The 56,069-nt window shown below is 53.4% G+C and carries 61 protein-coding genes and 1 riboswitch (2 of these 62 running past the window's edge); of the genes, 17 read left to right on the forward strand and 44 right to left on the reverse strand.

Annotated features, from left to right (window positions below):
* From GYMC52_RS11490 to GYMC52_RS11505, 4 genes are all read right to left on the reverse strand, one after another.
* Positions 1 to 1,062: the 5' portion of a superoxide dismutase gene (locus GYMC52_RS11490; protein WP_012820698.1), read on the reverse strand. The gene continues 252 nt to the left of window position 1, outside the view; the window shows 1,062 of its 1,314 coding nt (coding positions 1-1,062); it begins with the start codon at positions 1,060 to 1,062; the stop codon falls past the left edge of the window.
* Positions 1,063 to 1,418: 356 nt separating this feature from the next.
* Positions 1,419 to 1,820, reverse strand: a complete 402-nt coding sequence (locus GYMC52_RS11495) for a hypothetical protein (RefSeq protein WP_012820697.1) — start codon at positions 1,818 to 1,820, stop codon at positions 1,419 to 1,421.
* An 18-nt stretch (positions 1,821 to 1,838) separates the two neighbouring features.
* Positions 1,839 to 2,492, reverse strand: coding sequence for an SMC-Scp complex subunit ScpB (gene scpB / locus GYMC52_RS11500; protein ID WP_033005253.1), 654 nt, complete (start codon positions 2,490 to 2,492; stop codon positions 1,839 to 1,841).
* A 179-nt stretch (positions 2,493 to 2,671) separates the two neighbouring features.
* Positions 2,672 to 3,427: a segregation/condensation protein A gene (locus GYMC52_RS11505; RefSeq protein WP_033005256.1), complete on the reverse strand. Its 756-nt coding sequence runs from the start codon at positions 3,425 to 3,427 to the stop codon at positions 2,672 to 2,674.
* A gap of 195 nt (positions 3,428 to 3,622) precedes the next feature.
* On the opposite strand from GYMC52_RS11505, the gene GYMC52_RS11510 reads away from it, so the two are divergent.
* Positions 3,623 to 4,162 carry a DUF309 domain-containing protein gene (locus tag GYMC52_RS11510; RefSeq protein ID WP_012820694.1) on the forward strand — a complete coding sequence of 180 codons (540 nt, stop codon included), beginning with the start codon at positions 3,623 to 3,625 and terminating at the stop codon, positions 4,160 to 4,162.
* A gap of 22 nt (positions 4,163 to 4,184) precedes the next feature.
* On the opposite strand, the gene GYMC52_RS11515 is transcribed toward GYMC52_RS11510, so the two are convergent.
* The 7 genes from GYMC52_RS11515 to GYMC52_RS11540 form a co-directional block, all read right to left on the reverse strand.
* Entirely contained in the window at positions 4,185 to 4,541 is a 357-nt protein-coding gene (locus tag GYMC52_RS11515; RefSeq protein ID WP_012820693.1) for a GNAT family N-acetyltransferase, read from the reverse strand.
* Between the two features lie 121 nt (positions 4,542 to 4,662).
* Positions 4,663 to 5,127, reverse strand: coding sequence for a 6,7-dimethyl-8-ribityllumazine synthase (gene ribE / locus GYMC52_RS11520; protein ID WP_011231776.1), 465 nt, complete (start codon positions 5,125 to 5,127; stop codon positions 4,663 to 4,665).
* A 20-nt stretch (positions 5,128 to 5,147) separates the two neighbouring features.
* Entirely contained in the window at positions 5,148 to 6,341 is a 1,194-nt protein-coding gene (locus GYMC52_RS11525) for a bifunctional 3,4-dihydroxy-2-butanone-4-phosphate synthase/GTP cyclohydrolase II (protein WP_012820692.1), read from the reverse strand.
* A gap of 20 nt (positions 6,342 to 6,361) precedes the next feature.
* The gene (ribE, locus tag GYMC52_RS11530; protein WP_012820691.1) at positions 6,362 to 7,006 is read right to left on the reverse strand and encodes a riboflavin synthase; all 645 of its coding nucleotides are present in this window, start codon (positions 7,004 to 7,006) and stop codon (positions 6,362 to 6,364) included.
* Positions 6,961 to 8,103 (reverse strand): bifunctional diaminohydroxyphosphoribosylaminopyrimidine deaminase/5-amino-6-(5-phosphoribosylamino)uracil reductase RibD, encoded by a 1,143-nt coding sequence (ribD, locus tag GYMC52_RS11535; RefSeq protein ID WP_012820690.1) that lies wholly within the window; start codon positions 8,101 to 8,103, stop codon positions 6,961 to 6,963. The genes ribE (GYMC52_RS11530) and ribD overlap by 46 nt, the downstream gene beginning before the upstream one ends.
* A 207-nt stretch (positions 8,104 to 8,310) precedes the next feature.
* A riboswitch (FMN riboswitch) is annotated at positions 8,311 to 8,443 on the reverse strand.
* A gap of 47 nt (positions 8,444 to 8,490) precedes the next feature.
* Positions 8,491 to 8,619 carry a hypothetical protein gene (locus tag GYMC52_RS20195; protein ID WP_014196248.1) on the reverse strand — a complete coding sequence of 43 codons (129 nt, stop codon included), beginning with the start codon at positions 8,617 to 8,619 and terminating at the stop codon, positions 8,491 to 8,493.
* Positions 8,606 to 9,046: a peptidylprolyl isomerase gene (locus GYMC52_RS11540; RefSeq protein ID WP_012820689.1), complete on the reverse strand. Its 441-nt coding sequence runs from the start codon at positions 9,044 to 9,046 to the stop codon at positions 8,606 to 8,608. The genes GYMC52_RS20195 and GYMC52_RS11540 overlap by 14 nt, the downstream gene beginning before the upstream one ends.
* Before the next feature lie 184 nt (positions 9,047 to 9,230).
* Between GYMC52_RS11540 and GYMC52_RS11545 the strand changes: the two genes are divergently transcribed.
* Complete coding sequence (locus GYMC52_RS11545; RefSeq protein ID WP_012820688.1) at positions 9,231 to 10,109, forward strand: DUF1002 domain-containing protein; 879 nt, start codon at positions 9,231 to 9,233, stop codon at positions 10,107 to 10,109.
* A gap of 73 nt (positions 10,110 to 10,182) precedes the next feature.
* Here the strand turns inward: GYMC52_RS11545 and lysA are convergent, their stop codons facing one another.
* The 21 genes from lysA to GYMC52_RS11650 form a co-directional block, all read right to left on the reverse strand.
* Positions 10,183 to 11,502 (reverse strand): diaminopimelate decarboxylase, encoded by a 1,320-nt coding sequence (gene lysA / locus GYMC52_RS11550; RefSeq protein WP_012820687.1) that lies wholly within the window; start codon positions 11,500 to 11,502, stop codon positions 10,183 to 10,185.
* Positions 11,503 to 11,815: 313 nt separating this feature from the next.
* Positions 11,816 to 13,294, reverse strand: coding sequence for a spore germination protein (locus GYMC52_RS11555; RefSeq protein ID WP_012820686.1), 1,479 nt, complete (start codon positions 13,292 to 13,294; stop codon positions 11,816 to 11,818).
* A complete protein-coding gene (locus tag GYMC52_RS11560; protein ID WP_041468729.1) occupies positions 13,242 to 13,853 on the reverse strand; it encodes a stage V sporulation protein AE in 612 nt (203 codons plus the stop codon). Before GYMC52_RS11560 ends, GYMC52_RS11555 begins: the two co-directional genes overlap by 53 nt.
* 5 nt (positions 13,854 to 13,858) lie before the next feature.
* Entirely contained in the window at positions 13,859 to 14,209 is a 351-nt protein-coding gene (locus GYMC52_RS11565; protein ID WP_012820684.1) for a SpoVA/SpoVAEb family sporulation membrane protein, read from the reverse strand.
* A gap of 39 nt (positions 14,210 to 14,248) precedes the next feature.
* Entirely contained in the window at positions 14,249 to 15,277 is a 1,029-nt protein-coding gene (gene spoVAD, locus GYMC52_RS11570) for a stage V sporulation protein AD (protein WP_011231786.1), read from the reverse strand.
* A gap of 18 nt (positions 15,278 to 15,295) precedes the next feature.
* Entirely contained in the window at positions 15,296 to 15,724 is a 429-nt protein-coding gene (locus tag GYMC52_RS11575) for a SpoVA/SpoVAEb family sporulation membrane protein (protein ID WP_012820683.1), read from the reverse strand.
* Positions 15,725 to 15,742: 18 nt separating this feature from the next.
* The gene (locus GYMC52_RS11580; protein ID WP_012820682.1) at positions 15,743 to 16,174 is read right to left on the reverse strand and encodes a stage V sporulation protein AB; all 432 of its coding nucleotides are present in this window, start codon (positions 16,172 to 16,174) and stop codon (positions 15,743 to 15,745) included.
* Positions 16,161 to 16,784, reverse strand: a complete 624-nt coding sequence (locus GYMC52_RS11585; RefSeq protein ID WP_012820681.1) for a stage V sporulation protein AA — start codon at positions 16,782 to 16,784, stop codon at positions 16,161 to 16,163. The genes GYMC52_RS11580 and GYMC52_RS11585 overlap by 14 nt, the downstream gene beginning before the upstream one ends.
* Positions 16,785 to 17,187: 403 nt before the next feature.
* The gene (gene sigF, locus GYMC52_RS11590; RefSeq protein WP_011231790.1) at positions 17,188 to 17,940 is read right to left on the reverse strand and encodes an RNA polymerase sporulation sigma factor SigF; all 753 of its coding nucleotides are present in this window, start codon (positions 17,938 to 17,940) and stop codon (positions 17,188 to 17,190) included.
* A 13-nt stretch (positions 17,941 to 17,953) separates the two neighbouring features.
* Positions 17,954 to 18,394, reverse strand: a complete 441-nt coding sequence (gene spoIIAB, locus GYMC52_RS11595) for an anti-sigma F factor (protein ID WP_011231791.1) — start codon at positions 18,392 to 18,394, stop codon at positions 17,954 to 17,956.
* A complete protein-coding gene (gene spoIIAA / locus GYMC52_RS11600; RefSeq protein ID WP_011231792.1) occupies positions 18,395 to 18,745 on the reverse strand; it encodes an anti-sigma F factor antagonist in 351 nt (116 codons plus the stop codon).
* Between the two features lie 125 nt (positions 18,746 to 18,870).
* Positions 18,871 to 20,046 (reverse strand): D-alanyl-D-alanine carboxypeptidase family protein, encoded by a 1,176-nt coding sequence (locus tag GYMC52_RS11605; RefSeq protein ID WP_011231793.1) that lies wholly within the window; start codon positions 20,044 to 20,046, stop codon positions 18,871 to 18,873.
* 165 nt (positions 20,047 to 20,211) lie between these two features.
* Positions 20,212 to 21,513 (reverse strand): pyrimidine-nucleoside phosphorylase, encoded by a 1,302-nt coding sequence (locus GYMC52_RS11610; protein WP_013524146.1) that lies wholly within the window; start codon positions 21,511 to 21,513, stop codon positions 20,212 to 20,214.
* Between the two features lie 14 nt (positions 21,514 to 21,527).
* Complete coding sequence (locus tag GYMC52_RS11615; RefSeq protein ID WP_012820678.1) at positions 21,528 to 22,355, reverse strand: purine-nucleoside phosphorylase; 828 nt, start codon at positions 22,353 to 22,355, stop codon at positions 21,528 to 21,530.
* 29 nt (positions 22,356 to 22,384) lie between these two features.
* Positions 22,385 to 23,572 (reverse strand): phosphopentomutase, encoded by a 1,188-nt coding sequence (gene deoB, locus GYMC52_RS11620; protein ID WP_033005752.1) that lies wholly within the window; start codon positions 23,570 to 23,572, stop codon positions 22,385 to 22,387.
* Between the two features lie 132 nt (positions 23,573 to 23,704).
* On the reverse strand, positions 23,705 to 24,601 hold the full coding sequence (gene xerD / locus GYMC52_RS11625) for a site-specific tyrosine recombinase XerD (protein WP_012820676.1): 897 nt from the start codon (positions 24,599 to 24,601) through the stop codon (positions 23,705 to 23,707).
* Between the two features lie 6 nt (positions 24,602 to 24,607).
* On the reverse strand, positions 24,608 to 24,820 hold the full coding sequence (locus GYMC52_RS11630) for a YqzK family protein (RefSeq protein WP_011231798.1): 213 nt from the start codon (positions 24,818 to 24,820) through the stop codon (positions 24,608 to 24,610).
* A gap of 100 nt (positions 24,821 to 24,920) precedes the next feature.
* Positions 24,921 to 25,373, reverse strand: coding sequence for a Fur family transcriptional regulator (locus GYMC52_RS11635; RefSeq protein ID WP_011231799.1), 453 nt, complete (start codon positions 25,371 to 25,373; stop codon positions 24,921 to 24,923).
* A gap of 97 nt (positions 25,374 to 25,470) precedes the next feature.
* Complete coding sequence (gene spoIIM, locus GYMC52_RS11640) at positions 25,471 to 26,136, reverse strand: stage II sporulation protein M (RefSeq protein ID WP_012820675.1); 666 nt, start codon at positions 26,134 to 26,136, stop codon at positions 25,471 to 25,473.
* Positions 26,137 to 26,360: 224 nt separating this feature from the next.
* A complete protein-coding gene (locus tag GYMC52_RS11645) occupies positions 26,361 to 27,551 on the reverse strand; it encodes a TIGR00375 family protein (RefSeq protein WP_012820674.1) in 1,191 nt (396 codons plus the stop codon).
* Entirely contained in the window at positions 27,541 to 28,101 is a 561-nt protein-coding gene (locus GYMC52_RS11650) for an NUDIX domain-containing protein (protein ID WP_012820673.1), read from the reverse strand. The genes GYMC52_RS11645 and GYMC52_RS11650 overlap by 11 nt, the downstream gene beginning before the upstream one ends.
* Positions 28,102 to 28,221: 120 nt before the next feature.
* Between GYMC52_RS11650 and GYMC52_RS11655 the strand changes: the two genes are divergently transcribed.
* Positions 28,222 to 29,142 carry an aldo/keto reductase gene (locus GYMC52_RS11655; protein ID WP_012820672.1) on the forward strand — a complete coding sequence of 307 codons (921 nt, stop codon included), beginning with the start codon at positions 28,222 to 28,224 and terminating at the stop codon, positions 29,140 to 29,142.
* 184 nt (positions 29,143 to 29,326) lie between these two features.
* Here the strand turns inward: GYMC52_RS11655 and GYMC52_RS11660 are convergent, their stop codons facing one another.
* From GYMC52_RS11660 to GYMC52_RS11675, 4 genes are all read right to left on the reverse strand, one after another.
* Complete coding sequence (locus GYMC52_RS11660) at positions 29,327 to 30,568, reverse strand: CynX/NimT family MFS transporter (RefSeq protein ID WP_012820671.1); 1,242 nt, start codon at positions 30,566 to 30,568, stop codon at positions 29,327 to 29,329.
* 15 nt (positions 30,569 to 30,583) lie between these two features.
* Complete coding sequence (locus GYMC52_RS11665; protein WP_012820670.1) at positions 30,584 to 30,820, reverse strand: DUF3886 domain-containing protein; 237 nt, start codon at positions 30,818 to 30,820, stop codon at positions 30,584 to 30,586.
* A gap of 271 nt (positions 30,821 to 31,091) precedes the next feature.
* Positions 31,092 to 31,331: a YqkC family protein gene (locus tag GYMC52_RS11670; protein ID WP_012820668.1), complete on the reverse strand. Its 240-nt coding sequence runs from the start codon at positions 31,329 to 31,331 to the stop codon at positions 31,092 to 31,094.
* Positions 31,321 to 31,665, reverse strand: coding sequence for an iron-sulfur cluster biosynthesis family protein (locus GYMC52_RS11675; RefSeq protein ID WP_012820667.1), 345 nt, complete (start codon positions 31,663 to 31,665; stop codon positions 31,321 to 31,323). The genes GYMC52_RS11670 and GYMC52_RS11675 overlap by 11 nt, the downstream gene beginning before the upstream one ends.
* A gap of 84 nt (positions 31,666 to 31,749) precedes the next feature.
* On the opposite strand from GYMC52_RS11675, the gene GYMC52_RS11680 reads away from it, so the two are divergent.
* Positions 31,750 to 31,968, forward strand: a complete 219-nt coding sequence (locus tag GYMC52_RS11680; RefSeq protein ID WP_012820666.1) for a CDGSH iron-sulfur domain-containing protein — start codon at positions 31,750 to 31,752, stop codon at positions 31,966 to 31,968.
* A gap of 72 nt (positions 31,969 to 32,040) precedes the next feature.
* On the forward strand, positions 32,041 to 32,238 hold the full coding sequence (locus GYMC52_RS11685) for a YqzH family protein (protein ID WP_012820665.1): 198 nt from the start codon (positions 32,041 to 32,043) through the stop codon (positions 32,236 to 32,238).
* 146 nt (positions 32,239 to 32,384) lie between these two features.
* Here GYMC52_RS11685 and GYMC52_RS11690 read toward each other — a convergent pair whose 3' ends face one another.
* Together GYMC52_RS11690 and GYMC52_RS11695 are read right to left on the reverse strand one after the other, a co-directional pair.
* The gene (locus tag GYMC52_RS11690; RefSeq protein ID WP_012820664.1) at positions 32,385 to 33,173 is read right to left on the reverse strand and encodes an SDR family NAD(P)-dependent oxidoreductase; all 789 of its coding nucleotides are present in this window, start codon (positions 33,171 to 33,173) and stop codon (positions 32,385 to 32,387) included.
* Positions 33,164 to 34,135, reverse strand: coding sequence for an MBL fold metallo-hydrolase (locus tag GYMC52_RS11695; RefSeq protein ID WP_012820663.1), 972 nt, complete (start codon positions 34,133 to 34,135; stop codon positions 33,164 to 33,166). Before GYMC52_RS11695 ends, GYMC52_RS11690 begins: the two co-directional genes overlap by 10 nt.
* Positions 34,136 to 34,644: 509 nt before the next feature.
* Here GYMC52_RS11695 and proI point away from each other — a divergent pair.
* Both proI and namA read left to right on the forward strand, forming a co-directional pair.
* Positions 34,645 to 35,484 (forward strand): pyrroline-5-carboxylate reductase ProI, encoded by an 840-nt coding sequence (proI, locus tag GYMC52_RS11700; protein ID WP_013524147.1) that lies wholly within the window; start codon positions 34,645 to 34,647, stop codon positions 35,482 to 35,484.
* A 140-nt stretch (positions 35,485 to 35,624) separates the two neighbouring features.
* The gene (gene namA, locus GYMC52_RS11705) at positions 35,625 to 36,647 is read left to right on the forward strand and encodes an NADPH dehydrogenase NamA (protein ID WP_012820661.1); all 1,023 of its coding nucleotides are present in this window, start codon (positions 35,625 to 35,627) and stop codon (positions 36,645 to 36,647) included.
* On the opposite strand, the gene rnz is transcribed toward namA, so the two are convergent.
* A complete protein-coding gene (gene rnz, locus GYMC52_RS11710) occupies positions 36,644 to 37,567 on the reverse strand; it encodes a ribonuclease Z (protein ID WP_012820660.1) in 924 nt (307 codons plus the stop codon). The genes namA and rnz overlap by 4 nt on opposite strands.
* 238 nt (positions 37,568 to 37,805) lie before the next feature.
* Between rnz and zwf the strand changes: the two genes are divergently transcribed.
* From zwf to GYMC52_RS20030, 3 genes are all read left to right on the forward strand, one after another.
* Positions 37,806 to 39,290 (forward strand): glucose-6-phosphate dehydrogenase, encoded by a 1,485-nt coding sequence (zwf, locus tag GYMC52_RS11715; protein ID WP_012820659.1) that lies wholly within the window; start codon positions 37,806 to 37,808, stop codon positions 39,288 to 39,290.
* Positions 39,291 to 39,389: 99 nt separating this feature from the next.
* Positions 39,390 to 40,007, forward strand: a complete 618-nt coding sequence (locus GYMC52_RS11720; RefSeq protein WP_012820658.1) for a cyclase family protein — start codon at positions 39,390 to 39,392, stop codon at positions 40,005 to 40,007.
* A gap of 385 nt (positions 40,008 to 40,392) precedes the next feature.
* On the forward strand, positions 40,393 to 40,536 hold the full coding sequence (locus tag GYMC52_RS20030; RefSeq protein WP_013524149.1) for a hypothetical protein: 144 nt from the start codon (positions 40,393 to 40,395) through the stop codon (positions 40,534 to 40,536).
* 85 nt (positions 40,537 to 40,621) lie between these two features.
* Here GYMC52_RS20030 and GYMC52_RS11730 read toward each other — a convergent pair whose 3' ends face one another.
* Positions 40,622 to 41,989: a glycoside hydrolase family 1 protein gene (locus GYMC52_RS11730; RefSeq protein WP_012820657.1), complete on the reverse strand. Its 1,368-nt coding sequence runs from the start codon at positions 41,987 to 41,989 to the stop codon at positions 40,622 to 40,624.
* Positions 41,990 to 42,536: 547 nt separating this feature from the next.
* Complete coding sequence (locus tag GYMC52_RS11735) at positions 42,537 to 43,118, reverse strand: hypothetical protein (RefSeq protein ID WP_013524150.1); 582 nt, start codon at positions 43,116 to 43,118, stop codon at positions 42,537 to 42,539.
* A gap of 567 nt (positions 43,119 to 43,685) precedes the next feature.
* On the opposite strand from GYMC52_RS11735, the gene GYMC52_RS11740 reads away from it, so the two are divergent.
* The 7 genes from GYMC52_RS11740 to GYMC52_RS11775 all read left to right on the forward strand — a co-directional run bounded on the left by GYMC52_RS11740 (position 43,686) and on the right by GYMC52_RS11775 (position 52,756).
* Positions 43,686 to 44,372 (forward strand): response regulator transcription factor, encoded by a 687-nt coding sequence (locus GYMC52_RS11740; RefSeq protein ID WP_012820655.1) that lies wholly within the window; start codon positions 43,686 to 43,688, stop codon positions 44,370 to 44,372.
* The gene (locus GYMC52_RS11745) at positions 44,372 to 45,376 is read left to right on the forward strand and encodes a sensor histidine kinase (protein WP_012820654.1); all 1,005 of its coding nucleotides are present in this window, start codon (positions 44,372 to 44,374) and stop codon (positions 45,374 to 45,376) included. Before GYMC52_RS11740 ends, GYMC52_RS11745 begins: the two co-directional genes overlap by 1 nt.
* A 93-nt stretch (positions 45,377 to 45,469) precedes the next feature.
* Positions 45,470 to 46,225 carry an ABC transporter ATP-binding protein gene (locus tag GYMC52_RS11750; RefSeq protein WP_012820653.1) on the forward strand — a complete coding sequence of 252 codons (756 nt, stop codon included), beginning with the start codon at positions 45,470 to 45,472 and terminating at the stop codon, positions 46,223 to 46,225.
* Complete coding sequence (locus GYMC52_RS11755) at positions 46,222 to 48,147, forward strand: FtsX-like permease family protein (protein WP_012820652.1); 1,926 nt, start codon at positions 46,222 to 46,224, stop codon at positions 48,145 to 48,147. Before GYMC52_RS11750 ends, GYMC52_RS11755 begins: the two co-directional genes overlap by 4 nt.
* A gap of 367 nt (positions 48,148 to 48,514) precedes the next feature.
* On the forward strand, positions 48,515 to 49,678 hold the full coding sequence (locus GYMC52_RS11765; protein WP_012820651.1) for a transcriptional regulator: 1,164 nt from the start codon (positions 48,515 to 48,517) through the stop codon (positions 49,676 to 49,678).
* A complete protein-coding gene (gene istB, locus GYMC52_RS11770; protein WP_011230286.1) occupies positions 49,675 to 50,427 on the forward strand; it encodes an IS21-like element helper ATPase IstB in 753 nt (250 codons plus the stop codon). Before GYMC52_RS11765 ends, istB begins: the two co-directional genes overlap by 4 nt.
* Positions 50,428 to 51,088: 661 nt before the next feature.
* On the forward strand, positions 51,089 to 52,756 hold the full coding sequence (locus GYMC52_RS11775; RefSeq protein WP_023633822.1) for an IS1634 family transposase: 1,668 nt from the start codon (positions 51,089 to 51,091) through the stop codon (positions 52,754 to 52,756).
* A 285-nt stretch (positions 52,757 to 53,041) separates the two neighbouring features.
* Here GYMC52_RS11775 and GYMC52_RS11780 read toward each other — a convergent pair whose 3' ends face one another.
* From GYMC52_RS11780 to GYMC52_RS11790, 3 genes are all read right to left on the reverse strand, one after another.
* Positions 53,042 to 54,700, reverse strand: a complete 1,659-nt coding sequence (locus GYMC52_RS11780) for an IS1634 family transposase (RefSeq protein ID WP_012820529.1) — start codon at positions 54,698 to 54,700, stop codon at positions 53,042 to 53,044.
* Positions 54,701 to 54,966: 266 nt separating this feature from the next.
* Positions 54,967 to 55,626, reverse strand: coding sequence for a FusB/FusC family EF-G-binding protein (locus GYMC52_RS11785; protein WP_012820650.1), 660 nt, complete (start codon positions 55,624 to 55,626; stop codon positions 54,967 to 54,969).
* A gap of 334 nt (positions 55,627 to 55,960) precedes the next feature.
* Positions 55,961 to 56,069, reverse strand: partial view of an IS1380 family transposase gene (locus GYMC52_RS11790; protein WP_012820626.1) — the 3' portion only. It continues 1,265 nt past the right edge of the window; the window shows 109 of its 1,374 coding nt (coding positions 1,266-1,374); its start codon lies beyond the right edge, outside the window; the stop codon is at positions 55,961 to 55,963.

Below are 56,069 nucleotides of genomic sequence, written 5' to 3' on the forward strand. Positions count from 1 at the left end.
CCCTTCGGCGCTTTTCGCCGCTTCGGTGAAATGACGGCGAAAGGCGGCAAAGCTGCCAAAATCGCGCTCGATTTGCGCCCGCAGCTCCCCGCGCGGCTCGCCGCCGCCCTCTGGATGCATGTTGTACCAAAAGATAGTGTGCAAATAATGCCCGGAGCCGTGGAACGCCGCTTCCCGCTCCCAATGTTTCAACAGATCAAAATTGTTCGTCCGGCGCGCCTCGGCCATCATCCGCTCCGCTTTGTTGAGGCCGTCGACATAGCTTTGATGATGCTTCGTATGGTGGAGGCGCATGATTTCTTCGGAAATATGCGGCTCGAGCGCATCATAACGGTACGGCAGCGGCGGCAAGACATGACGGCCGGGCGCTACTTGTTGACGCGGCTCACCGCCGTCGTCCGCATCCACCCAGCGTCGCTTTCCATCGGTCACGTTGTCCGCTTGACCCGGCTCGCCGTCAGCTATATCAGGCAGCGAGTCGGAGAGCTCCGCCATAAAAGCCGGCTCTTTTGCGTCCTCAACCCGCTCTGCCGTCCCGCTGGTGTCAAGCCATCCGTCTTCGTTCTCTTTGTTTTCACTCTCCAGTTCAGGCGACACCGATTCCCCTTCGACTTGTTCTTGCGTCGCCTCTTCTTCCCGCTCGGCAGCTGACGAATCAGCCAGGCGGACGGCCCGAGTGTATACGTCATCGACAAGACGCTGGAGCTCGTAAATCGCTTCTTCGGTCCATTCATCGCCGTGTCCATCGATGTACGCCAACAAAGACGAAAGCCCAACATCCTCAGCCATCCTGCGTGCAGACAGCGCCTGTTCAACTTGTCTTCCCCACGCAGCCGCTTCCATGACATACTGGCGAAGCGCACCGACATACACGTCATCGGCAAGGCGCTGAAGCTCGCGGACGGCCTCTTCCGTCCACTCGCCGTCATGCTCGGCAATAAACTCGAGCAGCGACGAAGCGCCATCCGTGCTTGCCCCACGCAAAGCGAGCGTCTCCTTGACTTGATTTCCCCATTCGTTCACCCTAGCCGCATATTGGGCGAACAACACCTGATCGTCCATTTGGTAAAAACCTCCTCCTGTTTTGTTCGCCATATCGTATGCTGTCATGGGGAAATCGTTCTTGTCCGCATTCACCCAAATTCCCGGCCGCTCATACATAGAGCAGCGAGGGCAGTCATCATAGGAAAAGACAGCAAGGAAGAACAGAATCGCCGCAATGCTTCCCTGCGGCGGGTCTGCAAATGAGCCATAGATAAACCGCTCAAAAAAATCGGGCTGACCCAAAACATATTCGCGTTTTGGGTCAGCCCCCCTTTTTTCTGAAAAAGGCAGGCTACTTTGGCAAACCGCCGGCTGCACCAAACGGTTTCCTTGTCCGGACGCACAGAAAACGCGGCGCCAACCGCATTTTCTCGTTACGCCGACCGTTCAGGCAAGCGGCACTCGCCGGTTTCCGCCCATTCGCTGACAAGCGCCTGCAGCGTTTTGGCGTCTACCTCGGCAAAATAACGGCGCAATTCCTCTTCATCGTGAATATAGACGCGCTTTCGCTGCCGATACGCCGGATTTTTCCATAAACAGACAAGAGCAATGATGTCGCGCAAATGAATGTCGCGCCCGTTAGCCGTAAACAGTGGATCGCTTTCATACGGCAGCCAATCAAGCAGCGCCGCCTCAAAATGGCGCAAATACAACACAGACAGCGTCCGCTCTTCGCCCCCGTCGCGGTACGTGACTTCCGAGCGGTTGAAATAGTCTTCAAACGTGTTCGATTGCGACTTTTGCAGCTCTTCACCGTACAGGCGGCAAACGTTCATGAGCGCTCTCCTTCCCGATCAGCCATTTTTCTTTAGTTTACCATATTCCGGCTGCCCATCGCTCAAATTTTCTGCTAATTTTTCGAAAAATAAATCCGCTTCCCGCTCGGATTCGCCATCGTCCGCCCATTCCGGCAGCGGCGGCAGCTCCTCGAGCGTTTTTAGCCCGAAATAATCGAGAAATTCCGGGGTTGTCCCGTACAAAATCGGCCGCCCGGTTCCTTCGGCTCGTCCAACCTCTTTAATGAGCGCCCGTGCCATCAGCGTCTGCAATGGCTTGTCGCTTTTTACGCCGCGAATTTCCTCAATCTCCGCGCGTGTAATCGGTTGGCGGTATGCGATAATGGCGAGCGTCTCAAGCGCCGCCTGCGACAGCGGCGATGCTCCCGGCGCTTCGACCAACTTCTTTAAATAGGGGGCGTGTTCTTTTTTTGTCGCCAACAAAAACACGCCGCCAAGTTCGACAAGCTGGATGCCGCGCTCTTCCCGTCGGCAGTCTTGTTGAAGCTCCTCGATCACCGCTTTCGCCTCTAGCTCGCTGACTTCCAACACAGCGGCAATTTGTGAAAGCGACAGCCCTTCGTCACCGGCAGCAAACAACAGCGCTTCGACAATCGCCTTCGCCGGCTTGAGCGCGCCGGCGCCCTTTTTTTCTCTTTCGTTTTGTTCCATCGCCCTTCTGCCACGCCAAACTCGTTGGCGCCCCTCCTCCTTTCCTCCTGTTTTCGTCGTTTCCCAAGTCTTCTCACCCCAATGTGAGTCAACTCTCCGCCTTATCATGGCATGGGCAAACAAACAACAAAAGAAAAGCGGCCCGCCGCAGCGAACCGCCGCGGCCAAACCGCACCGCCTCAACCGGCTGGTTTCACCGCAAGAAACAAATCGCTGAAATTCCGTTCTTGCTCAACGATGATTTCGTCTTGCTTCATCAACTCTAAAATGGCCAAAAACGTCACGACGATATACGAACGATCGTAGGACGGAAACAGCTCGTAAAAGTTTTTCCGCCCGTTCGCCTGCTTTAGTTCATGCAAAATTTCCGCCATGCGCTGTTCGACGGAAATATCTTGGCGGGAGATTTTCGCCCGCATCGGTTTTTGCAGTTTTTTGCGGCGCAACAGCTTCGACAAGGCGCCAAGCATATCGTATACGTTCACATCCAGCGGCGCCGCCTTTTTCTCATCCGCGTATGCGCTTAAGTCGCTCGGCGGCTTTGTAAACAAAAGCGCCCGCTCCTCTTCGCGCCGCTTCAGTTCGCGCGCCGCCTCTTTAAACTTTTTATATTCAAGCAGCCGCTGCGTCAGCTCCTCGCGCGGGTCCCCGTCATCGCCCCACTCGATGTCGCCGTCGACAGCTTCCTCATTGGAGGGCGGCAACAGCATTTTGCTTTTGATCGCAAGCAAGGTGGCCGCCATCACTAAATATTCGCTGGCGATATCCAACTCAAGCTCCTGCATGGCGTGAATGTACGCCATATACTGCTCCGTAATTTGCGCGACCGGAATATCGTAAATATCAATTTCATAGCGGTTGATCAAATGCAAAAGCAGATCAAGCGGCCCTTCAAACGCTTCGATTTTGACGTTGTACGGCAATTGCACATCCATCCCACCATTTTTTCCAGAACCACCGCCCGGTAGGCTCGTCTCCAGCTGCAGTACATTTATTGTATCATAACGAAGCGGCGAAGCGAACGGAAAACAGCCTCTTTTTTTGCGCCGCAGGCCGCCGAAGCCGTATAATCGAAGAAGAGCCGTCCGCCTTCACATGGCGCGGCCTACTTTTGAAAGGAACGATGGCCGATGTATCCAAAAGCGTATATCGAGTATTTGGTCCATTTCCATAGCGACCGCGATTATTTTGAATGCCACGAAATTTTGGAGGAACATTGGAAACAAGACGGTCGAAACAAAGGTTGGCTTGTGCTCATTCAAATGGCGGTCGCTTTTTACCATTACCGGCGCGGCAACGTCTTGGGAGCGCTGCGCCTCATTCGACGGGCGCGGGCGCTGCTTGACGAAGCGCAAGAGATGATCCGGCGGCTCGGCCTCGATGACGAGGCGCTCGCCCGCTTGCTCGACGAGACGGCTGGGCGGATCACTCGCGGCGAACCGTACGAAAGCGTCGAACTGCCGATTCGCGACCGTTCCCTTTATGAGCAATGCCAGGCCGCCTGCGCCCGCCGACAGCTCGTTTGGGGGCAAGCCAGCGACCTAGCCAACCTTGATCTTGTGGATAAACACCGGCGCCGCGACCGCTCGGACGTCATCGCCGCACGCGAACAAAAAAAACGGGCCAAAGCGGAAGGAGTTGGCTTCCCTCCCCCTCCGCCGCCCGCCTGAGCGCGGCGCCGCGCTAGTTTCGTTATTCGTTGCACGCATGGCATTTATCGAAAAACGAGGCGGTCCACTCGTTGGCGCACAATCGGCGGCCCGGGTACACCTCTTTCAATGCCTTGACCATCTGTTTTCCGATCCCTTGGTGGCGGTGTGACGGATTGACGCTGATGTGCTGGATTTCCACAACATCAGGAGCGCGCAACAGGACGCCGATAATGCCGACGATGTCATCCCCTTCTTTCCATAAAAACAGCTGCCAATCGTTGTTTGTTTCATACTGTTTCATCGTCTGCTGCAGCCGTCTCAGGTCTTTTTCCGTCGGCATAAACGACAACAGTCCCATGGCGATTTTCTCATAGTTTTTTCGGTAACGGATTAACATAAAAAATCCCTCATTATCGACAAGCGCTTTTCCGAAATGGAAAAGTTTTTGTCATTTTCTCTATACGTATTATAAACATTCTCACCGATATTGTGAACCATTTCATGCCTTTTTACGCAAATTACGCAAGCGTCCGCAAGACGTTCGCCATTTCGATCGCCGACACCGCCGCTTCCCATCCTTTATTGCCCGCTTTCGTGCCGGCCCGCTCGATCGCCTGTTCAATGGTGTCCGTCGTCAACACGCCGAAAATGACCGGAACACCGCTTGCAAGCGCCGCGTGGGAGACGCCTTTGGCCGCCTCGCTGCAGACGTAGTCAAAATGGCTCGTTGCCCCACGGATGACAGCGCCAAGCGTAATGACGGCGTCAAACTGCTTCGACTCCGCCATTTTTTTCGCTACGAGCGGAATTTCAAACGCACCCGGCACCCAGGCGACAGTGATGTCGCTGTCGCTCACGCCATGGCGCGTCAAGCCGTCGATCGCCCCAGATAAAAGCTTGCCCGTGATGAATTCGTTAAAACGAGAGACGACGATGCCGATTTTCAATCCGGTGCCGACTAAGTTTCCTTCAATGATGCGCATGTTCGTTGCTCCTCCCATCATTAAAAATGAAGCATATGTCCTAATTTTTCATGTTTCGTGCGCAAATATTTTTCATTTTCCTTTTTCGCTGGCATCTGAATGGGCACCCGTTCAACGACTTCGAGTCCATGCCCTTTTAAGCCGGCGATTTTGCGCGGGTTGTTCGTGAGCAGGCGCATTTTCGTCACGCCAAGATCTTTCAAAATTTGCGCCCCGATGCCATAATCGCGCAAATCGGCGGGGAAGCCCAGTTTTTCGTTCGCTTCGACCGTATCATAACCTTGCTCCTGCAGCTTGTAAGCGCGCAACTTGTTCATAAGGCCGATGCCGCGCCCTTCTTGGCGCATGTAAAGCAACACCCCGCGCCCTTCCGCCTCGATTTGCCTGAGCGCCGCATGCAGCTGCGGACCGCAGTCGCACCGGTACGAGCCAAACACATCGCCAGTTAAGCATTCGGAATGGACGCGCACCAAGATCGGCTCATCCGGGATGATCTCTCCTTTGACAAGCGCCACATGCTCTTTTCCGTCGAGCACGTTTGTGTAGCCGATGGCGCGAAATTCGCCGAATTCGGTCGGCAGCCAAACGTCCACCTCCCGTTTCACGAGCTTTTCCCGCTGGCTCCGATAGGCGATCAAATCTTTGATCGTGATCATTTTCAATCCGAACTGATCGGCGATTTGCCGCAAATCAGGAACGCGAGCCATCGTCCCGTCCTCTTTGATGATTTCGCAAATGACGCCGGCCGGCGTCGCGCCGCACAAACGGGCCAAATCAACCGCCGCTTCTGTATGGCCGGCGCGCCGAAGAACGCCCCCCTTTTTCGCAATCAACGGAAAAACGTGGCCAGGACGTTTAAAATCGCTCGCTTTCACATTCGGATCAAGCAGCGCCTGAATCGTCGCCGCCCGCTCGTAGGCGCTGATTCCCGTCGTTGTCGTTTTGTAGTCGACACTCACCGTAAACGCTGTGCCATGCGCGTCCGTGTTATGAGTGACCATCGGCTCAAGCTCGAGCCGCTCCGCCAATTCCTCCGTAATCGGCACGCAGACGAGCCCGCGGCCATGAGTGATCATAAAGTTAATGACATCCGGCGTCGCTTTTTCGGCCAGCACGACAAAATCGCCTTCATTTTCGCGGTCTTCGTCATCGCAAACGATGATCACTTCTCCGTTTTTCAGCGCCGAAAGCGCTGCTTCAATCGTGTCAAACATCAAGCTTGCCCCCTTTTCCACTATTTATAGCCGTGCTGCTCCAAAAATTCGACCGTCAATTTGGAGGTCGGCGTCGCTTTCGCGTTGAGGAAAGCGGCGACGTACTTGCCGATCATGTCGCACTCGATATTGACGAGATCGCCCGGCCGCTTTTCGCCTAAAATCGTCGCCTCACGCGTATGCGGAATGAGTGAAACGATGAACGTGCGCTCGCTCAGACCGAAAATCGTCAAGCTCGTCCCATCGACAGCGACCGATCCTTTCTCAATCATATAGGCGCGCAGCGAGGCCGGCACTTCGATTTCATAGTAGACGGCGTTCGCTTTCGGCCACTGCCGGATGATGCGCCCGACGCCGTCCACATGCCCGGTGACGAAATGGCCGCCAAACCGTCCCCCAGCCGCCATTGCCCGCTCCAAATTCACCTTCGATCCCGGCTTTAATGTTTTTAGCGCCGTCGCTTTCACCGTCTCCGGCATGACATCGACCGTAAACTGCCGTTCGGTGAACGATGTGACGGTCAAGCAGACGCCGTTGACGGCGATGCTGTCGCCAAGCCGCACATCTTCGAGCACCCGCTTGGCGCCAATCGTCATCACGATGGCGTCGCCGGTTTGCTTCATTTGTTCGATCGTGCCGATCTCTTCAATAATGCCAGTGAACACAACGATTCCTCCTTCCGTTTCGGCGCGGCGACGATTTTGATGTCCGGGCCGATCGTCTCGATGCGGCGGATGTCAAGCTCCACCGCTTCAGCAAGCCGGGCGAAGCCAAGGCCGCCGACCGGCGTCGGCGCCCCGCGGCCGCCGATCAGCTTCGGAGCGATATAGGCGATGACCTCATTGACTGCTCCCGCGCGGAGGAAGCTGTCATGAACGCGCGAGCCGCCTTCGACAAACAGCGACATGACTCCCTGCTCCCCAAGCAGACGGAGCACATCGCGGACATCAGTCTGGGCCGTCGGCATTGAAAATACGCGCACCCCAAGGCGCTCATACGCCGCCGCTTGTTCCCGACTGACGCCGCCGGTGATGATCCACGTTTCTGCTTCCTTGTCAGCGACGACATGGGCGTCAAGCGGTGTACGCAATTTTGTATCCAAAATGATGCGCAGCGGATTTTTCCGCTTTTCCCCAAAGCGGACGGTAAGCTTCGGGTTGTCGGTCAAAACGGTGTTGACGCCGACCAAAATGGCGTCATGCTGCGCACGAAGGCGATGGACATCCTCACGCGCCGCGCTTGATGTAATCCATTTGCTTTCCCCCGTCGCCGTCGCGATTTTGCCATCGAGGCTGCATGCGAACTTCAACGTGACAAACGGCGTTTTTGCGGCGATATAGTGGAAAAACATCCGATTCAATTCGTCCGCTTCGTCTTTTAATACGCCAACATCAACGTCAATGCCCGCTTGGCGCAGCTTGGCAATCCCTTTTCCCGCGACAAGCGGATTCGGGTCGGTCGTGGCAACGACGACGCGACGGACGCCCGCCTGGATGAGCAAATCGGCACATGGCGGCGTTTTTCCATAATGGCTGCACGGCTCAAGCGTCACGTACACCGTCGCACCGCGCGCCTTCTCGCCAGCCATGCGGATCGCATAGACTTCAGCGTGCGGCTCACCCGCTTTCAAATGGGCGCCAAGCCCAACAACCGTCCCACCGTTGACAACGACCGCGCCAACTGCAGGATTGGGAGACGTTTGCCCGACTCCAGCTTTGGCCACATCGAGAGCGAGCCGCATATAATGTTCATCGTTATGCACCGCACTCCCTCCTTCAATAAAAATGAAACCCCCGGGATGTCCCCGGGGGCTCATCGATGAGAGAATGACCAATGATGCGCAAACAAACACATGTTCGCCAAGCAGGCTATACCGGCCGGTCGGAAACAAAAGATACTACCATGCCTAGTCGGCCGACAGACGCTGCCCACGCGGTCTGAACCGGCCGAAAACAGCCGTGCGCATATTGGCATCCTTCTCCCATCCAGACTATACTGTCGGCTCCGGAATCGCACCGGATCCTGCCTTTCGGCTCGCGGGCTGAGGGGCGGAAAGCCCCATCACCGCCGGTCGGGAATTTCACCCTGCCCCGAAGGATGCATCACGATATCGTTATGTTCATTATACCACACGAAACGCCCTGCATCATCATTCCGCAACCCAAATCCAATACGCCGCTCCCCACAACAGGCTGGCCGCAAGCAAAAAGAAAAACAAGCGCCAGTTGTTTCGAACAGTCCGATCATCCTCGCTCATGCGCTGTTTACGGTTCGTCAAATACTTTCACTTCCTTCATCACGTCGCCGTTTTTCATCGTCTTCACGACGTCCATGCCCGATGTCACTTGGCCAAAGACGGTGTGCACCCCATCCAAGTGCGGCTGCGGCTCGTGGACGATAAAGAACTGGCAGCTGCCGGTGTCGCGGCCGCGGTGCGCCATTGACATCGCGCCGGTGACATGTCGGTGTGGATTGTTGTCCGTCTCGCACGGGATCGTATAGCCGGCATCGCCCGTTCCGTTGCCGCGTGGACATCCTCCTTGGCTGACAAATCCAGGGATGACGCGGTGGAACGTCAACCCGTTATAAAAGCCTTCGTTTGCGAGCTTCTCAAAATTGGCCACCGTCACCGGCGCCTCGTTTGGGAACAGTTCAAACTCGATTTTCCCGCCGTTTTCCATTAGAATATATCCTTTTTTTGCCACAAGCATCCAGCTCCTTTTCGACATCGAAACTGCTTTTATCATACCATGATTGCCAAGTGAAACAAAAGAAAAAATGTCTTTTCAAATTCGCACGCCGCCTGACCGCGTCGCGTTTTTCCGATAGCCAAGCAGGCGAGCGTACGGTATAATGATAATGCATTTTCGTAAACAGGAGGCGAGCTATGTGAAACGAACGATCGCTTCATCGCTGCTTTGGGCGGTGCTGCTGGCATCTCCGGGCATCGCAGCGGCCGATGCCGCGCCGGGCGATGTCATTGTGACGCTCGGGGAAAACTTAACGAATGAACAAAAGCAAAAAGTGCTCGACGAAATGAAGGCGCCGGACGGGGCGCAAACGATCACCGTTTCAAACGTTGAGGAGCATAAATATTTGGACGGACTCATTCCGAAAGCGCAAATCGGCACGCGCGCCATCTCGTCGTCGATGATCACGATAAAAGAGCCCGGCTCGGGGCTTCATGTCGAAACGCACAACATCACATGGGTGACGAAAGAGATGTATACAAACGCCTTGATCACCGCAGGGGTGAAAGATGCCGATATTTACATCACCGCTCCGTTCCCAGTTTCCGGCACCGCAGCGCTGACGGGGCTGATGAAGGCGTATGAAATTTCCTCGGACCAAGCCATCCCTGATGATGTCAAAAAAGTGGCGAACGAGGAAATGGTGCAGACGGCGAAGCTCGCCGATTCGATCGGCGCGGACAAAGCGGTCGCCCTGCTGGCGAAAATCAAACAAGAAATCGCCAACAACCCACCGCAGACGGACGCTGATTTGCGCGCCCTTATTGAAAAAATCGCCAACGACCTTGGCATTACGCTGAGCGAGAATGAAATCAACAACCTGATTTCCCTTTTCCATAAAATGCAAAACGCCCATATTAATTGGGATCAAGTGAACGATCAGCTGAGCAAGGCGAAAGAACAGCTATCGGCGTTTTTGCAGTCAGAAGAAGGGAAAACGTTCATTCAAACCCTTATCGACATCTTCAAAGAAATTTGGAACGCGATCAAATCAGCATTTTCCTCAAATCAACAATGAAAGAAGGCGCCCCAAAAAAGGCAGCGGGCGCCTTTTCTTTGTGAAGGCCCGTTCTCTTTCCAACCGGCGGCCTTCACTTTTTCACTTTCGTTTTCACAGGCAAATCATATTGGATCAAATCTTCATATGTCTCCCGTTTCACAACGAGCTGGGCGTCGCCGTTTTCAACGAACACAACGGCTGGGCGCGGCAGACGGTTGTAATTGTTCGCCATGGAATAGCCGTAAGCGCCGGTGCAAAAAACGGCCAAATAATCGCCCGGCTTCGCTTCCGGCAGGGCGATGTCCCAAATGAGCATGTCGCCTGACTCGCAACACTTCCCGGCGATCGATACGACTTCCGTCGGCTCGCCGAACACCCGGTTGGCGAGCGCGGCTTCGTATTTCGCTCCGTAAAGCGCCGGACGGATGTTGTCGCTCATGCCGCCGTCAACGGCAATATAGGTGCGGACGTTGGGCACCTCTTTGCGCGAACCGATCGTATAAATCGTCGTTCCGGCATCACCCACGAGCGACCGGCCCGGCTCGATCCAAATTTCCGGCAACGGCAAGCGGCAAGCTTCGGCCTGCCTTTTCACCTCTTCCACGATGCAGTCGACGTACGCTGTCACCGGAATCGGGTCGTCTTCCTCCGTATAGCGGATGCCAAAGCCGCCGCCAAGATTGACAACCGCTGGGACAAATCCGTGCGCCTTGTTCCACTCCGCCAGCTTGGCAAACACTTTTTGCGCCGCGAGCACAAACCCAGCTGTTTCAAAAATTTGCGAGCCGATATGGCAATGAACGCCGAGCAGCTGAAACGCGGCCGATGCCATGACACGGCGAAACGCCTCGTCCGCCTGACCGTTGTTTAAGTCAAAGCCGAACTTTGAATCTTCTTGCCCGGTTAAAATGTAATCGTGCGTATGCGCCTCGACCCCCGGCGTCACGCGGAGCAAAACCGGCACCGTCCGACCGGATGACTCCGCCAGCTCTTCGATCAGCTCGAGTTCGTAAAAGTTGTCGGCAACGATGCAGCCGATGCCGTGTTCAAGCGCCATCGCCAATTCGTCCCGGCTTTTGTTGTTGCCATGAAAATGGATGCGCTCAGGCGGAAAACCGGCCGCAAGCGCCGTATACAGCTCACCGCCTGAGACGACGTCAAGCGACAATCCCTCCTCAGCGGCCAGCTGCACGATGGCGACGGCGGAAAACGCCTTGCTCGCATACGCGACTTGCGCCCGCACGCCGTGGCGCTGGAACGCTTCTTTAAACGCGCGCGCCCGAGCGCGGATCAACGCAACGTCATAAATATAAAGCGGCGTGCCATACGTTTTGGCCAACTCGACCACATCGACGCCGCCGATTTCCAAATGCCCTTGTTCATTCACGCGGCTTGTCCCGTGAAGAAACATCGCAAACCCCTCATTCCTCTATCGAAATCGCATGGCAAAAGCAAAAAAGACAGTTTGCAAAATCGGCAACTGCCTTTACAAAATGGAAAACCGCAAAGCGCCATCGGCTCTGCCTTGAAACGGAAGGCCGCACACCCCGCGCTGGGCCATGCCCATTCCGCCCGTGCAAACGTGCGAAGCACTGAGGCAAGCACCATCAGTGCAAGCAATTAAATATAACTTATCATAATTATAAAAAAGTTGCAATAGCACTAAAACGAAAAAAGCGGCCGCCAATAGGTGGAAACGGCCGCTTCCAAATGGATCGTTCGCGTCATGACGGCTGTTTTTGCCGGTCTTGCGGGTGAACGATGCTCGGGCGCACTCTCGCTCCGGCAACCGAACGGCGGACGACAATTTGCATAAATGCCGCTGGATCGAACGGGATGAACGGCCATAAGTACGGCGTATTAAGCGAGCGGATGCTGGCGAGCCAAAGCAAATAAACGGTCGTGCCAATGACGAGCCCGGGCACTTTAAACAAGGCGACAAGAATGACCAATGCCAATCGAGAAATCTTATTCGCCACGCTCAACTCATAGCTTGGCGTCGCAAAGGAACCGATCGCCGCCACCGAAATGTACAAGATCACTTCCGGCACAAACAGCCCGACATCGATGGCGATTTGTCCGATCAAGACGGCGGCAATCAAACCCATCGCGGTTGATAGCGGCGTCGGGGTATGAATGGCTGCCATCCGCAAAAACTCAATCCCAAAATCAGCGAGCAAAATTTGCACAATGATCGGGATGTTCGTTTGTTTGTTCGGCCCAATAAACGCCCATGATTCGGGCAGCAACGACGGTTCAAGGACGAACAGCACCCACAGCGGCAGCAAAAACAACGACGTCAAAATGCCTAAAAACCGCACCCAGCGCACAAACGTCCCGACCCCTGGCGACTGCCGGTATTCCTCGGCATGCTGGACGTGGTGAAAAAATGTTGTCGGCGTGATGATGACGCTTGGCGATGTATCAACCATAATGAGCACGTGCCCTTCAAGCAGGTGCGTCGCTGCTACATCTGGCCTCTCGGTGTAACGGACGAGCGGGTACGGGTTGTATCCTTGCTTGACTAAAAACTCTTCGACTGTTTTGTCGCCCATCGTCAGTCCATCGACGTTGATTTGCTGCAACTCTTTCTTGACGAGTTCAACAAGCCCCGGGTCAGCGACGTCTTGAATATAGGCGATGCATACGTCCGTTTTTGACCGCTCGCCGACTTGCAAAATTTCAAAGCGCAGCCGCTCGTCGCGGATGCGGCGGCGGGTGAGCGCCGTGTTGACAATGATGTTCTCGACATAGCCGTCGCGGGCGCCGCGCACAACTTTTTCCGTATCCGGCTCTTGCGGCTGCCGACCCGGATAGCTGCGGACGTCGACAGCAAATCCGGTCGATTCGCCTTCAATCAAGACGATGATCAAGCCCGACAGCAGCTTGTCAACCGCTTCGTCGAGGCTCGTCACCGGACTGACTTGCTGATGAACAAGTCGATTTTCGATGATCTGCCACGCTTGGGACGCCTGGCGTTCATCATCGTTGACGCGCACAATTTGTTTTAACAATTCGATAATGTATTGCGTGTCGCATAAACCGTTGCAGTAGTAAATATGTACTTCCCGGTTTAGGACATAGATTTTCCGCACGCCTAAATCAAAGCTTGTCCCGACGCCGATCCGCTGTTGCAAAAACTTCGCGTTGTCAACGAGCCGCTTCGCGATCGGCGCTTTCGGTTTCTTTTCTTTTTCCGGCATGGCCACCACTCCTTTCGAGAATCAACTCGACCGCCTTGCGCGTAATCGGCGCTCCGTATTTCGCATGGTCTCGGTATCCCATTTTGCCGATGTCGCCGATGCCGACGATGAGCGGAATGTTCAGCCGGTCAAGGCAGTAGACGGTATCGCCATTGATCCGCCCGATCTCGAGGTCCCGGAAGCCTTCTTTATCGACCCCATATTCGGTCATCACGCCGTCACGGTCGATGCTCACATGCACTTTTGTCCATTCATGCTGGTGCGTATTGGAGGCAACCGCCAGCGCCCCGAGCACTTGGATTTGCTCATGCGTCGCCACATAGCGAAGCGCCTGCTCTCCGGCCCCCTCCCCGAGGGCGCCGCAATCGTCAAACATGACAAACACTGGATCGTGCGGCGTTTGCAAAATGAGTTCGACCAACTGTTCACCGCTCAGTTTCGTCGGATTGCCTTGCGAGCGGGAAATGCAACGGCCGCCGATCTCGGCGGCAACCCGCTCAATCGCCCGGCAGGCGAACTCGTCCCCATCCGTTACTAAAATGACTCGTCGTTTTTCCATCATCTCTACCCTTTCGGTTTGCAAGTGAGCGCCGCGGCAAAAGAGCCAGCCACGATAAAAGCGAACAAGGCGCCGGCAAATCGGAACACCGCTGCTCCGGTTTCGACAAATCCCTCCGGCCGCGGTTCTGCCATGGCTCCTTTCGCCAACCAATACCCAAATCCGCATAGCGGCATCGTCGCCCCGGCGCCAGCCCAAGCGACGAATGGATCATAGACGCCGCCAAAGCCAAGGAGTACGCCAAAGACGACAAGCGAACCGGCGACGCCAGCCGGCGTCCATTTGCCGCGGTCGATGATGAGCTGAACGATGGCGCACAGCAGCCCGCCGGCGAGAAAGGCACGGACGTATTCCATATCACATTCCCTCCTGATCGTTCCCAAATAAAAGGCGTCCTACGGCGGCAAATCCGGCTCCTGTCCAGCCGCTTCGATGACGACGCCGTGAGCGATCGCTGGGATCGACTGTTTTTGCTGCACCATCGTTTGACTCAAGAGCGCCCCGGTAGCGACGACAAACAGGCGTCGAAACGTTCCGCGGGCGAGCTCTTGAAGCAAATACCCGTACGTGACGACCGCCGAGCAGGCGCAGCCGCTGCCGCCGGCGAACACCTTTTGATCTGGCCGGTAAATCATCAGCCCGCAATCGTTGTAAACGTCGGTCACATCGTAGCCTGATTCAGCAAGCAACTCGCGGACGATGACGCTGCCGACGCGCGACAAGTCGCCGGTGACGATCAAATCGTAATCGCCCGGCGAGACGCCTAAGTCACGGAAATGCTGCTCGATCGTATCGGCCGCCGCCGGGGCCATGGCCGCCCCCATGTCGAGTGGGTTTTTCAGCCCGGCGTCAACGACTTTGCCGATCGTCGCCGCCCGGACGCGCCAACGTCCCGGCGCGCGGCCAACGAGCGCGGCGCCGGCGCCCGTGACGGTGAACGTCGCCGTTTTCGGCTTTTGCACCCCAAGCTCAGTCGGGTAGCGAAACTGCCGTTCGGCCGTCGCGTTATGACTGCTTGTCGCCGCAAGCGCCCGATCAGCCAATCCACCGGCGACAAACGCAGCGGCTGCCGCCAACGTTTGCATCGAGGTCGAACAGGCGCCGAACAAGCATAAAAACGGAATCGGCAGCTCGCGGGCGACATAGTTCGATGTCGCATTTTGGTTTAACAAATCACCGGCCAAAAATAGATCGACTTCTTCGGCAGAGACGCCCGCCTTTTGCAAGCAGCAGTCCACCGCCTCCCGCATCAGCCTCCGCTCGGCCAGCTCCCACGTCGCTTCGCCGCAATATAAGTCGCGATGGCAAACATCAAAATAACTCCCGAGCGGCCCGTCGGCTTCAAGCGGCCCGACTGCGGCAGCGGCCGCTTGGATGTAAACACCATCGTCAAACACCCATGTCTGCTTTCCGACACGTTTCATGGCCAATCCCTCTTTTCGTCACGGCCAAACAAGGCCGAGCACATAGGCGGCAACCAGCCCATAAATGATCGCGGCCCCGCCGGCTTTCAACATCTGCCCGGCCACCCCGGCCGTCCATCCTTCGCTGCGATGCTCGATAGCGGCGCTGGCGATCGCATTGGCCAGCCCTGTAATGAGCATCGTCGCCCCCGCACCGGCAAATTGGCTGAAATCATCATATTTCCCGACGGCCGTCAGCACAATCGCCAATCCCGCCATCACCATAGACGCCCATAGATGGGCCTCGAGCGGCGAAGCGGCAAACGTGCCGCCATACCAATCAGCGAGCCATTGCGCCAACGCACAAAGCGCTCCGCCGGCAAAAAACGCTTTTACCGCATTGGCGGCGTATGGGGGAGAAGGCTGAAACGCCTTCACCTCGCGGACATAATCGGATTTTAATCCCACGTTTCCTCCCCCCCTTTGTCAGCGAAAGTAATCGACAAAATAAAGCCAATGAAACAACGAACCGGCCACTTTGCCAAAGGCGATGGCCATAAGTAAAATGACGATTTTATCATCGACGCCGATCCGCTTCGCTAAAATCGGCCAAACGTTCAACACCTCTGTTAAAGCGGCAGCGAGCATTCCGACAAATACGCCGTGCAATAACCCGATTGGCACCAGCCAATATTTCGACAAATGCCAAACCGAATGGCGCAAACTCATCCAACCGCCAACGATGGCGCCGGCTACAGCCCCCCATTCATAGGCGTGAATGCGTTCTGGCGTTTTCGTCAGCTGCGTCAGGCGCGGGATGACGCCAAGCACGACCAAAAAGGCGACAAATCCGGTTCCGACCGCCAACCCTCCTGCGAAGCCGACGAACACTACCAGCAAAATCTCAAGCGTCGTCAAGGTGCCTCATGCTTTCCTTGTTTTCATGCAAAATGACATACTGGTCAATGGCCTGCTGGTAGTTGAACATTTCGACTTCCAGAGGGCTGGGCTCCTCGTTGATTCGTTTGCGGAACCAATGGTTGAAAAATAAAATCATCCCGATGCCGAGCCCAAGCGAATACGGAATTTGCAAAAGCAGCGGTTTATCGACCGCTTGGCCGGTCATCATTTCGTACAGATGGCGATGCACTCGTTGCATGCTGACGTCCTCGTGAAAGTTCATGATCGCCATCGCCGAACCGACGAACAAAAGAAGCCAAACGAGAACGAAGGAAGCGGTCGAAACCTTCCGTTTTTCATAGACGACTTCAATGATCGTCTGCGATGGGCCGATCATCTGCACATCAAGCGAGGAATCCACGTCAAACACAGCCCTGATCATTTGCATCATATCGATGATGACGATATTTTTATCGCTGGGCTGGATGCGATAGAGCGGAATCGTCTTCAACCGCCGAATGAGCCCGCCATCCGGCGCAGCGATTTGGGCCGCCTGCCCGAGCGTCACCACCGCCCCCGGCTTGACTTGCACGCGATGGCGCGGCTTGATAAATACGGTGTTGGCCATTTGCTTCACACCTTTGTCCCCATTTTGTTTTTCTTTAGTTTGGTTGGCAAAAACACCGATCATGCGGCCTGTCGGCGTTCACCATCGATTTCATAAAAATAGAAAAGAATGGGCAAAGAAAAAAACGCCCATTCTTTTTTAGACTTTTGTTGCTTGCTCCGGAAAAAGCGTTCCAAGATGCGCTTACACACCAAAAGACGGATGCGATTCATGGTTCACCGCCGATGAATTGACATCCGTCCATTTTGGGAACACCTTGTGCGGACAAAATGGACTATCCGTCCATTTTGTTGCTCACTCCGTGCGGACAAAATGGACTATCCGTCCATTTTGTTGCTCACTCCGTGCGGACAAAATGGACTATCCGTCCATTTTGTTGCTCACTCCGTGCGGACAAAATGGACTATCCGTCCATTTTGTCCTTTATGTGCTGCAATATTTTCTTTTCCAGCCGGGATACTTGCACTTGAGAGATGCCGAGCCTCGATGCCACTTCGGACTGGGTTTGGTCTTTGTAATAGCGCAAATAGACGATCAGCCTCTCGCGCTCATCGAGTTCTTCGATCGCTTTTTTTAAGGCGATTTTGTCAAACCATGACGCCTCGTCGGCGTCAGCAATTTGATCAAGCAACGTAATCGGATCGCCGTCGTTTTCGTACACCGTTTCGTGAATCGATGTCGGCGAGCGGACCGCCTCTTGAGCCAGAACGACGTCTTCTGGCGAAATGCCTAAATGGTCGGCGATTTCCGTAACCGTCGGCGCCCGCCCGCGCGTTTTCGACAGCTCATCTTTCGCCTTGCGGATTTTGTTGCCCATCTCTTTCAGCGAACGGCTCACTTTGACGGTGCCGTCGTCGCGAAGAAACCGCTGAATCTCCCCAATGATCATCGGCACGGCGTACGTCGAAAACTTGACGTCATACGACAGGTCAAACTTGTCGACCGACTTTAACAAGCCGATGCAGCCGATTTGAAACAAGTCGTCCGCTTCATAGCCGCGGTTTAAAAAACGTTGAACGACCGACCAGACGAGGCGCATGTTTTTTTCAATAATTTCATCACGCGCTTCTTGATCGCCTTCTTGGCTGCGGCGGATCAGCTCTTTCATCTCCTGATCTTTGATTGGCGACTGATCTTGCTTGACATCGACATCCATAGGCATGTCTCCCTCAGTTACATAACGCTTTGCTTTTCGCAATATGCTTTTTCAAATACACAGTCGTCCCTTTGTTCACTTCCGACTCGACGATGACTTCGTCCATGAAGTTTTCCATAATGGTAAAGCCCATCCCTGACCGCTCGAGCTCGGGCTTTGTCGTAAACAACGGCTGGCGCGCTTCTTCGATGTCAGGAATGCCGACTCCTTCGTCTCTCACCGTCAAATGGACGACACCGTCTTCAATGATGACCGAAATGGAGACGATGCCGTTCGGATCGTTGTTGTAGCCGTGAATGATCGCGTTTGTCACCGCCTCAGAGACAACCGTTTTAATTTCCGTCAGTTCGTCCATCGTCGGGTCAAGCTGGGCGACGAACGCCGCCACGGTCACACGGGCGAACGATTCATTTTCGCTGCGGGCAGAAAATTGGAGGTGCATTTCGTTGCGCATTTACGCCACCCCCAATGCTTGCAAGGCGAATTGCTCATCCGCCTCAACGCGGATGATTTTAAACAGACCCGACATGTCAAACAGCCGTTTGACGGCCGGCGATACGGCGCATACAACCATCTGCCCGCCGACGTTTTTGATTTGTTTATAGCGTCCGAGAATGACGCCGAGGCCAGAGCTGTCCATGAACGTCAATTGTCCTAAATTGAGCACGATGTGGCGGATCGCTCGGTTTTCGAGCACATCCGTCACTTGTTCACGCAATTCTTCGGCTGTATGATGGTCAAGCTCCCCAGACAGGCGAACGATGAGCACGTCTTGCTTCACTTCCAAGTCGATCGCGAGACTCACAGCGTGTTCCCCCTTGTCCATTTCAGGATATGGAGACATTTCGCTGCTGTCCGCCCGAAATCCTGCCGCCCGACAAAACTAGTGGTCGTTCGCCAAAGAGAGCGAAAAGACCACAAAACTTGACATTATCCCGCTTGCACGAAGCGGCCAAACACCCGCTTAAACAAGTCCCAAAAGCTCGCTTCTTCGACCGTTTGCTTGGCGACGATCGGGCTGTGCAAAATTTCTTTTCCATCCTGTTTTAAAATGAGGACGCCAAGCTCATCGCCTTTGCGAACGGGTGCTTTCACATTGTCTTTCACTTTGATCACTTTTTCGATCTGCTCGACCGACTGCCCTTTTTTCGTCAGCACCGACACCGGCTCCGACGTCACCGCTTCGACGGATGACCGTTTGCCTTTGCTGATGTTGACGCGGGCGACAGTTTCATTCCGTTTGTACACCGGGTGAGTTCGATATTGGGAAAACGCGTAATCGAGCATCTTCGTAATTTGCGCATTGCGCGATTTCGGCGTCGGCGCTCCAAACACAACAGCGATGACGCGCATGCCGTTCTTTTTCGCCGTGGCGGTCAAACAATATTTCGCTTCGGCTGTATATCCGGTTTTCAGGCCGTCAACGCCCGGATAAAATTTGACAAGCCGGTTCGTATTGACGAGCCAAAACTTTTTGTCCGTATTTTCGCGCAAATAGTCTTCGTATTTGCTCGTATATTTGGTAATATCTTCATATTTCAACAGTTCGCGCGCCATCATGGCCATATCATAAGCGCTGCTGTAGTGATGTTCCGCCGGCAGGCCGGTCGCATTGGCGAAATGGGTGTTTTTTAAGCCGAGCTGTTTCGCTTTTTCATTCATCATCTCGACAAATGCTTCTTCCGACCCGGCGATCTGCTCAGCCATAGCGACCGACGCGTCGTTGGCCGAACCGATGGCAATGCCGCGCAGCAGCTCATCGACGGTCATTTCCTCGCCCGGCTCGAGGAAAATTTGCGATCCACCCATTGACGCGGCGTATTCGCTCGCCCGCACTTTTTCATCGTAGGACAGCTTTCCTTCATCGATGGCTTCCATGACTAGCAGCATCGTCATAATTTTCGTCATGCTCGCCGGCGGCAATGGTTCATGGGCATTTTTTTCATACAATACTTTGCCGGTGTCGCGTTCAATCAAAATGGCTGATTTCGCCTCATCGGCCAGCTTCACTTTCGCCTCCTTCATCTCTTTCGCCTCGGCGTGGGCAGAAAGAGGAAGAAAAAGAAGAAACGGCAATAAAAGAAGACGAGTGACTTTCGTTTTCATCTCCCAAACCTCCATTCTTTATACATGCCATTTTTTCCAGGCGAGATATTTTTATACAAAAAACAGCTCATTTTCCAAAAAACAAAAAAACGCCCGAAACACGCGTTTCAGGCGTCTTCTACTTGAACAACTGCTTTTTTCCTTGCGGATCGCCAGCGTCCCTCTCTATACGATGGTCTCATAAATGAGCGGCGGCCGAGCAACCGGCTGCGGCGACAGACGAATAGCCGCCTCGATCTTTTCTTTCACGTCAAGCACATCTGGCCGGTTGCTGTGAATCGTGGCGAGCGCTTCCCCTTTCTGCACGCGATCGCCGATTTTTTTATGGAGCACAATGCCGACCGCCAAATCGATCATGTCTTCTTTTTTCGCCCGGCCGGCGCCGAGCCACATGGCGGCCGTGCCGATGTCATCGGCGGCCATCTCGGCGACATAGCCGTCGGCAGCCGCCGTGACGGTCGACGTATAGGCCGCCTTTGGCAATTTATCCAGATCGTCGACGACCGATGCATCTCCACCTTGAGCGGCCAAAAACGTTTTGAACGCCGCGATGGCGGCCCCGCTGCGAATCGCCTCTTCAAGCAAACGGCGCGCCTCATCAAGCGATGGCGCCTTCTCCGCCAAATAGACCATATGGCTGCCGAGCGTCAAACAAAGTTCGGTTAAATCGTGCGGCCCGTTTCCTTTTAACGTTTCGATGGCCTCTTTCACTTCCAAGGCGTTGCCGACGGCATAGCCGAGCGGCTGGCTCATGTCAGAAATGACCGCCATCGTCCGGCGGCCGACGCGCTTGCCAATGTCGACCATCGCTCGAGCGAGCCGGCGCGCCTCGTCAAGTTTCTTCATAAACGCTCCGGCGCCCGTTTTCACATCCAAGACGATGGCATCAGCCCCAGCGGCGATTTTTTTGCTCATGATCGACGAGGCGATGAGCGGAATGCTGTTGACGGTCGCCGTCACATCGCGAAGCGCATATAGCTTTTTGTCAGCCGGTGTCAAATCGCCCGTTTGGCCGATAATGGCGATTCCGTTTTCATTCACGAGTCGAATGAACTCGTCTTTGCTGATCTCGACATGAAACCCGGGCACGGACTCGAGTTTGTCGATCGTGCCGCCCGTATGGCCGAGGCCGCGCCCAGACATTTTCGCCACCGGCACGCCGACAGAAGCGACAAGCGGCCCTAAAACAAGCGTCGTCGTATCGCCGACCCCGCCGGTCGAATGTTTATCGACTTTCACGCCGCGAATACTCGACAAATCGAGCATTTCGCCGGAGTGCACCATCGCCATCGTCAGCGCAGCCGTTTCTTCCTCGGTCATGCCGCGGAAATAAATCGCCATCGCGAGCGCGCTCATTTGGTAATCGGGAATGTCCCCGTTTGTATACCCTCGGACGATCCACTCAATTTCTTCCTTCGTCAGCGCCTTTCCGTCGCGCTTTTTCGCAATCAAATCGACCATTCGCATCGCGATCACCTTTTTCATTTTGATTTCGCCATTTCGGCGACAATCGCTTTCACAAACCGCAAAAAGTCCGTCTTCACCCGCTCGGCCGTTTCAACCACTTCGTCGTGGTGAAGCGGAGCATCCGACATCCCTGCAGCCATATTCGAAATGCACGAAATGCCGAGCACCTCAATGCCGCCGTGGCGGGCGACGATCACTTCCGGGACGGTCGACATGCCGACCGCATCGCCGCCGAGCGTACGAATCATGCGGATTTCCGCCGGCGTTTCGTACGACGGCCCCGTATTGGCGACATATACTCCTTCATGCACGCGAACGCCAAGTCTCGCCGCCGTTTCCTTGGCGAGCTCGCGCAGCCGCCGGCTGTACGCTTCCGTCATGTCCGGAAAGCGCGGACCAAGCTCCGGATCGTTCGGACCAATGAGCGGATTTGTGCCCAGCAAGTTGATATGGTCGGAAATGATCATGAAATCGCCGGGCTGAAACCGTTCGTTGATGCCGCCCGCAGCGTTTGTCACGATCAATTCGCGGACGCCAAGCGCCTTCATCACCCGGACGGGAAACGTCACTTCCTGAAGCGAATACCCTTCATAATAATGAAACCGCCCTTGCATGGCGACAACGGTCGCCCCCTCAAGCCGCCCATATACGAGCCGTCCAGCGTGTCCTTCAACGGTCGACACTGGAAATCCGGGAATATCTTCATACGGAATGCGAACCGCCTCTTCGATTTCATCAGCGAGCACGCCGAGCCCCGAGCCGAGAATGAGACCGATTTCAGGCGGAGTTGGCATCAATGGGCGCAAATGACCGGCGGTTTTTTCAATCGCTTGTCGATCCATTCTTTTCCCCCTCATCGTTCTTTATGAAGTTAGGCCAAATCAGCCAAAAAGCTTGTTCCGTACGGCGGCCGGTTGACTTGGAAGTTATCCGCAATCGTTGCGCCGACATCGGCAAACGTCTCGCGGACTGGGAGCGGCTTGCCGCCGCGAAATCGCGGGCTGTACACAAGAAGCGGCACATATTCGCGCGTATGGTCGGTTCCGTGGTGAATCGGGTCGTTGCCGTGGTCAGCGGTGATGATAAGCAAGTCGTCCGCTGTCAAGCGCGGCAACACATCGGCAAGCCGGGCGTCAAACTCTTCGAGCGCATCGCCGTAACCTTTTGGGTCGCGGCGATGGCCGTATTTAGCGTCAAAATCGACGAGATTGACGAAACTCAACCCGGTAAAGTCCATGCCGAGCGTGTCGACGAGCTTATCCATTCCGTCCATATTGGATGTCGTTCGCAACGACTGGGTAACTCCTTCATTGTCGTAAATATCGGCGATCTTCCCGATGGCAATCACTTCATAACCGGCGTCTTTCAATTCATTCATCACCGTTTTGCCAAACGGCTTAAGCGCATAGTCGTGCCGGTTGGCGGTTCGCTCAAAATGGCCGGGTGTGCCGATGAACGGTCGGGCAATGACGCGCCCGACCATATACGGCTCGTCGCGCGTCAATTCACGAGCGATTTCGCAAATGCGGTACAATTCATCAAGCGGCACAACTTGTTCATGGGCGGCGATTTGCAAGACGGAGTCGGCTGATGTATAGACGATGATCGCCCCTGTTTTCATATGCTCTTCGCCAAGCTCTTCGATGATCGCTGTTCCGCTCGCCGGTTTGTTGCCGATCACGTTCCGGCCGGTGCGCCGCTCGAGCTCAGCGATCAATTCATCTGGGAACCCGTTCGGAAAGACGCGGAACGGCTTGTCGATGCGAAGGCCCATCAGCTCCCAATGGCCTGTCATCGTATCTTTTCCAGCCGATGCTTCCTTCATTTTTGTATAGTACGCGAGCGGTCGATCGACTTTCGGCACCCCTTTGATCTCACGAATATGGCTTAGGCCGAGCTTCGCCATGTTCGGCATATAGAGGCCGCCGCGATACTCAGCGATATGGCCGAGCGTATCCGCTCCTTTGTCGTTGTATTTCTCGGCATCCGGCGCTTCGCCGATGCCGACTGAATCCATCACAATCAAAAAGACGCGCCGGTATGTCGCTTTCACATTCATTCCCCCTGCCTGCAATGAAAAATGGAGTCTCTTTCTATCGTTCCCCGTATTTTCGCGAAAACACGCCTATGGCCAATTGGTCAGAAGTCTGACAACTAAAACGACAGGCAAGCGCCTAGCATACGGCAGCTGCTAGGCGCGCGGGTGGTACTGTTTGTACACGTCTTTTAGGCGCGTTTTCGTAACATGCGTATACATTTGCGTCGTCGAAATGTCGGCATGCCCAAGCAACTCTTGCACAGCGCGCAAATCGGCTCCGTTCTCAAGCAGATGCGTCGCAAACGAATGCCGAAGCGTATGCGGCGTCAATTCTTTTTCGATGCCGGCTTCTTTCGCGAGCCGCTTTAAAATTTTCCAAAACCCTTGCCGTGTCAACCGCTGGCCATAATGGTTCAAAAACAGCGCCTCCGTTGCCCGCCGTCGCGGATTGACAAGCTGCGGGCGCCCTCGCTCCAAATAGTGGGCAAGCGCTTCAATCGCCATGCGCCCGATCGGCACGATCCGCTCTTTCCGCCCTTTTCCATAGCAGCGGACAAACCCCATCGTCAAATGCACGTCAGCCAAATTCAGCTGCACGAGTTCGCTGACGCGCATGCCGGTCGCATACAACAGCTCCAGCATCGCCTTGTCGCGCAGCCCAAACGGTGTGCTCACTTGCGGCGCTGCAAGCAGCGCCTCGACTTCCTCGACCGACAGCACTTTCGGCAGCGTCCGTTCAAACTGCGGCGTTTCGATATGGACGGTCGGGTCTTGCGCCGCGATTTTCTCCCTTAGCAAAAACTGATGAAACGAACGGATCGACGCCAAATGGCGGGCGATCGTCCGCGCCGATTGCCCTTGTTCGCTTAAAAACTTTAAAAAATGGAGAATATGGAGGCGCTCCACTTCGCCCCACGCCTGAAGCTGCTCGACTTGGCGCAAATAGCGGACGTATTTTTTCAAATCGCGTTCATACGAAACGATCGTATTGTGCGCCAAATTCCGCTCCACCGTCAAATAATGCAGAAAATCTTTCAACTCGTATTCCAACGCTCTCTACTCCCCATCGCGATAAAAAAATAACAGCCGGTCGAGCCAACTTGGCGGCGCACTCTCCGCCGCCGATACTTTGACCGCCGATCCCTTCGGCTCATCGTATCGGTGGTAATACTCGTACTCGCGGTTAAACCATACAAGACTATAATAAAATAAAATGGTGCATCCCGTAAATAAAAGAAACACTTTCACCATTTGCCAAACGGTTTTCATGGCATCCTCCCTATCAGCTGCTTGTCAGCTTGCTAGTATGAGGATATGCCATTTGTTTCGTTGTTTATACGCAAAAAACCTTTCCCGTTGGAAAAGGTTTTTATTTTTCTTCATGCTTTTGCTGGCAACGGTGACAAATGCCGTGGAACGTCAAACGATGGTCTTTAATTTTAAATTTCCACTTCTCCTCAACAATCGCTTCGACATCCTCAAGCAAATCTTCTTGAATTTCCGCCACCGATCCGCATTCCAAGCAGATGAGGTGGTGATGGAAATGGGCCGCTCCTTCCTTGCGGAGGTCATAGCGCGACACCCCGTCCCCGAAATTGATTTTATCGACAATTTTCAGCTCGGTTAACAGCTCGAGCGTCCGGTAAACGGTCGCCAACCCGATTTCTGGGGATTTTTCTTTCACGAGGAGGTAGACGTCTTCCGCGCTTAAATGGTCTTCTTCATGTTCAAGCAGGACTCTTACCGTTGCTTCCCGCTGCGGCGTTAACTTGTAACCCGCCGAATGCAGCTGCTTCTTGATTCGTTCCACACGATCTTCCATCTTTTCATTCCTCCCTCGCCATTCACCCATCATTATAACAAATGCACGAGGGAAGTATCAAAGTAAAATCACTATTATGAAGAAATGATAATGGTTATTATATAATATTCATTATGATTAAACTCATTGTCCATTGAACCGCCTGTTTCATCAATGCCGGCGAAAGATATGCCTCGACCGCTGAGGAAAGAAGCAGCCCAAGGGCGACAGCCGCCATCGCCGCTGCGTAGCGCATCACCATCGGAAACATCGATCCATGCGGCCGCTTCATAAACTGGTTGCGCACCATGTGCAAGGAAAACGAAATCGAAATGACGCCCATGACGATCATGAGTGGAATGGCCACCAAATTTTGCGGCATGATGGACACAAACGACAAAAGAAACCCGCGCCAACCCATTTGGTTGACTAAAAAGCCAACCGTAAAGCCGACGACGACGCCTTTGAAAAACAGCAAAACAAGAATGATCGGCAAGCCAATGACAGAAATGCCAAGCACCCACATCAGCGCGGTATATTTGACGTTGTGCATATAGCTTTGCCGGAACATATCATGGGCGCTTGCGATATTGTCTTTTGACACTTGTCCAAAAAATTGCGTCAAGTAATAGTACAAGTCTTGCTTTTGACTGAAACCGAGGCTGTTGACGACAATGGCGCCGAAAATGACGCCCATGAGAAACAGGACGATGACAAACACATACAGCGAAGCATGTTCACGCCAATGGAAAGCGATAGCCGATTTCAGCGGATGGGTTCTCATTGTGCTTCGTCCTCCTACTTTGTCTCTTAGTAGATTGTATGTCCATCCGCTTTCGGTATGACTGTTTTTCTAAAAGGCTGGTGATGTAATGAAAAAGCAGCTCAACACCGACGTGTGACCAACTCCACGGGCGGCACGCCGCCTCGGTCCATTGGCGCATGGCTGGGCTGGGCCAAGCAGCACGCACGGCATGATGATGAACGGCAGGAGCGCTGCCCGAGTGGTTACCCCTCCCGCACTTTCCCGTATCTCCCACCGCCCCCGGCCTCGATATGGAGCGCACCGCTGCGGGCAAGGACGATCAGTTGGGCCAACTTTTCTCCCACCGTCTCCGCGATCTCTTCCTCCGCCGCCTCATGAAGAACGCTCATTTCCGTGCCAAAACGGGCGAGCAGCTTTTCATACGCTTTTGGACCAAGGCCGGGGATGAATTCAAGCGGCACTTGATAAATGTACGGCGGCCGTTTCGGCCCGCGTTCCGCCGTTTTCAGCTCCGCAAGCCGGTCAAACACGCCTTTCACGAAGCGATGATGGCCGCATGCCGCACAGCTGTCGACGTCCGGTGCAGCCGGCGCAAGACAGCGCTCGCACACTGTCTGGTGATATTTTCCGAGTTTGGGATTTAAACCGTAGTTGGCGACAATCGCGCGCCCGTCTTCACCGCGCAGCGCTTTTTCAAATTCGGCAAACGTCGGGGCGGCGAGCCGCACTTCTTCATATTCGCGGGCGATTTTCCGCAGCGAATGGGCATCGGAATTCGTCAAGTACGGGTAGCGATGCAATTCGGCGATCTGATCCGCCATCGCCGTGTCGGCGCTTAACCCAAGTTCAATGGCATCAATCCAATCCGGGTCAAACACTTCTGTCAGGCTGTGCTTGACCCCTTTTCCGTACAAGCTTTTAAACGGGGTGAACGCGTGCGCAGGAATGAACCAGCCGCCCTGCTCTTTCGCGGCAGCTTGCAGCTCACGGCTGGACACGTAAATGCGCTGTGAACTGAGCGACACGTTCTTTACCCGTTTGCCAAGCCAGCCGGAAAACGTGCGCATCGTCTGCACAGTCGGCAAAAAAACGAGCACGTGGATCGGTCCATGGCAATGGTCGTCATATACTTCGATTTCACTGCCTAACAAAAGCGTCACCTTCCCGGCGCTGACGCCGCCCCCCTCATGTTCGCGCCAACCGTGCTTCTCCATTGCCCGCTCGAGCTCGTTCAGCACTTCGGGCACATGGCTGTCAATGACACCGACGAGGTCGATCCCTTTCACCTCAGCCGCCTCATGCAAGATGTTCTCAAGCGTCAACGTCCGCGCCCCAGTAATTTTCACCGGGCGGCCCGAGGCGGTGCGGCCGATGTGAATATGTAAATCAGCGTAATAACGGCCGAGGCCGCGCTCGTTTTTTTTATTCGGCATTTTGCTCCCCTAGCGCGCGGCGCAGCTGCAAATATTGCAAGGCGTATGCCGTTTTCGCGTCGTAAATGTCACGTTGTTGAAGCATCTCAAGCGCCTCCTCCAATGTAACTTCCAACAGCTCGACAAACTCATCTTCATCCAAACCGGCGCCGTCCTCCGCTTTTTCCAGCCCCTCGGCGACATACAAATGGATGAGTTCATCGGCAAACCCCGGGGATGTATAAAAGGAAATGAGATGGCGCATCGATTGGGCGCGGTAGCCGGTTTCTTCTTCGAGCTCGCGATGTGCGGAAGCGAGCGGCTCTTCCCCATGTTCTAGCTTGCCCGCCGGAATCTCGACTAATGCGCGCTCCAGCGCTTTTCGGTACTGGCGGACAAGAACGATTTTCCCGTCCGGCAACAGCGGCAGCACCGCCACCGCGCCCGGGTGCTTGACCACCTCACGCCGGCTTTTCTGCCCGTTTGGCAACTCAACTTCCTCCACATACAACTCAATAATGCGGCCGCTGAACAGCTTCTCTCTGCGGATTGTTTTTTCATACAGCTCCATGTTCATTCTCCCCTATCAAATTGGATCGATTCTTTTCCATTGTACTACATGTTTGGCCATTTTTTCGCTTCCGTTGTACAATGAACATATCATCATCGATCGCGAAAGGGGGCGCAAAAAATGAACAAACGCCGCATCGGCACATCAGACTTATACGTCAGCGAAATTGGACTCGGCTGCATGTCGCTCGGCACTGATGAAAACCATGCCATCTATCTCATCCATGAAGCATTGGAGCGCGGCATCAACTACTTGGATACAGCCGATTTATACGACCGCGGCTTAAACGAGGAATTCGTCGGCAAAGCGGTGAAAGGAAAACGCGACCAAGTCATCATCGCGACAAAAGTCGGCAACCGTTGGCGCCGAGACGGAAGCGGCTGGGACTGGGATCCGTCAAAAGCCTATATCAAACAAGCGGTCAAAGAGAGCCTGCGCCGCCTGCAAACGGACTACATTGACTTATACCAGCTCCACGGCGGCACGATCGACGACCCGATCGATGAGACGATTGAAGCGTTCGAAGAGCTGAAGCAAGAAGGCGTCATCCGTTGGTACGGCATCTCCTCGATCCGCCCAAACGTCATTCGCGAATATGTGAAGCGCTCGAACATCGTCAGCGTCATGATGCAATACAGCTTGCTTGACCGCCGGCCGGAAGAATGGTTCCCGCTTCTTCGCGAACATCACATCAGCGTGATCGCCCGCGGTCCGGTCGCTAGAGGCTTGCTCACCAGCCGCCCGCTTGAACAAGCGAGCAGCGCGGCGAAAGAACAAGGCTACCTCGATTATTCATACGAGGAACTGCAGGCGCTCATCCCGAAGCTGAAGGAAAAAAGCGAAAAACACCGCTCATTGACCGCGACCGCGCTGCAATTTTGCCTGTATGACCCGGTCGTTGCCGCTGTCATCCCGGGCGCCAGCCAACTTCGGCAGCTTGAGGAAAACATCGCCGCCGCTTCCGCCCCGCCGCTTGGCCGCGACGAATACGAATGGCTGAAACAAGCGACAAAGCGCTCGGTGTATGAAGCGCACCGATAATCGCAGGAAGCGCCATCGTGCTTCATTCTGACGCCTATTGCCGGCGAAGCCAGCAACAACCGCAGGCCGCCGCAACCTCTATTTCCCTGCCTATGTGCGTCACTGAACTTGCCGGCGGCCATAGCGCTGACAAGAGACAAAACGAAAAAACAAACCAAAAGAGCCCGACGGCTGCCAATGTCCGTTACGGGCTCTTTTTTCCAAATGGACCGGCCGCTCCCACAAAAGCCGATCCATCCTCTTCCACATACTGATTCCTCGCCGCCCCCAACCCGAACGCCATCATGGCCGCACAGACGGCCAACAACATGCCAAGCGGGGCGGTAAACCGTCCGGCCGCATCATACAATGCGCCAAACAACGGCGGACCGGCCGCGGCAAGCAAGTAGCCGACCGATTGCGCCATGGCGGACAATTGGGCGGCGGCCAGCGGACGGCGCGTGCGCAACGTAAACAGCATCATCGCCAGCGAAAACGCCATGCCGGCGCCGATGCCGCTGAAAAGCGCCCCAATCCAAAGCAGCCAGCCTTGGCCAGCCAAAAAGGCGATCGTTCCAAACGTCATGAGCAACACCGCCGAGCCGATCAACACTTTTTGATTGTCCATCCGCTCCGCGAGCATCGGAGAGACGAACATCATCGGCAACTGGGCAAACTGGAAGAAAAAGAGCAGCCAGCCGGCTGTATCGGCCGCCAATCCCTTGCTTTGCCCAAGCTCCGGCAGCCACGTGACGACGCAGTAAAAGAAAAACGACTGCAATCCCATAAAGAGCGTCACTTGCCAAGCGAGCCATGACCGCCAAAGCGCCGAGCGGCGGCTTCCTGCCGGCGCGCCGTCCGACTCCCGGCGGCGTGCTTGCGTCAGCCAAACGACAAGCGCCAAAGCCGCAAACAATGCCCAAAAGCGAAACGACCCTTGCCAGCCAAGCCCCCAACCATCAGCAAGCGGCACAGCGATCCCAGAAGCGAACGCCGCACTCATGTTCATCGTCACCGTATAAATCCCCATCATCAAACCGACCCGTTCGGGAAACGACTCTTTCACAAGCACCGGCATCAAGACGTTGTCAACAGCAATGGCCGCGCCGATCAACACCGTGCCGGCAAACAGCCAGCCGATGCTGGAGAGCGGACGAAGAAGCTCGCCAACGAGCAAAACGATAAGCGAAAAAAAGAGCGTCCGCTCCATTCCGAACCGTCGGGCAAACGCGGCCGCCACAGGAGCCAAGAAGGCAAACGCCAAAAGCGGAATCGTCGTCAGCGCCCCAGCGGCTGCGTGGGAAAGGCCAAGCTCCCGCTGAAGTTCAGGAACGAGCGGCCCGACCGTCGTGAGCGGCGCGCGCAAGTTGGCGGCCAGCGCGACGACCGCTCCGGCCGTCCAAAATGGAAAAGAAGAGGCGCGCGACGCTGCTGCATTCGGTTTCATCGTCCGTCCCCCTTGCTACTTAAACTTCCGCCAGTCCAGCTCGCTTTCCTCAAGCAGCTCGGCAAACGATTTCTGTTCCTCACGGCGGCGCGCTTCCTCACGGCGCCGCGCCTCTTCCGCCGCCCGTCTTCGCGCTTCTTCCTCGGCGAGCGCGCGTTTTTTCGCAAGCAGCTTCGCCTCCGCCGCGGCGCCAAGCCGGTCGGCGATCGTCAAGGCCTCTTGTTCTTTTTTTCGCCTGATCTGTTTTTTCATCAATGTCCGCCCCCTTGCATAACAATCGTTCGTTTGTCAAACGATACAACTACACGACAAAGTAAAGGAGAGATGATGGATGACGAAAAACCGCGCCCAAAAAGGGAAACCGTCGGCCGACACGGTGAAGCCGACAATCGCCAAAGAAGAACTGGAAAAAGCAATCCATCCGACAAAACGGCAAAACAGTCCTCAATAACAGCAAAATGGACGATGCAGCTTTTATAGAAAGGGGCGCCCTGCAGCCCAAACCGGCTTTCAGGGCGTCCCTTTACAACACCTCGGTGATGTGCGGCATATGTTCGCCAAGCCAGGCGATCGCCGCCTCCAGCGTCGGAAACTCTTTCGTTTCAAACGTCATTTCGTTTTGCAGCAGCCAGACGTCTTTCGCCTCATGATACGGGCCGGCAACTGACCAATGAAGCAAGCTGTACGGATCGTTTTCATGGGTGAACGACACCCATGTTTTTTGCTTCGCCGCCTTTGCGAGCTGCTCTAGCTTACCGTTCATGGCCAGATTTCACCTCAACAAGCGGCATATGACCATTCAACGTTTGCCCTGGGCTTTTGAGCTGAAAAACGGTCGTTCCCGGCTTGACGTCAATCGTCATCGCTTCATCAAAAAAGATGAGGCGCGACCGTTCCACGAGCACCGGCATGAAATTCGTCTCGACGACGACATCATCTTCATCCGCCTTGTCGACAAGCCATAGCGCCGGCACGCCGTCGACCAAACAGCCGCAGCCGTCCGTGTCAAACGCCAGCTTTAACTGCCGTTCGGATTGCGCTACAATAGAGGCAAGCGCCCGTTTGGCTGCATCCGTAAACGTGATCGATACACTCATGCCTGACTCCTTTTTCCTTATTGATTTTCCTTTTCATTTTACCTGCCAACACGCGAAACTGTCAAAGCAAAGGAGGAACAAGCGATGGCAAACGTGCAAATCAAAGTGAATGACAACGGTTCGCTGCGCGTCACCGGCGATGTGGAACTGCTCGATGGAGAAGGAAAGCCGTTTGTGACGAAACAAACGTTTTCGCTCTGTCGGTGCGGGCTGTCGAACAATAAACCGTTTTGTGACGGTTCACATAAAGGCCGATTCCAATCGGTCGTCCGCGCCCCGTCGCCGGAATCGAGCGAATCGTAACGAACGGCCGTTTCTTCCCAGCCAACAGGCAAGGACGTCTTTGCACAAGTTTCATAACGGACGGTGAAATCGATGAATGAACGTTGGCTGCAAAAACAAGCGCGCAACTGCCTGCGGCATTACGGCTACGATGATGACATGATGCCGCTTGACGAAGACGACTGGCGCGAGCTTTGCACCCGCATTGCCGCCGCCAAAGAGAGGCAGCCAAACGCGGACATCTATGAACTTGTCCATGACGCAGTCTACCGGTTCATCGCCGGTTCTTGACCCGACTTGTGTCAAATGCCCCTAATGAGAAAGAAAAGCGGCGCTGCGATTGTGAAAGGGTGTCCCACAGGCTCGGGACACCCTCTCGTATTCCATAGACGCAAAACGATCAAACAACATGACCGTTTTCGACCAGCTTCTTTGACTTACTTTTGGAAAAACGCCCGTTTCGCCACCTTTTCCACCAAACCCGGCGCAAGGCGATACAGCCGGCTGCCGAGATCCATCCAGCGCGGCATGTTCACTTCGCGCGTTGGCGTCATCATCGCGGCAACAACGCGCTTCGCCACCGCCTCCGGCCTTAACATCCAACGCGAGACATTGCGCACATACTCTCCCGATTCATCAGCGGTCGAAAAAAAGTTTGTCTCCACCGGCCCCGGATTGACGGTCGTGACAAAAATGCCAAAGCGCCCCGCCTCGAGGCGGAGGCTGTCGGTAAAGCCAACGACCGCGTGTTTCGTCGCGGAATAGACGCTCGACTTCGGCGTCGCGATTTTGCCGGCTTGCGACGCAATGTTGATAATATGGCCGCTTCCTCTCTCTTTCATATGAGAATACACCGCCTTCGTGCAGGCGATGAGGCCGAAGACGTTGACGGCAAACATCCTCTCCATTTCATCCAAGTCGATGTCCTCGACATAGCGAAAGACGCCAAACCCGGCGTTGTTGACCAACACATCGATCGCGCCAAGGTCCGCAATGAGCTGGGAAACGACCGCCTCGATCATGCCGCGGTCGCTGACATCAAGCGATGCATACGGGGCGCGAATGCCGGTTTGCGCTTCGATCCGCGCGCTCGCTTCTTTCAGCCTTTCTTCACTGCGCGCCAAGAGCACCGGCACCGCCCCTTGGCGCGCCGCTTCATAGGCGATTTGCTCGCCAATTCCTCCCGACGCTCCGGTAATGACGACATGGCGCCCCTTCAGCCGCACACCGACACCCCCGCCGCTTCGTAAACGTATCGGCCGGCTTCCTGTTTTTTCGTCACATACCCGTTCGCCTCGAGATAATCAAGCTGGCCGATTGTCTCCGACATCGTCAGCATGAGCTGGCGTTCGTAAGCCGTTGGGAACAGCTTTTGACAAACGTCAAACACCGTATGCGGGCGTTCTTTCACCATTTCGAGCACCCGCTCGGCGCGCTGGCGCTGCTTACCCAGCCGCTCGCGAACGAGCGCCGGAATATCGGTCGCATCGTCGCCATGGCCGTTTAGCGAGCGAACGATATCGTATTGCAGCATTTTTTGCAGCGACTCGTTGTACTGCAACAACGGTTTCGGCCGTCCCGTCTCCCCTTCCGCCGGCGGCTCCATCATTGGATTCGGGGAAATATGAACAAGCAAATGATCGCCGCCGATCAGCAACCCATCCGCCTCGCGGTAGAGGGCGATATGGCTTTGCGCATGCCCCGGTGTTTCGATGACCTGCCACCCGGGCATCCCCGGCACCGCGTCCCCTTCCGTCACCATGATGTCAAGCCCGCGCCGGCTTGCGTAGCGAAGCGATCCGCCTTCTTTGGACAGCTGACTGAACAAACGGCGGTCGACGCCGCATTCCGTAAAAAATTCCTGAAAAAATTGGACGTACCGCTCCATAAACGAACGTTCACGGCGCAAAAACGGATCCGCTTTCGGATGGCCGATGATCGGCGCATGCGGAAAATAATCAAGCAAGCCGACATGATCCGGATGATGGTGAGTAATGACGATTTGTTCAATATCCTCTGGCGCATAACCGACCTCGCCAAGCTGCTTCACAAACAGCTGCCATGCTTCCTCTGTTTTCACTCCGGCATCGACCAGTGTCAACCGATCGCCGGCGATCACGTACATATGCACATCGCCGACCGGAAACGGCGTCGGCACCGTGATCCGATACACTCGTTCCTCGTTCATTGCGTTCCCTTCTTTCCTCAAGTTCATGAACCATCCCGTTCGAACCGTCTCATCAGTCAAAATGAATAGTTATTCATTATATTTTATTTTACAGTTTACACCGATTTCATCCATTTGTCATGCCTTTTTCTTCCGCACGACGAAATTGCAAAAAAATTCGCTCTCCTCTCTTGACAACAGCGCCTGTCCCGCGGCATAATGACTAATAACATCACGGATACGGCAAACCGGCGATGAACAGGGCCAGTAAACCGCAAACGGCACCAGAGAGCGAAGCCCGCGGCTGGAAGGCTTTGCGGCCCTCTTTGCGGTTGAACCTACCCTAGGAGCTGTTAGGCCAACCTAAACGCCTCCCCGGCGTTATCGGGGCAGAGTCGGGCCTGTTTGGCGCTTGGGCCAAATCGGGCCAAAAAAGGTGGTACCGCGGAAACGAAGGTTTTCCGTCCTTTTGCAGGACGGGAAACCTTTTTCTTTTGGATGGATACACCAAGGCAAGGAGGAGTGGAATGATGAACAACGAACGAACGATCGCGCTCATCGGCGCCGGCTCGATGGCGGAAGCGCTCATCGCCGGCATGACGAAAGCGTTTTGCCATCCGGCGCACATTGTCGTTGCCAACCGACAAAACCGCGCTCGGCTCGAGGAGCTGGCGCGCCAATACGGTGTTTGCACGGCGGGTTGCGCGCAAGAAGCCGTCAAACAAGCGGATATCGTCATTTTGGCGATGAAGCCGAAAGATGTCGTCGAAGCGATGAACGCCATCGCACCGACCCTCCGCGCCCATCAGCTCATTCTTTCACTGCTCGCCGGCATCACGACCGAGACGATCGAACGGCTCGCCGGACGCAACATCCCTGTCGTGCGCGCCATGCCAAACACATCCGCCGCCGTCGGCTTATCGGCGACCGCGATCGCCGGCGGCCGCTTCGCCGCGAAAGAACATCTTGAGGTCGCCAAACAGCTGTTTGAAACGGTCGGCATCGTCGCTGTTGTGCCGGAGAAGGACTTGCATGCGGTCACCGGCCTGTCCGGAAGCGGTCCGGCGTATTTGTATTACTTGGTCGAAGCGATGGAAAAAGCGGCGGCCGACATCGGCCTTGAGCGAGATGTCGCCAAACGGCTCATTTTGCAAACGATCATCGGCGCAGCCGAGATGCTAAAAGCGTCCGACAAGCACCCATCCGTCCTGCGCCGTGAAGTCACGAGCCCAGGCGGCACGACCGAAGCCGGCATTGGCGTGCTTGAGCAATACCGGTTCCAAGAAGCGGTCATCGCCTGCATCCGCCGGGCGACGGCCCGCTCCGAAGAGCTCGGCAGCGCTCTTCTCGCTGCCATCGCCGAAGCGTAAAGAGCGGACCTCCGGAGCGCGCCGCTCCTTTTCCCGCCTAGCCCGAACACGGCGACAATCCGTTTTATTTTGCTTTTGATAAGCAGCGTGCTATCATTCAGTCATGAACCATTCATTGGCCTAGAAAGGAGCTGCTTGTCATGAACACGATGCTGTTTTCGCCGTATACAATCCGCGGGCTGACGCTGAAAAACCGAATTGTCATGTCGCCGATGTGCATGTATTCGTGCGACACGAAAGACGGCGCCGTACGCACGTGGCATAAAATCCACTACCCGGCTCGCGCTGTCGGCCAAGTCGGCTTGATTATCGTTGAAGCGACCGGCGTGACGCCGCAAGGCCGCATTTCTGAACGCGACTTAGGCATTTGGAGCGATGACCATATCGCCGGGCTTCGCGAACTCGTTGGGCTTGTGAAAGAGCATGGAGCGGCCATCGGCATCCAGCTTGCCCATGCGGGGAGAAAATCGCAAGTGCCGGGAGAGATCATCGCTCCGTCAGCCGTCCCGTTTGATGATTCGTCGCCGACGCCAAAAGAAATGACGAAAGCCGACATTGAAGAAACGGTGCAAGCGTTCCAAAACGGCGCACGGCGCGCGAAGGAAGCCGGCTTTGACGTTATTGAAATCCATGCCGCCCACGGCTACCTCATTAACGAATTTTTATCGCCTCTCTCCAACCGGCGCCAAGACGAGTACGGCGGCTCTCCGGAAAACCGTTACCGTTTCTTGAGCGACGTGATCGACGCTGTCCGCGAGGTGTGGGACGGACCGCTTTTTGTCCGCATCTCGGCGTCGGACTACCATCCGGACGGGCTGACGGCCAAAGACTATGTCCCATACGCCAAGCGGATGAAAGAACAAGGAGTCGACCTCGTCGATGTCAGCTCCGGCGCCGTCGTGCCGGCGCGCATGAACGTCTATCCCGGCTACCAAGTGCCATTTGCCGAACTGATCCGCCGTGAAGCGGACATCCCGACCGGCGCTGTCGGCCTCATTACGTCCGGCTGGCAAGCGGAAGAAATTTTGCAAAACGGCCGCGCCGATCTCGTCTTTTTGGGGCGCGAGCTGCTGCGCAACCCGTATTGGCCATACGCCGCGGCGAGAGAGCTGGGCGCAAAAATCTCGGCGCCCGTCCAATATGAGCGCGGCTGGCGGTTTTAACCGCGCGGGATCGAAAACGAGGCGAAATCAACGGCGAGCTCGGTGTTCGGAAACACGCTGCGCGCCTCGGCGACGAGCTGCAGCGCCGCCGCACCTTGGTAGCGAGAGCTGATATGGGTCAAAATAAGCCGCTTCGCCCCGGCCCGCCTCGCCACCTCGGCTGCGTCTGTGGTCGTGGAATGGAAATAGTCACGGGCCAGCCGCTGTTCCGCCGCGGCAAACGTCGCCTCGTGGACGACGACATCGGCATCGCGGGCGAGTTCAATCGCCGCTTCGCAAAAACGGGTGTCGCCCAACACGGCGACGATTCTCCCCTTTTGCGGCGGCCCGACAAATTCGCGCCCGTCGATGACCGTGCCGTCATCCAGCACGACCGTTTTTCCTTGCTTAATTTCTTGATAAATCGGGCCGGGGCGGACGCCGAGTGCTTGCAATCGCTCGACCAAGAGCGGGCCGGGCAAATCTTTTTCAACGACGCGGAAACCGTATGACGGCATGCCGTGATCGAGCCGTTTGGCGATGACGGAAAACCGTTCATCGTCAAAAATGACGCCCTCATCGATCTCCACAATGTTCAGTTCATACCGGAGCTTTGTCCCGCTGACGGCAAGGGCCGTTTCGACAAACGCGCGAATGCCTTTTGGACCGAAGACCGTAAGCGGCGTCTCGCCGCTTTGGAACGAGCGACTGCCAAGCAGCCCAGGTAGACCGAACAGATGATCGCCATGCAAGTGCGTAATAAAAATATGCTCGATGCGGCGCGGGCGAATGGCGGTATGCAAAATTTGATGCTGCGTCGCTTCGCCGCAGTCAAACAGCCATGTCGCCCCCCGCTCGTCAAGCAGCTGCAGGGCGACGGACGATACGTTGCGCTCTTTGGCCGGCACGCCGGCACCCGTGCCTAAAAACAACAGTTCCAACGCGCTTCACTCCTTTTTCTCGCTCAACATTGCCTGTTGTTAGCGTACCAATGTCAAAACGGCTTTTCAACTTTCTTTTGCGCTCAAAAACGCCGGGTTGGCGCCCGGCTCTTTCATGAACATAAAACGCTTTGCCGCCGGAATGCAACAAAGTGTTTGCGTTCCGACCGGCAAACCTCTACAATGGTTTCATTGAAGAGACAAATTTGGCTAAAGCGAGGTACATACGGTGGACAACATGAACCCGAAATCGATCATCGTCATTTTCGGAGCGACGGGAGATTTGGCGAAACGGAAACTGTTTCCGTCCCTTTACCGCTTGTATGAAAAAGGGCATTTGCATGAGCAGTTCGCTGTCGTCGGCGTCGCGCGCCGCCCGTTGTCGGCCGAAGAGTTCCGGAATTATGTGCGCGACTCGGTCGAAACGGCGTTTCACCAAAAGCTCGCCGACGGCCGATTCACCTCCCATTTCTATTACCATCCGTTCGACGTGACGGAAGCCGAGTCGTACCAGCGCTTAAAGTCGCTCCTCGAACAGCTCGACGGCACATACGAGACCGAAGGCAACCGCATCTTTTATTTGGCAATGGCGCCGGAATTTTTCGGCACCGTTACTTCCCGCTTGCAGTCGGAAGGATTGACGGAAACGCGCGGCTTTAAGCGGCTCGTCATCGAAAAGCCGTTCGGGCATGACTTGGCGAGCGCCGAGAAGCTGAATGACGAGATTCGCCGCGTCTTTTCCGAGCGGGAAATCTACCGGATCGACCATTATCTTGGCAAAGAAATGGTGCAAAACATCGAGGTCATCCGCTTTTCAAACGCCATTTTCGAGCCGCTTTGGAACAACCGGTTCATCGCCAACATTCAAATCACATCGAGCGAAACGCTCGGCGTCGAAGACCGCGGCCGCTACTACGACCATTCCGGGGCGCTGCGCGACATGGTGCAAAACCATATGCTGCAAATGGTCGCTCTGTTGGCAATGGAACCGCCGATCAAATTAACGACCGATGACATCCGCCATGAAAAAGTGAAAGTGTTGCGCGCCTTGCGCCCGATTGCGCACGATGAAGTCGACCGCTATTTCGTGCGCGGCCAATACGGGCGCGGGGTGATCCACGGCAAAAACGTGCCGGCGTATCGCGAGGAGCCGAACGTCGATCCGGACTCGAACACGGAAACGTTCGTCGCTGGAAAACTCCTGATCGACAACTTCCGTTGGGCTGGCGTGCCGTTTTACATTCGCACCGGCAAACGGATGGCGGAAAAATCGACGAAAATCGTCGTCCAATTTAAAGATGTACCGATGAACTTGTATTACCGGACGAATGAGACGATCGCCCCGAACTTGCTCGTCATCCACATCCAGCCGGACGAAGGGATCACCCTTCATTTAAACGGCAAAAAAACCGGGGAATCGACGACCATAACAGCTCCATTTCAACTCGACTATTGCAACAACTGCATCGACGGGATCAACACGCCGGAAGCATACGAAAAGCTGCTGTACGACTGCATGCGCGGCGATGCGACAAACTTCACCCATTGGGATGAGGTAGCAGCGTCATGGCAATTTGTCGACCCGATTTCTGAGGTGTGGGCGAACACAAAAGCTTCCGACTTTCCGAACTACGCGGCTGGCTCCATGGGCCCGGCGGCCGCGGACGAGCTGCTCAAAAAAGACGGCTTCCACTGGTGGCCGATCGAGCATCCGCGTTCGTAAAGACGCGATGACCCGCCTGTTGCGCCTATCGCGTCCTCTTTGACAAACCAACATGGGGCGCTTGCCCCTTTATCCCTCATGCAAAGGAGCGAATGAACGATGAAGGTGTATGACGTCACCGCCCCGATTTACGAGGGCATGCCCGTGTATAAAAACAAACCAGAAAAACAACCGAAACGCACAACGATCACCAACGGCTATGTGACCGAATCGCGCATTGACATGGACGTGCACACCGGCACGCACATTGACGCCCCCCTCCATATGGTCGAAGGCGGGGCGACGTTTGAAACGATTCCATTGAACGACCTCGTCGGCCCGTGCAAGCTGTTCGATTTGACGCATGTCAACGACCGGATCACGAAAGACGACATCGCGCATCTTGACATTCAAGAAGGCGACTTTGTGTTGTTCAAAACGAAAAATTCGTTCGAAGACGCGTTCCATTTCGAGTTTATTTTCGTCGCCGAAGACGCGGCTCGTTATTTGGCCGACAAACAAATCCGCGGCGTCGGCATCGATGCGCTCGGCATCGAACGGGCGCAAGAAGGCCACCCGACTCATAAAACGCTGTTTTCGGACGGCGTCATCATCATCGAAGGGTTGCGGCTGAAAGACGTCCCCGAAGGACGCTATTTCATGGTCGCCGCCCCGCTCAAACTCGTCGGCACCGACGCCGCTCCGGCGCGCGTCTTGCTGTTTGACCGCGAGCCGTAAAAACAGCCGGTCCCTTGATGGGACCGATTTTTTTCATTCTCATTCAAGAAGACCCCATGTCTATGTGTGAACGGGGCAAGAGGGCGTTCAACGTCCGTTCTCATATCGTTGCTGACCACACATGTTTCTTGCTGGACAAAAAATCATACGATTTTTAATGATTGATTCAACACAAACATAAGTATAAAAAGCGTTCTCGAAAGGAGTGAACGCATCGATGGAGAAGGGGAATGTTTCTGCTCAACCATCGCCTATCGTCATGAAAGCGACAAGCAAACTGTCTAGCCGAGGGCAAGTGGTCATTCCTGCTGAAATCAGGAAAACATGAGGCCTTGCTGAAGGCGACGATCTTACGTTTATTGTAAATGAAGATGGGGAAATCAAAGTGGAAGTCACGAAGAAATATCGCTTGTCACAATTAATCGGCATTCTCAAAACCAATCAGCCGTTCCGCCCCGTTGAGGAAATCCGAGATGAAGTATATCGTACGATGGGAGCAAAAGAATTGAAAGACGGGGAGGAAAACTAAGTGGCTCGCAAATATTTGAAACGATTGAACATTCGCCACGGCCGCCCTAAAGACTGGTAAAAAGGCGGGGCTTCCCCGCCTCTTTTTACAGCTCTTCCCCGTTCGTGCGAATGATGCGCTGGAACCAATAAAAACTTTTTTTCTTATAGCGCTTCAAATCGCGCAAGTTCTCGTCGTCGCGGTTGACGAAAATGACGCCGTAGCGCTTGCGCATCTCCCCTTGCGAGCTTAATAGATCCGTCGCCCCCCACATCAAATAGCCGATCACCTCGACCCCTTCTTCCATGGCCATCTTCATTTGTTCGATATGGCGGCGCAAATAGTCGATCCGCTCATCATCTTCGACCGTGCCGTCCTCATTCAGCTCCTCCTCAAGCCCGATGCCGTTTTCGGTGATGAAAATCGGCATTTCGTAACGGGCGTACACGTCTTTTAAGGCAATCCGCAAACCGATCGGATCGATCGCCCAGCCCCATTTCGTCTTTGGCAAATAGGGATTCGGTTCAAGCCCTTTGATGATCCGCTCATCCTGTTCCTGATGGCGGACGATTTGGCTTTGATAGTAGCTGAACGACAAAAAGTCGACCGTCTGCGAACGGAGCAACTCCTCATCCCCCGCTTCGAGCGGCAGGCAGATTCCTTTTTTCTCAAGCCGGTTGGTCACATAACGCGGATAGGCGCCGCGGGCAAACACATCAAAGAAGAAATCAATGAACAGCTCTTTCGCCTGCACGTTCGCCAAAGCGTCTTCCGGCCGGCATGTCGCCGGATACGTCGTCAAATACGTCACCATCCCGCCGATCTTCGCCTCGGGAGCGATTTCGCGCAGCGCCTTCACGGCTTTCGCGTGGGCGATGAACACATTATGACAGACGCAGTAGGCAAACGCTTCCGGGTCTTCGTCTTCCGGGCAGATCGCCCCCCATAAATGCGGTTGTTCGAGCACTAAATTTTGTTCGTTGAACGTCAGCCAATAGTTCACTTTCCCGCGGTAACGCTCAAATATGGTGCGCGCGTACCGCTCAAACAAGTCGACGACTTTCCGCGAGGCAAAGCCGTTGTACGTTTTCGCCAACGCCAGCGGCAAATCAAAATGGTACAGCGTAATGACCGGCTCGATGCCGTTCGCTCTCAATTCATCAAACACGGCGTCATAAAACGCCAAGCCCGCTTCATTCGGCTCCCCTTCCCCGTCCGGAAAAATGCGCGTCCAAGCGATGCTCGTCCGGTAGGCGGTAAAGCCGAGCTCCTTGAACAAAGCGATGTCTTCTTTGTAGCGATGGTAAAAATCGACCGCCACTTTCCAGTCGGAATGCCCTTTTGGAATCGGGCGCGCATCAACGATCGACAGCCCTTTGCCGCCTTCGTTCCACGCCCCTTCCGTCTGAAACGACGTCACCGCCCCGCCCCATAAAAAGTTGTCGGGGATGATCGATTTACGCTGTTGTGACATGGAAAGACCCTCCTATCTGTGAACAGACGTGTTTAAGTGATTGAACGCCTTGGAAAATTCACCCTTGGGCATCATCCTCATTATGACATATTTGCTTCTTTTTGAACGCTCTCCCACCTACGCTCACGCTTAGAGGTGGGAGATTCTTGAACACCCGCCCTAAGGCAGGATTGTCAACCAAGCCATCCCCGTGCGTCCCACGGTTTAGTGGTCTTGCCAAAACAGCAAACGAAGCCCTTCCTGCAAAATAGTTCGGGCGGCGTTATGGTCCCGTCATGTTCGGCTCCGCCGTTTGGGCACATCCACTGACGGATGTCGAGCGATTTCACCTCAACCTGCCGATGCCCGCAACACGAGCACAATTGTCAAGAGGGAGATCGATGGCGAATAACGATTCATCCCCCACTTACGCTCACGCGTGGAAGTGGGGGGGCTTCTCGGTTTAGGATGATAAAACTAGACGGGCGGAGGTACGAGCCCGTCTAGACGTTGTGAAAACTGTTTCATGCGCTTTGGAGAAGCACCAACGCTCCCAGCAATGGCAATTTTATTGAGACAGTTTTTGCTTAATCAAATAATGGTTCGTAGCCACTTTTCGATACGTGAAGATCATTCCATCATCTCCAGCCGTTGCGAGCAACGCTTCAGATGACAAATCGGCGATTTTCGTTCCTGTTGCCCGGTTATAAATGGCACGGCTGGTGATGATATATTGACGGCTCGCCGCCCGCAGCGGCTCCGGAAATTCAGCGGCCACCAATGCGCCGGGCTGGGCTGGATTGATGCGCGCCTTTCCGTAAAAAATCTCCCCGCCGTTCATAAAAAAGGCATCATCCCCTCCAGGGAAGGACAATAGTTGCGAAACATGCCAATCGGAAAGCCGCACCGCATACAGATCATGATCCGATGTTCCTTCCTGTCCGACATACAATACATTTTGTTTTTCGTCATACCCAATCAACGGATTGATGAATACCTTTGGGATTCGCCATTGTTTTTTCGTCTTCATATCATAAACGGCAATCGATCCCGTCAACGTGCGGCTATTGTCCGTGAAGAAAATTTTCCCGTCCCCGATCGCCAATGAACGCGGAGCAGCGATCAGCGGCACCGTTCCAAGAAACCGCATTGTTTTGGCGTCGTATTTTGATCGACAATGTGCTCGCTTCAATAAATAATAACATCCCCTTTTCCGTGAGCGCATAAATATACCCATTTTGATCATCCATGACCCAATCGAGCGCGCGCCCAGGAAGCTGTTGCGTACGCGGTCCGGCCGCTTCCGCTTTAGCGGAAGGAAACACATGGAAAAGACAGATAAACAAGAAGAGACAAAATAAAAAACCTTTCCTAAATGTTGTTCCCATTCCAATCCCCCGTCAAACGATGATTTCTAATTCCTTATACATTCCTTGCGCATAGCATAGCTCAAACAATCGAGCACCGACATTTGACCATTCCTTATCCATCCTCAATATCCATGATAGCCCACCGTCGATCATCACTTCAAGCTCTTTTTGCCATACGCACCCCATTCGGCTGCATACACCAACCGCCGCCGATCACGAACAGCGGCCATCGCTTTGCTGTCTAATACATTTTCATGCTTTCCATTTTGAACCTCCTTTCCCCCGAACGGTCAAACAAATATAATGAAAACGGAACTCTCAATAGAAACAAGTGGGGTGAGGCAAAGTTGAACATTTTGCTCATTGAAGATGATGTGACGTTGTTTCAAGAAATCAAAGCACGTTTGGAACAATGGTCGTACGACGTTTGCGGCATCCGCGATTTCGGTTGTGTGATGGAAGAGTTTTCTGCTTGCAAGCCGCACTTGGTGATCATCGACATCCAGCTGCCGAAATTTGACGGGTTCCACTGGTGCCGCCAGATTCGTGCTCATTCGAACGTCCCGATTTTGTTTTTATCATCGCGCGACCACCCGACTGATATGGTCATGTCGATGCAGCTTGGGGCTGATGATTACATCCAAAAGCCGTTTCATTTCGATGTGCTGATCGCCAAAATCCAAGCGCTGCTCCGCCGCGTGTACAACTACAATGCCGGGCCCGTTCAGCTGCAAACATGGTGCGGGGCAACGGTCGACTATGAAAAAAGCACAGTCTCAAATGAACACGGAACAGTGGAGCTGACGAAAAACGAGCTGTTGATTTTGAAACATTTATTGGCCAAGAAAAACCAGATCGTTGCTCGGACGGAGCTGATCAAACGGCTATGGGAAGACGAACGGTTTGTCAGCGACAACACGCTGACCGTCAACGTCAACCGCCTGCGGAAAAAACTGGACGAACTCGGTTTGGGCCGCTTCATTGAAACGAAAGTTGGGCAAGGCTATATGGCTACGGAAGAAGGGAGCCACTGATGATCAAAGACTATTTGTGGGAACGAAAAAGCTGGATGGCCCTCTTTCTCTTTCTGGAGCTGTTCATCCTGTTTGTCGCTTATCTGGATCCGACGATTCCGCTCTCCTCCATCCTTTACATCGTCTTTTTAACGACTATCATCTTTGTTGTCTTTGTCATCATCCGTTGGAAAAAAGAAACGGCATTTTATCAACGTTTGCAAGAGTGGGAGCGCGGCCTCGATCCCGTCTCTGCCCTGCGGGCGGCAAGCCCACTGGAGAAGATCGTCGAACGCGTCCTCGCCAGCCAAACGGACCAATGGAAACAGGAACTGAAAGAACACCTCGCCACGTTGGAACAAGAGAAAGATGAACTGTTGTCATGGATTCACGAAATGAAAACGCCGCTGACGGCCATGCGGCTCATCATCGAACGGGTCGGGGACGAAAACACGAAAGCGCAACTCTTGTACGAATGGCTGCGCATTCATCTGCTTCTTGATCAGCAACTTCATCAACGACGGCTTCCACACATGGAAAACGACTTATATATCGAACAAGTCGAGCTTGAGCCGCTTCTCATCAATGAGATTAAACCGCTGCAATCGTGGTGTATGCAAAAAGGCATCGGCTTTGACCTTCAATTGGACGTCCGCTCCGTCCTGAGCGATGCCAAATGGCTTTCTTTTATCATCCGGCAAATCATCACGAATGCGGTGAAATACAGCGAGTCATCTGACATTGTCGTGAAAAGCTTTATGAAAAACGGCCATGTCCGCTTGCAAATTCAAGATTTCGGCTTGGGCATTGATCCAAAGGACTTGCCGCGCATTTTCGAGAAAGGATTCACCTCCACCACCGAACACCAAAATGAAGCGGCGACGGGGATGGGGCTGTATTTGGCGAAAAAAGCCGCCAAACCGCTTCTTCTTGACTTTCATGTCGAATCCACGCCCGGGCGCGGAACGACATTTACGATCATATTTCCGCAAGAAAATGACATCATCCGCACGCACCGCATGTGACGATTTTGTCACACGCGGTTTCGTTTTGTTCGGCCAAACGCAGGAAAAAACCAACCCCATTGCTTATGATAGAAACGAAGGAGGGAAAACGAGATGGTCATATTGGAAGCAACCAACATCCACAAAACGTACGGAACGAAAAAGAACCTACAAGAAGTGCTCAAAGGCATCGATCTGCGTGTGGAGAAGGGGGAATTTCTCGCGATCATGGGGCCTTCCGGATCAGGGAAAACGACGCTCCTCAACGTTCTTTCCTCAATCGACCGGGTGAGCGAGGGCGCTATTTTCATCGAAGGAAACAACGTCGTCGCCATGAAAGACCGAGAGCTGGCAGAATTTCGCAAACGCCATGTCGGATTCATCTTTCAAGAGTATCATTTGCTTGACACGCTGACGGTGAAGGAGAACGTCCTTTTGCCTTTATCGATTACGAAAACGCCCAAGCGAGAAGCGGAAAAGAAATTTGCAGAATTGGCGGCTGAACTTGGCATTATTGACATCCAAAACCACTATCCGAGCGAAATTTCTGGTGGGCAAAAACAGCGCGCTGCCGCGGCGCGGGCGTTCATCCATGAACCGAGCATCATTTTTGCCGATGAGCCGACGGGCGCACTCGATTCAAAATCGGCTTCCGATTTATTGCACAAGCTGCAACAACTTAATAAAAAACGGAAGACGACAATCATCATGGTCACCCACGATCCGGTCGCCGCCAGTTTCTCAGGCCGTGTCGTTTTTATCAAAGACGGACAATTGTATACGCAACTGTATAAAGGAACGGAAACGCGGCAGCAATTTTTCCAAGCCATTATGCAAACGCAAGGCGTGCTGGGCGGTGTTCGGCCATGAGCATGAAGCAACTCCTGTTCCGCAACTTGAAACAAAACATCCAACATTATTATTTGTACGTGTTTGCCTTGATGTTTGCTTCCGCCTTGTATTTCGCGTTCGTGACATTGCAGTACGATCCATCGCTTGATGCCATCAAAGGGGGAGTGAAAGGCGCGGCGGCCGTCCGCACAGGCGCGGTGCTTCTTATCGTGATTGTCGCCGTCTTTCTTTTGTACGCCAACGCCCTGTTTATCAAGCGTCGGAGCCATGAGATCGCTCTTTTGCAGTTGATCGGCATGACGAAACGAAACATCTTTTTTATGCTGGCGGCCGAAAACGTCATTCTTTATTACGGCACACTGATCATCGGCATATTGGTGGGATTTGCCGCTTCCAAGCTGTTGATGATGATTTTGTTTAAAATCATCGATATTCCGCTAGCGGCATCTCTTTCCTTTTCTGGCCGAGCATTGGTGCAAACGTTGATTGTGTTCAGCGTGATTGATGTCCTCATGATGGGGATGAACCGCTTGTTTCTCAAAAAACAGACGATTTTATCCTTGTTCCGCACTACATCCACAACCGAAGCAAAACACGTATCCGTATGGAACATGGTCGTGGGGATGGTGGGGATCATCCTCATCGGCAGCGGCTATGGTATATCGACGAAATTGTTTAGCAGCGACTGGAAGAGCGTGCAAGGATTATTCATGGCCATGGCGTTCATTTTAGGCGCTGTCATCATCGGCACCTATTTGTTTTTCAAAGGAACGATCAGCTTTCTGTTCCACCTATGGCGGAAACAAAAAGGTGGCTATTTGTCGATCAACGACGTGCTATCGGTATCGTCGCTCATGTTTCGCATGAAATCGAACACGTTGCTGCTTACGATCATCACGACCGTGTCGGCCATCGCGATCGGGTTGATCTCACTAAGCTATATTTCCTATTATTCAGCCGAGCAATCAGCCAAAAACAACGTCGCCGCCGATTTCGCGTTTACGGACAAAAAAGATGCCGCCCGTTTTACGGCGGCGTTGCGATCTCATGATATTCGCTATCGGGAAACGATTATCGATGTCATCGAAGCACCGACTGATATTTCGATGATTTTGGACATCGCTGATCAAAGCCGGCTCCAGTTTCAGCCGTCCGCCGCGCCGCTATCGGTGATCAGCGACACAAGTACAGGCCGCATCGATGTCAAGCCTAATGAAGCGCTGCTGACGGGATATCAGGACATGCTCCGTCAATTCTTGCCGTTTAAAGAAACGGGAACGATTCGCTTAGAAGAAAACGGCCGCATGGTCCCGCTTCATTACCTTGGGATGAAAAAAGACTATTACGTCAACTATCATTTCACGTACGGCATGCCGACCGTCATCGTCGACCAAACGATGTTTGATCGTTTGCAAAAAGAAACCGATCCACAAAAGAAAAAGGTGCATATCGGAATTCATCTGACTGACGAAACAAATATTGAACGGGCTGATCAGTTGTTTCAACGCATGGAGTTTTCCTCCATTGCCGATTCGCGCCTGATGATGAGCCGCCACCAAAAGCAAACGTTCGGATTGATCATGTTTGTCGTCACCTTTTTAGGACTCGCCTTTTTGGTCACATCCGGCTGCATTCTTTACTTCAAGCAAATGGGCGCCGGCGAAGAAGAGCGGCCGAACTACACGATTTTGCGCAAATTAGGATTCACCGAAAAAGACTTGCTCGGGGGCATTCGGCGGAAACAGCTGTTCTACTTTGGCATTCCGTTGTTGCTGGGATTGTCCCATAGCTATTTCGCCGTCCGCTCCGGCTGGTTCTTTTTCGGCACCGAACTGTGGACGCCGATGTTGACGGTGATGGCGATTTACACGGCCTGCTATTCGCTGTTTGGGGTGTTGTCTGTTCGTTATGACAAAAAGCTAATTCGCGAGGCGCTATGAACAAGAGGCTGACGCCAAAACATGGGCTGTTGGCGTCAGTCCCCTCTTTACACCCTAACAGGGGTGAAAGAAAGGGTTTTTCATTTCATCAATCGTAAAATCCCATTGTTTCACGCAAACGAGGGTTTGCCGGCCGTCAAGATGGCCAATCAATTGAGAAAGGCTCAGTTCTTTGACTAGAGCACTTATGATATTCAACCTGAATCCGTGATGGATGGAAATCAACTGTTTATTGCAAAATAAAATACAGAGTTCTGCAACAAAACGTGCAGAGTCTAAGGCAAAGAAAAAAGGCTTGCCAGCCCCTAACATTTCCTCTACTGTGGAAGTTGTGAACACATAAACCAAACAGTGGAGGAGCGAAAGGATGCTGGCAATGCCCGAAATGAATCGTATCAGAAAACTGCGTGAAAAGAAAGGGTTATCGATTGCGGAAATTTCCCGTGAAACGGGATATAACTGGAGAACGGTCAAGAAATACGCAGATGGAGACATTTCTGTCCAACCAACCATCAAACGCAAAAAAGGGATGATGGAGGAAGAAGGGTACGGGCAAATCATTGGGTTGACGCAGCTGTTTCGTCAGGCTGGGGGAGTGCCAAAGGCATTGCGCATTGACAATTTGTCCGCGGCCATTGTGTCGATTCGAAAAGGGGGAGAACGCCGATTCACCGAGGCTTTTGAGAAATTCCAACTCTACTATCGGTTTGATGTACAAGTGTGCAATCCATACAGTGGACATGAGAAAGGAAATGCGGAGCGAAAAGTCTATTACACTCGCAACCTTTGTTTCATCCCCGCTCCATTGATGGAGTCGGATCCGGAGCTGGTGGAGTGGCTGCATCGCAAGATGGTCGAGGACCGAAACCGTCCTCATTATGAAAAGGGGCGGTGGATCGAGGAACTATGGCAGGAAGAGCAACCGGAGCTGTTGGCGTTGCCGGAACAAGATCTTCCGATCTTCTCCCTCGATCACGCTTACGTGAATCAGTACGGAGAAGTGATGGTGGATGGGAAGGCGTTCGTCGTCCATGGCCTGTCCGTCCCCAACCGGGTGTTGGTGAAGAAAGAATGGAATCGTTTCGTTGTGTTCTCTTCCGATGGAGACGTCCATCTTGAAGCGCCCAGGCCGTATACGAACGTGAAACGCGAAATCCCTTGGAAAGAGATTTTCGCTGAGTGGGAGACCAAACCCCGGGTTGTCGGACATTCCCGCTACCGGACGTACTTGCCGGAGGCGATCCGAACGTATCTGGCTGGCCCCCCGCCCCAGGTGGTGGCCCGTTTGAAAGGACTGCGAGCGCTGTTGGATCGGCACACGCTTTACGAAATCGCCCAGTGGCTCGAGGAGAGTCAGCGATGGGACTTGGCTCCTCATGAAATCGGCGTGTTGATGGAAGCGAAGCACTCCTATTACCCGGACAAGTGGGAAGAATCATACACCCCTTCCGTTCTAATCGACTATGAAACGGATTTAACGGTGTATGATCAACGTCTTCATCCCGCTCGGGAAGGGGGTGTCCAGAGATGAGAGCAGAGGTGAAAGAGATTTGTAAAGCGCTGCATTTGGCCTATATCGCAGATCGATTCGAGGAGGTGAGATTCGAAACGAAAGAACAGTTTTTGCGGGATGTATTGGCGCTGGAACTGTCGTGCCGCCAAGAAGCGAAACAGGCTCGGCTGATCAAGAAAGCCAAGTTTCGGGAGTTGAAATGGCTGAAGGATTACGAATGGTCGGGTCATATCCATTGGCCAGCCACGACATCGAGGGAGGAACTGTGTGACCTTCGCTTTTTGGAGCGAAAGCAAAACGTTCTGCTTTTAGGTTCACCTGGAACGGGGAAAACCCATCTCGCCACAGCACTTGGCATTCAGGCGTGCCAACAAGGCCATGAGGTTCGGTTTTTCCGCGTCGCGGATCTTGTCGCCCAGCTGGAAGAGGCGTTGAAAAACGGCACGCTCGGACGGCTGAAACGAAGCCTCGACCCATGCGAACTGTTGATTTTGGATGAACTCGGCTATGTGCCGTTTCAAAAGCAAGGATCGGAACTGTTGTTTCATATTATCGCCGACTGTTACGAGCGAAAAAGCGTCATGGTGACATCGAATCTAGAATTTGGACAGTGGAATCGGGTGTTTGGGGACAACCGTTTGACGGCAGCGTTGGTGGATCGCTTGGTTCACCACGCCCACATCTTGGCCTTTACGGGAGAGAGCTATCGACTGCGGAACGCTCTCTCCGCGATCCAGCCGTCCTCTGCCTCCGGTCTGGAACCTTAAGTCTTGAGCTGGCAAGCCTATGTATTTTTTCTTGCACTTCTCTGCATTTTTTGCTTGCAAAAAACACGCCGGATAACAAGTCATATTCAAACTGAATTTTCACCCCCGACAAAACGGAACCTCGATAGTCTTCCCCATAGTCAGCGGGAACCAAAAAGCTGGTTGAGTCCAAAATCCGCAGGCGGGTAAAACAAGTTCGATAGGTCTCCATGGCTGACAAAAGCAATGGACGTTGATGCAGGAGGAGAAGGAAAAACACTTCTCGCAAAAATGCCACGGCCCGATCGGTAAAACGCTGATTCAAGCCTTCGCTTGAAAGGGAACATCCATGCCAGAGCGTCAAGGCCGCACACAACCGCTGAAGCGACTGTTTTGCCAGTGAGCCATCTCCCCATGCACAGAGAGTCAGAAAGGCTTCCGCCGTTAACGAACGCTGCCGCCGGATAAAGCCTGTTTTCCGTGCGAGACGGGTTCATTCTTCGGGAGAAAAGAGCCCGAGTTCGACAGTTTTGAGGCCATTTTAGGCAAATGAAAATGGCCAAAATGCTGTTATATCAAAGATTTCGCGATGCGGATCCTAGAAAAAAACACTGAATTTCATAGGCACACGACTTGTTTATTTTAACTTTTAAAACAGCTGAATATCGGTTATAATATAGGCATGTACATACGGCGAGTAACACGCAAAAACAAAGATGGAACGACCGTGGCGTATCTCCAGCTTGCTCACAACGAATGGGATCCGAAGGCCAAATATGCGAAAGCGAAGGTGATTTATTCGTTTGGGCGCGAAGACGAGGTGGATCGCGCTGTCTTGGAGCGTCTGGCCAAAAGCATTTCGCGATTCCTTTCTCCTGAGCAGGCTTGGGAAATCGAGACGTTGACAGGAGAAGTGTCGGATGACTTTCAGTTTCAATCAAGCAAACGCCTTGGTGGCGCTTGGCTTTTGGATCAGCTCTGGAGACAACTGGGATTGGGAGAGATTCTCCACTCCTTGTTTGCCTCCCGACATCATCAGATTCCGTTGGAACGGCTGATTTTTGCCATGGTGGCGAATCGTGCCCTTCATCCGTCAAGCAAGTTGGCGATGGAGGAGTGGGTGGAGAAAGACGTGCATATCCCTCATCTTCCCCAAGTCGCCAGCCACCAGTTGTACCGGGCGATGGATGAGCTGCTGGCTGTGCAGCCGGAATTGGAACGCCAAGTGTTCCATGCCGTGGCCGATTTATTGAACCTGGAAGTCGATTTGATTTACTTTGATACGACTTCGTCGTACTTCGAAGTGGATCCATCCGAAACACCAGAAGGAGAATCGCTTCGAAAGCAGGGGTTTTCCAAAGATAAGCGTCCCGATTTGGTCCAAATCGTCATTGGACTGGCCGTCACCCGGGAAGGAGTCCCCATTCGCGCTTGGGTATGGCCTGGCAATACGATGGATATGACGGTCATCAAACAGGTGAAACAAGACTTGATTGGCTGGAAGCTTGGGCGTGTGATCAGCGTGATGGACCGCGGATTTTCGTCTGAAGAGAATTTGCGAATCTTGCAACAGGCCGGGGGACACTACATTGTCGGCGAAAAAATGCGGTCCGGCAAAGCCGCCGTCGAAGAGGCCCTAAACCGTCGCGGGCGCTACCAACAAGTTCGCGAGAACTTGCATATCAAAGAAATCATCGTGGGCGACGGAGAAGCGCGTCAGCGCTATGTTCTCGTGTACAATCCCAGCGAAGCCGAACGCCAACGCAAGGAACGGGAAAAGCTGCTCGAATCGCTGAAAGAGGAGTTGGAGGGGCTTCGCCAACTCCCCAATGAAGCTCATCATAAGGCCACCTGCCGGCTGCGTTCCCATCCGTCCTACGGAAAATACTTGCGTCAATTGAAGGATGGAACGCTTCGCATCGACAAGCAAGCGGTTCGTGAAGCGGAAAAGTACGATGGCAAATATCTCATCCGAACCTCCGATGACACCTTGTCTGCCGAGGATGTCGCGCTCGGGTATAAGCAACTGGTGGATATCGAGCAGGCCTTTCGGACGTTGAAATCAACACTCGAGCTGCGCCCCATGTATCATCGCTTGGAAGACCGTATCCGGGCGCATGTGCTGCTCAGTTGGCTGGCTCTCTTGCTGGTTCGGATCGTGGAGATCCGAACTCATGAATCGTGGCCGAAAGTAAGAGACGAATGCGAGCGTCTCATGCTTGGACATTTTTCTTCAAAAAACGGCGACCTTTATCAACGAACCGAACTGACGGCCAAACAAGCGCTATTCCTTGCGGCTCTAGGGCTGGAACCTCCTCCAAAGATTCTAGGCATCCACCCTCGCACCTAGATACACGCCCGAAGTGTGCCCAAATGCCTCCGATCCCTTTTGTATCAAGGGGCGAGAGGCATTTTGTTTGCCTAGTGACTGTCGAACTCGGGAAGAGTTGACGAATGGTTTGAATCCATGCTTTCATTTGTTTTTCCATGAAAAAAATCCTTTCTAACTCACATTTCGCACCCTAACAAGGTCAAAACAAAGGATTTTTTATTTAGTTTTTCAGAATAACTTTTTGACCAACACAACGAGCGATGGCAATCCTTTTTTTACCATCGCTAGTCGTTCTGTATCATGTTAGACGTAGATGCTCTCATCCATGCCCAATCCCTGCAGAATCCTTCGCTGATCCGGGTTGAGGGAGCGATCCAGTGCGCGTTGGATGCGCCCGTCTGGCAGCTCCAGCAGGATGACGTTCACATATTGAAACAGCTGAAAAATCGCCTGTCCCGTTGGCCGGGTCAGCTTGCGGCCTCCCGCGCCCTTTAACGGGCGTTCTGGTGTGATGAACTGACGCACCCGGCGCTGAAAAACGCGGTAAATCGCCAAGGCCAAGAGAAATAGATAGCCCAATACGGCGACCCGTTCTGGTTTTTTGACATAAATCTCATCCGTGAAAAACGGATCTTTCAAAAACGCGAAGTTCATTTCCACCGAGATTTGCCCTTTATACAGCTTCAAGATCTCTTGGGCATCCATTTGTTGGCCCTTCCATTCCTTCGGAACGGTCGTGACGAGGACAAACCGGGACGCTTTCCGTCTTGCCTGTTCCCATGCCGGTTGGTCGAATTCGACGTTTAGGCGAAGGGTGTACAGCGTCTCCGTCTCGGGTTCCGCCCCTTTTTTCGGCCGTCCGCGCCGTTTTTTCGGACGCACGATCTCTTCGACCGCGGCCTCCACTCGATGAAACCGAGGGCGAAGGGACGCCTTGAGGGACGTCAAGGCTTGTTCGGCGTCTTCGCGGCAGGAGAAGGGGTGGCGCTCCCAACGGACTTGTTCCTCGCGAAGAAGCTCCGCTTCTTTGACCCGCTCTTTTTCGAGCGTTTTTCCTTTGCGCTGGTCGAGCGCGCTCGATTCGACGACGATCAGCCGAACCGGGTGGCCTTCATAGGTCGCGGCCGTTTCCCATACCCGGTACGTGGCGCCGTTTCTCTCCGCTAGGGTAAAGGGTTCGCTCCACGGGATGTGAGGCGAATCGGCCTCCGCGAGCGCCTGTTTCACGATTCGAAGCGACGAAGGGCCTCTGGTGATCAAAAAGGCACGGGCGGCTTTTGTCTGCGCCAAGGTGTCTTTCGTCATCGCGGCGGAATCGGCCACGTAAATCCATTCGTCGTCGATCTTGGCTTGTTTGAACTGTTCGTGGATCCGCGACAGCACCTCAGGATTCCACGCCTTATCCGATAGATTGCCGTCATGCACATCGCCGTAAAACGGGATGCCATCCTCGTTGCCGACCAGCCCGAAGCCGATCTGTTTTTGCCAACGGTGATGGCGGTTATAGCCATGTGTGATCTGCAAAGCCTCTAATGAGGCCGATTCATACGCTCCGTAAACAGTTTTGTCTGTCGTATCGGCGTGAAAGGCTCGGAGGGAAAGGCCTTCTTTGCGATAAATGTGAATCAAGCAAGTGCTGATGACCTTGTGAATATCGGCCTCATACAAGCGGTCGAGATGACGGGCCAAGGCATCGTCGTTCAACCAGGAAGGATGGAGACCGGGACGGATGAGTTTCTCCAGATCGATCTCCTGAGCCCATCGTTCTAAGTGAACCAGGGCTTGCCGGCCGTCAAATAGATTGTAAAGGATGGCCTGAACGGCATCGCTGACTCGCGTTTGGCACTGTGGATCGACGGGCACAAGATGGTCAATCAAGTGGGGGATGTCGAGTTTTTTGACTAGAACACTTATTATATTCAAATAACCATTACGATAGACCCCTTTGACTTTCACATTCATGAGAGAAAAACTCCTTTACGTTCCTTGTGTGTCAAGGATTCATTCGACATCGGAACAAAAAATCCTCCCGATTTTCGTCGGAAGGGTGCGAAATGTGAGTTCTAACGTAGAGTGTTCGTTAGAAAGGATACCATGTTTTTGACGATGCACAAAGACCAAAATTCTTAACTTGATGGGTATGGGGGATCTCTCCTTTCGAATGTTGGGTGACACTTTCATTCTACTGGAGATCCGCCAGCAAGGGCTATTTTTATGCTTGATCAAGTTTATCTAGCACCACGGGTTAAATATAATTTTCTAACAAACTCATCTAGTTGTTTAGTGTCTGTAATATTTTTGTTACAACGTTCGCTATCTAGGCATACATAATGACCAAAAGCTTTATAATATGAAGTTTGGTTATTGTGCTTTGAATTTGAGGATATTAAGACTAGTTCTTCAAAAGAATTACAGAATGCACAATACCCTTTTTTATTGCATAAAGTAATTCTTGATTGAAATCCTACAATTTTATTATTAAATTGATAAATAAAAAATTTCCTAAAGGAGCCTAAATCATTCCAACTTACATATGTTAATGGCTTATCTTCATTAAAAATATTCCTTGGTATATTTAACTTTTTTACATTTTTAAATAACTTTCTTAATTTAACCTCGCTTAAATAAGGAAAATGTTTAGTATAGTCATATATTCTTTTTATATACTCATCAAACTCCAGCTCAGTTTTTATTTTATTAATTTCAGACAAAAGCCTATATTGTTCTTCATTTAAATTACTAAATTGGGAAACCACCTTATTTAAAGACATTTCTCTTATGTTAGCTAATACATCATTATCAATGTTTTGGTTTATATTTTGCTTAAGCATTTCAACTTGCTTCTTAATAAAATTGTATTGGTGGTTTAGAATAAATTTTTCAAGCATAAAAATTTGCCTCCTAATCAAATAAGAGATTTAACAGTTAATAACTCTATTTAATAAAGGGATTAAATAGCGAAAAAGTATAAATAGTTTCCCGTAAGTTTACATATTTTTGCATAAATTATTTTAACCTGAATCCGTGATGGATGGAAATCAACTTCGATTTTGGTGCTAGTTATATGGATGAATGATCCATAAATCCCTTTTTGTGATGATTCCCTGCACTATTTTCATGTTTAAAAATGAGATAAATTTCTTTTTATGGAGATCTAAACTAAAAAAGAGGCAAAAAAGTACAGGGAGTGATGGTTGACTTTTGCATCCGAACATCTGTTTGTTATCTTGCTTCTTTCCATTTTTGATACACATTCAGTAGGAGTATACTGTACCCGCTCCTTCGCGTCAGTTTCATCCATAGTTGCCGTGATCGGCGAACGAGTCGCCCT

Source organism: Geobacillus sp. Y412MC52 (assembly GCF_000174795.2).
GTDB classification, from domain to species: domain Bacteria; phylum Bacillota; class Bacilli; order Bacillales; family Anoxybacillaceae; genus Geobacillus; species Geobacillus thermoleovorans.

Excerpts from the sequence above, each read along its gene's own strand:
- GYMC52_RS11495 (WP_012820697.1), bottom strand. The coding sequence starts at position 1,820 with ATGAACGTTTGCCGCCTGTACGGTGAAGAGCTGCAAAAGTCGCAATCG.
- scpB (WP_033005253.1), bottom strand. The coding sequence starts at position 2,492 with ATGGAACAAAACGAAAGAGAAAAAAAGGGCGCCGGCGCGCTCAAGCCG.
- GYMC52_RS11505 (WP_033005256.1), bottom strand. The coding sequence starts at position 3,427 with ATGGATGTGCAATTGCCGTACAACGTCAAAATCGAAGCGTTTGAAGGG.
- GYMC52_RS11510 (WP_012820694.1), top strand. The coding sequence starts at position 3,623 with ATGTATCCAAAAGCGTATATCGAGTATTTGGTCCATTTCCATAGCGAC.
- GYMC52_RS11515 (WP_012820693.1), bottom strand. The coding sequence starts at position 4,541 with ATGTTAATCCGTTACCGAAAAAACTATGAGAAAATCGCCATGGGACTG.
- ribE (WP_011231776.1), bottom strand. The coding sequence starts at position 5,127 with ATGCGCATCATTGAAGGAAACTTAGTCGGCACCGGATTGAAAATCGGC.
- GYMC52_RS11525 (WP_012820692.1), bottom strand. The coding sequence starts at position 6,341 with ATGTTTGACACGATTGAAGCAGCGCTTTCGGCGCTGAAAAACGGAGAA.
- lysA (WP_012820687.1), bottom strand. The coding sequence starts at position 11,502 with ATGTTTCTTCACGGGACAAGCCGCGTGAATGAACAAGGGCATTTGGAA.
- GYMC52_RS11555 (WP_012820686.1), bottom strand. The coding sequence starts at position 13,294 with ATGCCGGAAAAAGAAAAGAAACCGAAAGCGCCGATCGCGAAGCGGCTC.
- GYMC52_RS11560 (WP_041468729.1), bottom strand. The coding sequence starts at position 13,853 with ATGGAAAAACGACGAGTCATTTTAGTAACGGATGGGGACGAGTTCGCC.
- GYMC52_RS11565 (WP_012820684.1), bottom strand. The coding sequence starts at position 14,209 with ATGGAATACGTCCGTGCCTTTCTCGCCGGCGGGCTGCTGTGCGCCATC.
- spoVAD (WP_011231786.1), bottom strand. The coding sequence starts at position 15,277 with ATGAAACGTGTCGGAAAGCAGACATGGGTGTTTGACGATGGTGTTTAC.
- GYMC52_RS11585 (WP_012820681.1), bottom strand. The coding sequence starts at position 16,784 with ATGGCCAACACCGTATTTATCAAGCCGCGCCATCGCGTGCAAGTCAAG.
- sigF (WP_011231790.1), bottom strand. The coding sequence starts at position 17,940 with ATGGATGTCGATGTCAAGCAAGATCAGTCGCCAATCAAAGATCAGGAG.
- spoIIAB (WP_011231791.1), bottom strand. The coding sequence starts at position 18,394 with ATGCGCAACGAAATGCACCTCCAATTTTCTGCCCGCAGCGAAAATGAA.
- GYMC52_RS11605 (WP_011231793.1), bottom strand. The coding sequence starts at position 20,046 with ATGAAAACGAAAGTCACTCGTCTTCTTTTATTGCCGTTTCTTCTTTTT.
- GYMC52_RS11610 (WP_013524146.1), bottom strand. The coding sequence starts at position 21,513 with ATGCGAATGGTCGATTTGATTGCGAAAAAGCGCGACGGAAAGGCGCTG.
- GYMC52_RS11615 (WP_012820678.1), bottom strand. The coding sequence starts at position 22,355 with ATGGATCGACAAGCGATTGAAAAAACCGCCGGTCATTTGCGCCCATTG.
- deoB (WP_033005752.1), bottom strand. The coding sequence starts at position 23,572 with ATGAATGTGAAAGCGACATACCGGCGCGTCTTTTTGATTGTGATGGAT.
- GYMC52_RS11630 (WP_011231798.1), bottom strand. The coding sequence starts at position 24,820 with ATGAAAACCGTTTGGCAAATGGTGAAAGTGTTTCTTTTATTTACGGGA.
- GYMC52_RS11635 (WP_011231799.1), bottom strand. The coding sequence starts at position 25,373 with ATGGAAGATCGTGTGGAACGAATCAAGAAGCAGCTGCATTCGGCGGGT.
- spoIIM (WP_012820675.1), bottom strand. The coding sequence starts at position 26,136 with ATGAGAACCCATCCGCTGAAATCGGCTATCGCTTTCCATTGGCGTGAA.
- GYMC52_RS11645 (WP_012820674.1), bottom strand. The coding sequence starts at position 27,551 with ATGCCGAATAAAAAAAACGAGCGCGGCCTCGGCCGTTATTACGCTGAT.
- GYMC52_RS11650 (WP_012820673.1), bottom strand. The coding sequence starts at position 28,101 with ATGGAGCTGTATGAAAAAACAATCCGCAGAGAGAAGCTGTTCAGCGGC.
- GYMC52_RS11655 (WP_012820672.1), top strand. The coding sequence starts at position 28,222 with ATGAACAAACGCCGCATCGGCACATCAGACTTATACGTCAGCGAAATT.
- GYMC52_RS11660 (WP_012820671.1), bottom strand. The coding sequence starts at position 30,568 with ATGAAACCGAATGCAGCAGCGTCGCGCGCCTCTTCTTTTCCATTTTGG.
- GYMC52_RS11665 (WP_012820670.1), bottom strand. The coding sequence starts at position 30,820 with ATGAAAAAACAGATCAGGCGAAAAAAAGAACAAGAGGCCTTGACGATC.
- GYMC52_RS11670 (WP_012820668.1), bottom strand. The coding sequence starts at position 31,331 with ATGAACGGTAAGCTAGAGCAGCTCGCAAAGGCGGCGAAGCAAAAAACA.
- GYMC52_RS11675 (WP_012820667.1), bottom strand. The coding sequence starts at position 31,665 with ATGAGTGTATCGATCACGTTTACGGATGCAGCCAAACGGGCGCTTGCC.
- GYMC52_RS11680 (WP_012820666.1), top strand. The coding sequence starts at position 31,750 with ATGGCAAACGTGCAAATCAAAGTGAATGACAACGGTTCGCTGCGCGTC.
- GYMC52_RS11685 (WP_012820665.1), top strand. The coding sequence starts at position 32,041 with ATGAATGAACGTTGGCTGCAAAAACAAGCGCGCAACTGCCTGCGGCAT.
- GYMC52_RS11695 (WP_012820663.1), bottom strand. The coding sequence starts at position 34,135 with ATGAACGAGGAACGAGTGTATCGGATCACGGTGCCGACGCCGTTTCCG.
- proI (WP_013524147.1), top strand. The coding sequence starts at position 34,645 with ATGAACAACGAACGAACGATCGCGCTCATCGGCGCCGGCTCGATGGCG.
- namA (WP_012820661.1), top strand. The coding sequence starts at position 35,625 with ATGAACACGATGCTGTTTTCGCCGTATACAATCCGCGGGCTGACGCTG.
- zwf (WP_012820659.1), top strand. The coding sequence starts at position 37,806 with ATGAACCCGAAATCGATCATCGTCATTTTCGGAGCGACGGGAGATTTG.
- GYMC52_RS11720 (WP_012820658.1), top strand. The coding sequence starts at position 39,390 with ATGAAGGTGTATGACGTCACCGCCCCGATTTACGAGGGCATGCCCGTG.
- GYMC52_RS11730 (WP_012820657.1), bottom strand. The coding sequence starts at position 41,989 with ATGTCACAACAGCGTAAATCGATCATCCCCGACAACTTTTTATGGGGC.
- GYMC52_RS11735 (WP_013524150.1), bottom strand. The coding sequence starts at position 43,118 with ATGCGGTTTCTTGGAACGGTGCCGCTGATCGCTGCTCCGCGTTCATTG.
- GYMC52_RS11745 (WP_012820654.1), top strand. The coding sequence starts at position 44,372 with ATGATCAAAGACTATTTGTGGGAACGAAAAAGCTGGATGGCCCTCTTT.
- GYMC52_RS11750 (WP_012820653.1), top strand. The coding sequence starts at position 45,470 with ATGGTCATATTGGAAGCAACCAACATCCACAAAACGTACGGAACGAAA.
- GYMC52_RS11755 (WP_012820652.1), top strand. The coding sequence starts at position 46,222 with ATGAGCATGAAGCAACTCCTGTTCCGCAACTTGAAACAAAACATCCAA.
- GYMC52_RS11765 (WP_012820651.1), top strand. The coding sequence starts at position 48,515 with ATGCTGGCAATGCCCGAAATGAATCGTATCAGAAAACTGCGTGAAAAG.
- istB (WP_011230286.1), top strand. The coding sequence starts at position 49,675 with ATGAGAGCAGAGGTGAAAGAGATTTGTAAAGCGCTGCATTTGGCCTAT.
- GYMC52_RS11775 (WP_023633822.1), top strand. The coding sequence starts at position 51,089 with ATGTACATACGGCGAGTAACACGCAAAAACAAAGATGGAACGACCGTG.
- GYMC52_RS11780 (WP_012820529.1), bottom strand. The coding sequence starts at position 54,700 with ATGAATGTGAAAGTCAAAGGGGTCTATCGTAATGGTTATTTGAATATA.
- GYMC52_RS11785 (WP_012820650.1), bottom strand. The coding sequence starts at position 55,626 with ATGCTTGAAAAATTTATTCTAAACCACCAATACAATTTTATTAAGAAG.